Genomic DNA, 57,671 nt, shown 5'->3' on the forward strand with positions numbered 1-57,671 from the left:
TCATTGACAAGGCTTGGTTGAGCCCGGATTCAGCGAACGCAGCCGGCCACATCTCCGCAACACCACCGACACGATGGCGAACAGCCGCCGTCACACCCAACCCGCCCTCGGCGAGCATGGTTGTCGATGCCTTGTGGCACCGGCCGGCGCGGGTCCGCCCGTCAGGGCGTACGGCGGCGGGCACCGGGGCCGGGGCGGGGAACCACGTCACGCACCCGCCCCACATCGTGTCCGTCGGCGCAGCGCAACTCGGCGTGCACGAGGGCGCCGCAGTCACGGTGAGTGACGGTCAGCGGCGAGCCCTCGGCGTCGGCAAGGTGCCGGTCACCCCACCCGAGCACGGCCACCAGGACGGGCCAGAGATCCAGGCCCTTCTCCGTCAACAGGTACTCGTGGCGCAGCCGGCTCCCCGGCTCCCGGTACGGCTCGCGGCGCAGCACGCCCCGCTCGACCAGGCCGGCCAGCCGGTTCGTCAGCACCTGCCGTGGGATGCCGGTGCGTACCCGCATGTCGTCGAAGCGGCGGACGCCGGTGAACACCTCGCGGAGCACCACAAGGGTCCACCGCTCACCGAGGATCTCCATGGCACGGGCGATGGTGCAGTTCTCCACCGACCAGTCCAGCGCTGCGGGTCGCATCCGACCAGGCTAGGTCTCGTTGACAGACTCAGCAACCTGCTGCCAGGCTGCGTCCATGACGCAGACGCAGGAACCGGCGCGCAGCCGCACCTTCACCTGGGCGGACCCGGCGGTCAACGCCGCTCAGATCGGTCGACGCAGTGGCCTCGACATGCTCCGGGCGATGATCGCCGGCGAGCTGGCCGCACCACCGGTGATGCACCTCATCGACATGACCCGGATGGCGGCCGACGAGGGCGTGGTGGTCGTCGAGCTGACCCCGCAGGAGTTCCACTACAACCCGCTCGGCACCGTCCACGGTGGTGTCCTCTCGACACTGCTGGACACGGCCGCGGGCTGCGCCGTGCACAGCACCCTGCCGGCCGGCGTCGGCTACACCTCGCTGGACCTCAACGTGAAGTTCCTCCGCCCGGTCACCGTCGCCAGCGGCACGCTGCGCTGCGAGGGCACGGTGCTGCAACGCGGCAACCGGACGGCCCTGGCCGAGGCCCGCATCACCGACGCCAACGGCCGCCTGACAGCCCACGCCACCAGCACCTGCCTCCTCCTCCCCCAACCCTGACCCCGTCCCTGGATGGTTGATCAAGAGGTTCGCGTCAGGAAACGGGCTCCCGGTGACGCAAACCTCTTGATCAACACGGGTGTCTGGGGGTGGGGGTTAGCGGAGGGCTAGGCGGGCGGCTCTTGCGTCGCGCTTTTCCTCGAAGCGGCTTGCTGCCTTGTCCAGGTTGTCCAGTTGGGCGGCGAGCTGCTCGCGGGCCGCCTCGCCGTCGGCGTCGAGACCTGTCACGTTGAAGACGTCCCACTGACGCAGCACCGGCTGGAGCACCTCGTCGCGGTGCTGGCGCAGGTCGTAGATGCCCGCCAGGGCGATCGCCACCGACTTGCGGGCGAAACCGTCGATGCCGGCGCCCGGCATCTGGAAGTCGGCCACCACGTCGGCGACGGCCCGCATGGCCTGACTCGGGGCCAGCTCGAACGCGGCGGCGAGCAGGTTGCGGTAGAAGACCATGTGCAGGTTCTCGTCGGCGGCCACCCGGGCCAGCAGTGCCTCACAGGCGGGGTCGCCGGTGGCCTTGCCGGTGTTGCGGTGCGAGATGCGGGTGGCCAACTCCTGGAACGAGACGTACGCCAGCGAGTGCAGCACCTCGTCGCCGTGGGCGTTGGTGTAGCCCTCCGACATGTGCGTCATCCGGGCCCGCTCCAACGCCACCGGGTCGACCGCCCGGGTGACGGTCAGGTAGTCGCGGATCGCGACCCCGTGCCGACCCTCCTCCGCGGTCCACCGGTGCACCCAGGTGCCCCACGCGCCGTCCCGGCCGAACAGGGTGGCGATCTCGTGGTGGTACGAGGGCAGGTTGTCCTCGGTCAGCAGGTTCACGATCAGCGCCGTGCGGGCCACGTCCGGGATGGTGGAGTCGGTCGGTGACCACGCCTCGCCGCCGAGCGGCCCGTCGAAGGTCCGCCCTTCGCTCCACGGCACGTACTCGTGCGGGAACCACTCCTTGGCGAGCGAGAGGTGGCGGTCGAGGTTGCGGGCAACCACCGGCTCCAACTCGACGAGCAGTGCGGTCTGACTGACTGTGGTGCTGACGGTCACGAGAAGCTCCCTACGGTGGCGTAACTTACGCTACCGTAGGTCCCCGCGGCCAGGAGCGCCAGTGGTGAGACTCAGCTGACCGTCGGTTTGCGGTCCGCCAGGGGTGGCATCCACTCCCCCGCACCGGCCGTGACCTGCTCACCCGAACGGATGTCCTTCACCTCGTCCGGCGCTCCGTCGGCACCCGGGAACCACACGTACGGGATGCCGCGCCGCTCGGCGTAACGGATCTGCTTGCCGAACTTCGCCGCGCTCGGCGAGACCTCGGTGGCGATGCCGCGGGACCGCAGCGCCGCCGCGATCCGGCCACTGGCCGGCCGGTGCTCCTCGTCGGCCAACGCCACCAGGACACAGGTGGGCACCGAGCGGGACACCGACAGGTCCCCCGCGCCGAACAGCAACCCGAGCAGCCGGGTCACCCCGATCGAGATACCCACCCCGGGGTACGAGACAGCGCCGGCGCTGGCCAGGTTGTCGTACCGGCCGCCGGAGCAGATCGAGCCGAACCGCTCGTAGCCGCGCAGCTGGGTCTCGTAGACGGTGCCCGTGTAGTAGTCCAGGCCGCGGGCGATGCGCAGGTCCGCGACGCAGAGGCCGGGTGAGTGCTCGGCGGCGGTCTGCACCACCCGGACCAGCTCCTCGATGCCCTCGTCGAGCAGCGGGTCACTCACCCCGAGCGCCCGCACGGCGTCGGCGAACGACGCGTCCGGCGCGGAGATCTCGGCCAGCGCCAGGCACGCCTTGGCCTGCGCCTCGCTCGCCCCGGCGGTCTGGGCCAGCAGCTCGGCCACCTTCGCCGGACCGATCTTGTCGAGCTTGTCGATCGCCCGCAGCGCCGCCTCCGGGTCGGTGAGCCCGATACCCCGGTAGAAGCCCTCGGGGATCTTGCGGTTGTTGACCTGGATGGTCACCGGCGGGATCGGCAGCGACCGCAGCGCGTCCCCGATGACCAGCGGCATCTCCGCCTCGTGGTGCGGGGCCAGGGTGTCCCGGTCGACGATGTCGATGTCGGCCTGGACGAACTCCCGGTAGCGCCCCTCCTGCGGCCGCTCCCCCCGCCACACCTTCTGGATCTGGTAGCGGCGGAACGGGAAGGTCAGCTTGCCGGCGTTCTCCAGCACGTACCGGGCGAACGGCACGGTCAGATCGAAGTGCAGGCCGAGCTGGTCGTCGCCGCCCGCGCCCTCGGCGTCTGCGTGCAACCGCCGGATCACGTAGACCTCCTTCGAGGTCTCGCCCTTGCGCAGCAGCTGGTCCAGCGGCTCCACCGCGCGGGTCTCCAGCGGCGCGAAGCCGTACAGCTCGAACGTGGCCCGGATCTTGTCGAGCACGAACTGCTCGATCATCCGCTGACCGGGGGTCCACTCCGGGAAACCGGAGATGGGCGTGGGCTTGCTCATCGGCGTACTCCTTGCGGTGCCGCGCCCGCGGCGCGGTGGTGTCGTGGGTCCGCGCCGCGGCGCGGACGAAAGATCTAGAGGCCCCGGGTGGGAGCGGCCGGCGTCGTGCCGGCCACCTCGACGAGGTACGGGTTGCTGGCGCGCTCGCGGCCGATGGTGGTGGCGGGGCCGTGGCCGGGCAGCACGACGGTGTCGTCGGCCAGCGGAAGGATCTTGTCGCGCAGGCTGGTGAGCATGGCCGGCATGCTCCCGCCCGGCAGGTCGGTGCGGCCGATCGACCCGGCGAAGAGGACGTCGCCGGACAGGCAGATCTCGTCCGCCTCCCAGCCCGAGCCCGCGCCGGGCAACCTGAACAGCACCGACCCGCCGGTATGGCCCGGGGCGTGGTCGACGGCGATCTCCAGGCCGGCGAGGGTGAGGGTGGCGCCGTCGGTCAGCTCGGCCACCTCATCCGGCTCGGTGTAGCTCAGTCGGCCGCCGAACAGCGACGTCAGGTCGGCGGAGAGGCCCTTGGCCGGGTCGGCAAGCATCTCCCGGTCGCCGGGGTGCACGTAGGCGGTGATGCCCCGCGCACCGCAGACCGGCGCGACCGAGAACGTGTGGTCGAGGTGGCCGTGGGTGAGCAGGACAGCGGCCGGATGCAGGCGGTGTTCGGCGAGCAGCGCGTCGAGCTGGTCGAGCACCCCGATGCCGGGGTCGACCACCACGCACTGCTCCCCCGGCGCGGTGGCAACCACGTAGCAGTTGGTGCCGAAGGCGTCCGCGGGAAAGCCGGCCACGAGCACGGGCGCTGTCCTTTCGTCGAACGGCTGTCGTCCTGCCCAGCAGCCTAACGGGCGCGCCGAGTGAGTTTGCCGCGTCCGTCCCGCGCGCCCCGCGGGACACAGTGACACCGCCCGATAAGCGCTGCTCGGAACGGGGTGGACCTCGTACACCACTTTCCCAGTCACTAGCCGTACACTCTGGCGGGCGTGTGGCGCGGCACACGTGACGCCCGGACGGGCCGGGACGCCCGGTCGCCGGCGACGACCAGGTAGAGGAAAGGGGAGCACCGGTGGCTTCCAGCAGGGACCGGCAGCGCAAAATGGCGCGGGCCAAGCTCGACCGGCAGTTGGCCCGCCGGGCCGCCGCCACGCGGCGGCGTCGGCAGATCCAGGCCGGCGTCGGCGCCGCCCTGATCCTCGTGCTGGTCGTGGCCGGCTCCGCCTGGGCACTCGGAGCGTTCGACTCCGACTCCAAGCAGAACACGGCAAACGAGGACACCTGCCTCTGGACGCCGCAGGACGCCTCGGCCAACGCCAACCTCAAGGACGTCGGCACGCCGGAGAGCAAGGGTCTGCCCACCGAAGGCACCCGGGCGATGACGGTGACCACCAACCAGGGCGGGCCGATCACCGCGGAGCTCAGCCTGACCAACTCGCCCTGCGCGGCGGCGAGCATCGCGCACCTGGCGAGCCGGTCGTTCTACGACAACACCAAGTGCCACGAGATCACCGCCGACGGCGCGCTGCGCTGCGGTGACCCGAGCGGCACCGGCCTCGGCGGCCCGACCTACTCGTTCTACGACGAGGAGCTGCCGACCGTGCCGTCGGCCAGCCCCGCTTCCGGCCAGCCGCCGACGTACCCGAAGGGCACCGTGGCGATGATCGCCAACCCGCCGGGCAGCAACGGCAGCCAGTTCCTGATCTTCTTCAAGGACTTCACCACCGCCGAGCCGAAGTTTCCGGTGATCGGGCGGGTGACCGCCGGGCTGGACGTGGTGGAGAAGATCGGTGCCCTCCCGACCGTGGACAATGGGACCGGGGCCAAGGTCAAGCCCAGCACCGACGTGACGATCCAGAGCCTCACCGTCGGTGAGCCGGTCACCGCGGCGGCGCCGATGCCGTCGGCCTCCGGCGCGCCGTCCAGCAGCCCCAGCGCCGGCTGACCGGCCGCCACCACCCACACCCCAGCGGCACCCCAGCAGCAGACAGCCAGGAGGATCCAGGCGTGACGTCCACCAGAGAGCGGCAGCGCGCGGCGGCACGCGCCCGGCTCGAGAAGGAGATGGCCGAGCGGGCGGCCAAGGCCCGCAAGCGCCGGCAGACGCGGGCGATCGTCAGCGCGGCAGGCGCGCTGGTGCTCGTGGTCGCCGGCACCGTCTGGCTGGCGGTGAGCCTCGGCGGCGGCGACGACGACAAGAAGAACACCGCCGCGCCGGCCGGCGCGGCGGAGTGCGCCTTCAACGAGCTGCCGAAGGAACAGCGTCCCCCGCAGATCAAGGACGTCGGGCTGCCGAGCAACCAGCAGTCCGCCACCGGCGTGCAGACCATGACGATCGACACCAACCTGGGCCCGATCACGGCCAAGGTCGACCGGTCGAAGGTGCCGTGCACGGCGGGCAGCTTCAGCTATCTCGCGGAGAAGAACTTCTTCGACAACACCAAGTGCCACCGCCTCGTGAGCGAGGGCATCAAGGTGTTGCAGTGCGGCGACCCGAGCGCCACCGGCAACGGCTGGCGCCCCACCGACGGCCAGGGCGGCCCGAGCTACCGCATGGCCGAGGAGAACCTGCCCACCGACAAGCGCCCGCCGTACCCGGAGGGTGTCATCGCGATGGCCAAGTCGCAGGATCCGGGCAGCACCGGCAGCCAGTTCTTCATCGTCTACGGTGACTCGCCGCTGGACCCGGCGTACACGGTGCTGGGCACCATCACCGGCGGCATGGACCTCGTCAAGGACGTGGCCAAGGCCGGCGACGACGGGGCGTTCGCCCAGCAGGCCGGTGGTGGCCACCCGAAGAAGGAGGTCATCATCAAGGACCTCGCGATGAGCCCGCCGCAGGGCTGACCCCCGCGCTGACGACCAGGCGCCCGCCGGCTGAGCCGGCGGGCGCCTGTGTGTCCGGGGTACGCGTCAGGCGCCGGAGGTGACCCGGTACGCGTCGAAGACGCCATCCACCTTGCGGACCGTGGCCAGCAGGTGGCCCAGGTGCTTCGGGTCGGCCATCTCGAAGCTGAACCGGCTCACCGCCACCCGGTCGCGGGTGGTCGTGACGGTGGCGGAGAGGATGTTGACCCGCTCGTCGGAGAGCACCCGGGTGACGTCGGCCAGCAGCTTGTGCCGGTCCAGTGCCTCGACCTGGATGGCGACCAGGAAGGTCGAGGCGGAGGTGAGCTTCCAACTCACCTCGACCACCCGCTCGCTCTGGGCCCGCAGGTCCTCGGCGTTGGCGCAGTCGTCGCGGTGCACGCTCACCCCGCCGGAGCGGGTGACGAAACCGAACACCGAGTCCGGTGGGACCGGGGTGCAGCAGCGAGCCAGCTTGATCCAGACGTCGCTGACGCCACGGACCACGACACCGGGGTCGTTGCTGCTCTGGCGGCTGCGCGGTGGCCGGGTGGCGACGGCGGTCTCGGCGATGTCCTCCGCCGCGCCCTCCTCGCCGCCGTACGCGGCCATCAGCTTCTGCACCACCGACTGGGCGGAGACCTGGCTGTCGCCGACCGCCGCGTAGAGCGACGCCACGTCGGCCAGGTGCAGGTCCCGCGCGATCGACATGAGCGCGTCGGAGGTGAGCATCCGCTGCAACGGCATGCCCTGCTTGCGCATCGCCTTGACGATCGCGTCCTTGCCGGCCTCGATCGCCTCCTCGCGCCGCTCCTTGTTGAAGTACTGGCGGATCTTCGTACGAGCCCGCGGGCTCTTGACGAAGCCCAGCCAGTCCTGTGTCGGGCCGGCGGTCTCGGACTTCGAGGTGAAGATCTCGATCACGTCGCCGTTGGACAGCGTCGACTCCAACGGCACCAACTTGCCGTTGACCCGCGCCCCGATGCACTTGTGCCCCACCTCGGTGTGCACCGCGTACGCGAAGTCCACCGGCGTCGACCCGGTCGGCAGCGGGATGACGTCACCCTTCGGGGTGAAGACGTACACCTCCTGGCTGGACAGGTCGAAGCGCAGCGCGTCCAGGAACTCGCTCGGGTCGGCCGCCTCCCGCTGCCAGTCGAGCAACTGCCGCAGCCAGGTCATCTCGTCGATGTGCGCCGGCGGGCCGACGATCTGGGTGCCCTTGTGCTCCTTGTACTTCCAGTGCGCGGCGATGCCGAACTCCGCGGTGCGGTGCATCGCGTACGTGCGGATCTGCATCTCCACCGGCTTGCCGGTGGGCCCGATGACAGTCGTGTGCAACGACTGGTACATGTTGAACTTGGGCATCGCGATGTAGTCCTTGAACCGGCCCGGAACCGGCTGCCAGTTGGCGTGGATGACGCCCAGCGCCGCGTAGCAGTCCCGAACCGTGTCGACCAGGATCCGCACCCCGACCAGGTCGTAGATGTCGTTGAAGTCACGACCCCGCACGATCATCTTCTGGTAGATCGAGTAGAGGTGCTTCGGCCGTCCGGTGGTCTCCGCCTTGATCTTGGCGGCCTTGAGGTCGGTGCCGACCTTCTGGGTGACCTGCCGCAACAGCGTCTCGCGCTGCGGCTGGTGCTCCCCGATCAGCCGGTTGATCTCCTCGTAGCGCTTCGGGAACAACGTGCCGAAGGACAGGTCCTCCAGCTCCCACTTGATCGTGTTCATACCGAGCCGGTGCGCCAGCGGCGCCAGGATCTCCAACGTCTCCTTGGCCTTCTGCTCCTGCTTGGGGCGGGGCAGGAAGGTCAGGGTGCGCATGTTGTGCAGTCGGTCGGCCAACTTGATCACCAGCACCCGCGGGTCCTTGGCCATCGCCACGACCATCTTGCGGATCGTCTCGGCCTTCGCCGCGTCACCCAGCTTGACCTTGTCCAGCTTGGTGACGCCGTCGACCAGCAGGGCGACCTCGCCGCCGAAGTCGGCGCGCATCGCGTCGAGGGTGTACTCGGTGTCCTCGATGGTGTCGTGCAGCAGCGCGGCGACGAGCGTGGTGGTGTCCATCCCCAGGTTGCCGAGAATCGTCGCCACCGCGAGCGGGTGCGTGATGTACGGGTCACCGGACTTGCGGTACTGCCCGGAGTGCCACCGCGCGGCCGTGTCGAAGGCGCGCTGGAGCAGCCGGGCATCGGCCTTGGGATGGTTGTCCCGGTGGCTCGCGATGAGCGGCTCCAGCACCTCGCTGACCTGGGAGGTCTGCCAGGGCGCGTTGAACCGGGCCAGCCGGGCCCGCACCCGCCGACCGGTGGGCGCGTTGGACAGCCCGAAGCCACCGCTCGGCGACGGGTCGACGCCGGCGTCACCCGGGAACGGCACCACCACCCCGTCGGCGCCGGGAGACGCCTCGACGCTCGGCGGGCCGCTGATCGGTCGTACCGCGCTCTCGCCCGCAGCCCGGCCAGAGCCGCTGCCGGCGCCCGTGACCCGGGCTGGCGCGTCGCCTGCCCGGTCAGTCACCGTGCCGTCAGCGTCGCCTGTCGGGTGCACCGTGCCCTCCGCCGGAGGGACGACATCGTGGGACACCGGCCTCCTCACCGCTCGCCGGGAAAACACCTGCCGAACAATCGGCCGGCCTGGTCTCGCGCCGCCGGACGGCGTACCGCCGGCGTCAGCAATGGGCAATGCTACCCGCACGCACGGTCCGCTGCCGCTCCGCCGGACGGTCGGCACAGGCTCCGCCCGACCAGTCCGCCATCAAACGGTCAGCGCGCCACCGAACGACTCAAACGGTCAGCAGGGCATGGACGGGACGCGGCGCCAACCGCTCCCGCCCACCCAGGAAACCGAGTTCCAGCAGCACGGTGAAACCGGTGACGGTGCCGCCGGCCCGCTCCACCAGGTCCAACGTCGCCTCGGCGGTGCCGCCGGTCGCCAACACGTCGTCGACCACCAGCACCCGGTGCCCGGCGGTGAAGGCGTCCTCGTGCACCTCGAGGGTGGCCTCGCCGTATTCGAGCGCGTAGGAGACCGAGTGCGCCGGGCGGGGGAGCTTGCCGGCCTTCCGGACCGGCACCACGCCGACCCCGGCCGCGTACGCCACGGCCGCGGCGACGACGAACCCGCGTGCCTCGATGCCGACCACCACGTCGAAGGCGTCCCGACCGTGGTACGCGACGATCCCGTCGATCACCTCACGGAACGCCTTCCCGTCGGCGAACAGCGGCATCAGGTCCTTGAACATGACGCCGGGCTTGGGGAAGTCGGGCACGTCCAGCACCCGGCTGGCGACCAGTCGGGCGGCCTCCGGGCCGCTGTCCCCGCGCGCCGCGGTGCTGTGGGTCTCCGTCATGGCTGTTCCGCTCTCCTTCAACGACGACGGCGTCCGGCAGTGCTGCTCGCACAGCATGCCGGACGCCGTTCGGTTGTGTCGTGGCGGGTCAGCGCCGCTTGGCGCCACCCGGCCGGTTGCCGCCACCACCGGGGCGACCGCCCCGGGCACCGGTCGGCCGCTTGCCCGCCGGGCGAGCGCCCACCTTGGGCGCGGCGCCGGCCAGCGCGGCAGCGTCCGGGTCGAGCGACTCCTCGGTCACCTGACCCTGGGTCGGGCTCACCGCACCCTTGCCGGTGACCTCGCCCCGGGCGAGCCCGCTGCGCCGGGCCAGGACGCGCTTGTTGTGCGCCTGGATCCGCGGGTCGTAGTTCTTCAGCAGGGCCAGCAGCGGCGTGGCCACCAGGATGGAGGTCAGGAACGCCACCGCCATACCGACGAACAGCACCAGGCCGAGGTCCTTCAACGTGCCGGCGCCGAGCAGACCGGCACCGATGAAGAGCAGACCGCCGACCGGCAGCAGGGCGACCACCGAGGTGTTCAGCGACCGCATCAGGCTCTGGTTGACGGCCAGGTTGGCCGCCTCGGCGTACGTCTGGTTGTTGTTGGCGGTGATGCCGCGGGTGTTCTCCTGGACCTTGTCGAAGACCACCACCACGTCGTAGAGCGCGAAGCCCAGGATCGTGAGGAACCCGATGATCGTCGACGGGGTGACCTCGAAGCCGACGAGCGAGTAGATGCCGGCGGTGAGGATCAGGTTGGTGAACAGCGACGCGACCGCCGCGACGGCCATCCGCCACTCGAAGCGCAGGATCAGGTAGACCATCACCAGCGCGATGAAGATGACCAGACCGAGTACGGCCCGCTGGGTCACCTGACTGCCCCACGCCTCGCTGACCTGGTTACCGCTGATCTGGTCCGCGTTGATCCCCAGATCCTCGGCGATCTGACCCTTGACCGCGTTCGTCTGCTCGGCGCTGAGCTGCGGCGTACGCAGCTCGTAGGTGTCACCACCGGTGCCGCCGACCTTCTGTGCGGTGGCCACCTTGATGCCGGTGTTCTCCGCGGCGAGGGCCGAGTTGACCTCCCGCTCGGCGTCTTCCAGGGTGCCGACACTGGCCGGCACCTGGAACGAGTTGCCGCCGGCGAACTCGATGCCGAGGCTGAACCCACGCAGCCCGAAGCTGAGCAGCGCGATCAGGATCAGGACACCGGCGACGCCGAACCAGAGCTTGCGGCGGCCGACGACGTTGAGACCGGCCTCGCCGTTGTAGAGGCGGCTCGCCAGACCGTTTTCAGCCATCTCAGGCCTCCTTGGCGCGCGGGTTGCGGGGCTGAGTCTGCTGGCTGCGGGCCGGCAGTGCCCGGCCCAGGCCGCTGACCCGCGGGGACAGGAACGCCCGGGTCCGGGCGAACATCGTCATGATCGGGTGCCGGAAGAGGAAGACCACGACCAGGTCCAGCACGGTGGCCAGACCGAGGGCGAACGCGAAGCCCTTGACCGTGCCGACCGAGACCACGTAGAGCACCACGGCGGAGAGCAGGGTGATCGCGTTGGCCGAGATGATCGTGCGACGAGCCCGCATCCAGGCGCGCGGCACCGCGCTACGCGGGCTGCGCCCCTCCCGGATCTCGTCCTTCAACCGTTCGAAGTAGATGACGAACGAGTCCGCCGCCACACCGAGCGAGACGATCATGCCGGCGATGCCGGCGAGGGTGAGCGTGAAGCCTATCTGCCGGCCGAGCACCACGAGCGCGCCGAAGACCAGCAGCGCGGAGAGGATCAGGCTCAGGAAGATCACCGAGCCGAGCAGCCGGTAGTAGAAGAACGCGTAGATGATGACCAGCAGCATGCCGATGCCGGCCGCGAGCAGACCGGCACGCAGGTGGCTGGCACCCAGCGTCGCGGTGACGTTCTGCGCCTCCTGCTGCTTGAACGTCACCGGAAGCGCGCCGAAGCGCAGCTGGCCGGCGAGCGCGCTCGCGTCCTTCTGGTTGAAGTTGCCGGTGATCTGGGAGTTGCCGGTCAGCACGCCCTGGATCTCCGGCGAGGAGACGATCTCGTTGTCCAGCACCACGGCGACCCGGCACTTGCCGTCCTGGCCGAGTGCGGTCGCGTCGCAGGCCTGGCCCTCGTTGTTGAACGACTCACGGGTGAGGTCGGTCCACTTGCCCTGACCGTCGCTCTTGAAGTCGAGGCTGACCACCCAGGCGTTGGTCTGGTCGAGCACCGCGTCGGCGTCGGACACGTCGGTGCCCAGCACCTTGGCCTGGTCGAGCAGGTACTTCGAGGCGCCGTCCTCGCAGGAGACGACCTGCTGCTTCGGCTCGGAGATCGACGCCGGGGGGCGCTCGTCGAGCTGCTTGCAGCCGATGGTCGGCACGTTGAACTGCATCTGCGCCGACAGCACGGCGACCTCTTGCGGCGACAGCTCGCCGAACGGCTTGAGCTTGTCGGCGAGCGACGGGTCGGCGGTCAGGTCGGCCGGGGCCTGCAGACCGTTGGCGGCCTGCCAGGCGGCGGCGCCGACCTTCTGCTCGACGGCCTTGCGCTGCTCCTCGATGCTGGCCGGCACCGGCTCCGCGCTGGCACTGGCACTGGGCGCGGCGGCACTCGCCGAGGCGGACGGAGTCGGCGTGGCGCTGGGCGCCGGGGCCATCCCACCCTGACCGCCGCTGGGCGACGGGCTTATCTTCGGCGCGCCGCTGCCCGACGGGGTCGGGGTGGCGCCGCCGGACGGCGTCGCGCTGCCGGACGGGTTGGGGACGGCGCTGCCGGACGGAGTGGGCGCGGCCGGCGGCGGCACGGCGGCCGTCCCGCTGCCGTCGGCACCCTTGAGCACCTTGCGGAAGCGCAGCTCAGCGGCGTTGCCCACGTCTCTGAGGTCCCGGTTCTCACCGGGCAGGGAGATGACGATGTTCCGGTTGCCCTCGGTGACCACCTCGGCCTCGGCCACGCCGAACGCGTTGACCCGGCTCTCGATGATCTGCCGAGCCTCCTCGAGATTCTCCGCCGTCGGCGCCTTGCCGCCGATGCTGTTTCTCGCCTCCAACGTCACCCGGGTGCCGCCGATGAGGTCCAGACCGAGCCGAGGCTCGAGCCGATCCTTCAGGCTGCCGCTGGCACCCGAGAAGAACACCAGAAGATAGAGGACGACGAAGATGAACCCGAGCACGGCGAGCTGCCGCCCGGGGCGCATCTGTCCCTGAGGTGGTGCCACGGCTGTCCTGTCTCCCTGTGCGGTGGCGCCGCTGTGCGCAGCGGCGGCGGTGTCGGGCCGGGGGTCCCGGCTGACGGGCTGACCTGAGCCGACGAGATGCCGACACGTGGTCCGGACACCCAGCGCGGAACGCCGATGGTCACGGGAACGTGCCGACGCCCAACGTCGACCCAACTATCCAGTTTTCACGTCTGGTCCGCTGCCCCGTCGGGCGCGGTGGCCCGGAAGCCGGTCGACCGGCCGTACGCCGGACTCGCCACCCCCGGAGAAGACGTCATTCCTTGATGACGTCGGCGTCCCCGCTGACCGGCTCGCTCGGCAGCTCCGCGCGGGTGACCACCCGGGCGATGGCGGCCCGCGCGTAGCGGGTCTGCACACCAGGGGCCACCTCGATCAGGACGGTGTCGTCCTCGATGCCGGTGACCGTGCCGTAGAGCCCGCCGATGGTGACGACCTCGTCGCCCGGGCCGAGCCCGGACTGCATCGACTCAGCCTCGCGGCGGCGCTTCTGCTGGGGTCGGATCATCATGAAGTACATGACACCGAAGAGCAGGACGATCATCAGGATCGGCGTGATACCGCCACCTGAGGGGCCCGCTGCTATGTAATTCACGGTTACTGACCTTCCCACTGGCCACCGGCCCGGCACCTGGGTGCCGGAGCGGAGGCGGAATCTCACGTCCTGTACAGACCGCGGCGAAGTCTAAACCCTGCACCTGAGAACACCGAATGCGGCACAGATCACGTTCACATCACGGCTGATCGGTATCCATCGAGAACAGATCGGGCACAGGCGGACTATCCATGCCAAAGGTACCATTCGGCGGAGTGCGCCCCAGATGCCGCCAGGCGGCCTCCGTGGCCACCCGCCCCCGCGGCGTACGCGCCAACAGACCAGCACGGACCAGAAACGGCTCGCAGACCTCCTCGACCGTGTCCGGCTGCTCCCCCACCGCCACGGCAAGGGTGGACAGACCCACCGGCCCACCCCGGAACGAGTCGACCAACGCGGTCAGCACCGCACGGTCCAACCGGTCCAACCCGAGCGCGTCCACGTCGTACACGATCAGCGCCGCACGGGCGGTGTCGACATCGACCACGCCGTCGGCCCGCACCTCGGCGTAGTCGCGGACCCTGCGCAGCAGCCGGTTGGCGATCCGCGGCGTGCCCCGGGACCGACCGGCGATCTCGGTCGCACCCTCCGGGGTGATCGGCACCCCCAGGATCCGCGCCGAACGGTGCAGCAGCGTCTCCAGATCCGCCGGAGCGTAGAAGTCGAGGTGGGCGACGAACCCGAACCGGTCCCGCATCGGACCGGTCAACAGACCCGAGCGGGTCGTCGCGCCCACCAGGGTGAACGGCTCGACATCCAGCGGGATCGCCGTCGCCCCCGGCCCCTTGCCGACCACCACGTCGACCCGGAAGTCCTCCATCGCGCTGTACAGCAACTCCTCGGCCGGACGCGCGATGCGGTGGATCTCGTCGATGAAGAGCACATCGCCCTCGGTGAGACTGGTCAGGATCGCCGCCAGGTCCCCGGAACGCTCGATGGCCGGGCCACTCGTCACCCGGATACCCGCGCCCAACTCGGCGGCGACGATGTTGGCCAGACTCGTCTTGCCCAGACCGGGCGGGCCGGAGAGCAGGATGTGGTCCGGTGGCGACCCCCGCCGCATCGCGCCCTGCAACAACAGGTCGAGCTGATCACGCACCCGGTCCTGGGCGATGAACTCGGCCAACCGCCTCGGCCGGACCGTGGCCTCCGCGTCCCGGTCGGCGTCACTGACGTACGCCGAGACAAGCCCGTCGGTCTCGCTCACCGTGCCCTCTTCACTCGCGACTGCGGGGCTCGCAACCCCGGCTCACTCCTCGCGCACACCGCGCGGGCGCTCATCGGGTCCGACCCAGCAGGCGGATGGCCTGCTTGAGCAGGACCGGCACCGGCGGCGTCTCACCCTCGATCGACTCGGCCACCGCGGCCACCGCCTGATCGGCCTGGCCAGCCGTCCAACCCAGCCCGACCAGCGCCTGCCGGACCTGGTCCGACCAGCTACCGCGGGTCACCCCGGTCACCCCGTCGACGCCGATCGGCACCGGGCCGATCCGGTCGCGCAGTTCCAGCACCAGGCGCTCGGCGCCCTTCTTGCCGATCCCGGGCACCCGGGTCAGGGCGGCCGTGTCGGCGTTGGCGATGGCCTTGCGCACCGCGTCCGGACTGTGCACGGCAAGCACCGCCTGGGCCAGTCGCGGACCCACCCCGCTGGCGGTCTGGAGCAACTCGAACAGAGACTTGGCGTCGTCGTCGGCGAAGCCGTAGAGGGTCAGCGAATCCTCCCGCACGATCAGGCTGGTGGCGAGCCGGGCGACCTGGCCGACCCGCAGCTCCGCGAGGGTGCCGGGGGCGCAGTGCACGGCGAGACCGACACCGCCAACCTCGATCACGGCCTGGTCCGGACCCGTCGCGGTCACCGTGCCGCGCACGCTGGCGATCATCGTGCTCCTCCTCGTCGTGCCCGGTCGGCCGCCGCGGCCAGCTTCGAGCGGGTCCCGCCGCGCCACACGTGGCAGATGGCCAGGGCGAGCGCGTCGGCGGCGTCGGCCGGCTTCGGCGGCTCGGCCAGCCGCAACAGCCGGGTGACCATCGCGGTCATCTGCGCCTTGTCCGCCTGACCGGACCCGGTCACGGCCGCCTTCACCTCGCTCGGCGTGTACGTCTGCACCGGCAGTCCGGCGCGCGCCCCGGCCAGCACGGCGATGCCGCTGGCCTGCGCGGTGCCCATCACCGTACGCACGTTGTGCTGACTGAACACCCGCTCGACGGCGACGCTCTCCGGCTGGTGCTCGGCGACCAACTTGTTCAGCGACCGGTCCAGGTGCAACAGGCGCAGCGCCAGGTCGTCGGCCGGGTCGGTGTAGACCACGTAGTAGGCGATCAGAGTGCAGGGACGCCCGGGCACACCCTCGACCACACCCACCCCGCACCGGGTCAGCCCCGGGTCGACCCCCAGCACCCGCACGCCGCCCCCTCCCCAGCCGTCAGCAGTACGTGTGTTCGACACCCTAACCGGCGCTCTTCCCACCAGCCCCACGGGACACGCCCCGCGCCCCGCGCGCCCCACGCTCGACCGGCCGGGAGCGGAGGTCCGGGGCGCCAGCCGCAAGGTCACGCTCGATCCGGGATGTAGTGGCAACGAAGCACCCGGACACCACTACATCCCAGATGCTGCGCGATCTGCGGCGGCGAGGGCGGGTGGGCCACACAGCTTTGGTACGGAGTATGTGTCGCTGGCCCATGTGCCGGGGAGCACACAGCTCGTAACTTCTTGCGCCATGACGGCAGAACCCGTGGCGGTCCCCCACGTCGTACAGCTCGACCTCGCCGGTCGGACCGCCCTGGTCACCGGGGGCGGTGGCGGCATCGGGCGGGCGTGTGCCCTGCGGCTGGGCGCGGCCGGCGCCACGGTGCTCGTGGTGGATCGCGACCTGGAGGCGGCCAAGGCGGTGGCCGCGGAGGTCGGCGGCCGGGCAGAGGGTGTGGACCTGTCCGACGCCGCGGCGGTGGACCGCCTCGACGTGGACGTGGACATCGTGGTGAACAACGCCGGCCTTCAGCACGTCGCGCCGCTGCAGGACTTTCCCGTCGAGCGCTTCGAGTACATCCAGCGGGTGATGGTGGAGGCGCCGTTCCTGCTGATCCGTCGCGCGCTGCCGCACATGTACGCCCGGGGCTGGGGTCGGATCGTCAACATCTCCTCGGTGCACGGGTTGCGCGCGTCGCCGTACAAGGCGGCCTACGTCTCGGCGAAGCACGCGCTGGAGGGGCTGTCGAAGGTGGTGGCGTTGGAGGGCGCCACGCACGGGGTGACCGCCAACTGCATCAACCCGGCGTACGTGCGCACCGCGCTGGTGGAGAGCCAGATCGCCGACCAGGCGGCCAGCCACGGCATCGACGAGGCCGAGGTGATCGAGAAGATCATGCTGGCCCGGGCCGCGATCAAGCGCCTGATCGAACCGGAGGAGGTCGCCGAGCTGTTGGCGTACCTCTGCTCGCCGCCGGCGGCGTTCATCACCGGCGCGTCGATCGCCCTCGACGGGGGCTGGACGGCCAACTAGTGGGGCTGAGCACAATGTCGACCATGTCATCGCCGGTGGAGTTCCTGGAGCTGCTCGCCCGTGAGGCCGCGGCGGTCGAGTTCGAGGGACCGTTGGTGGCCGCGCGGGCCGCGGGGCTGCCGCCGGAGCGGCTGGCCGAGCTGGAGCAGGCCAGGTCGGTGGCGTTGCGGGTCCGCGCGCTGCTGGAGCGTCGCCGTCGCCGGGAGTCCGAGCTGTCCGGCCTGTACGACACGGTCAGCGACCTGGCCGGGCTGCGCGACCTGGACGACGTGCTGCGGGCGATCGTGCACCGGGCTCGTAACCTGCTCGGCGCGGACGTGGCCTACATGACGCTCAACGACGACGAGCGCGGCGACACGTACATGCGGGTGACCGACGGGTCGGTCTCGGCCCGTTTCCAGCGGTTGCGGTTGCCGATGGGCGCCGGTCTCGGTGGCCTGGTGGCCCAGTCCGGCGCGCCGTACGTCACCGGGAACTACGGCGAGGACGCGCGCTTCCACCACACCGGGGAGATCGACGCCGGGGTGGGCGAGGAGGGTCTGGTGGCGATCCTCGGGGTGCCGCTGCGGCTCGGTTCCACCTCGATCGGTGTGCTCTACGCGGCCAACCGTTCGGCTCGGCCGTTCGTCCGGGAGGAGGTGGCGCTGCTGGTCTCGTTGGCCGCGCACGCCGCGGTGGCGATCGACACCGCCCGGCTGCTGACCGAGACCCGCTCGGCGTTGGCCGAGTTGTCGGCCGCGAACACCACCATCCGGGCGCACAGCAGCTCGGTGGAGCGGGCCGCGGCGGCGCACGATCGGATGACGGCGCTGGTGCTGCGCGGCGGCGGGGTGGAGGACGTGGCGGCGGCGGTGACCGAGGTGCTGGGTGGTGCGCTGCTGGCGTTGGACGCCGAGGGCCGCCTGCTGGCCCGGGTGGGTGAGATCGACGAGCCGGACCGGGCGGACATCGTGGAGGCGGTGGCGGCGTCGCGGACCGAGGGGCGAAGTGTGCGCCGGGGTCCCCTCTGGTACGCGGCGGTGGTGGCGGGCGCGGAGAACCTGGGCGCCCTGGTGCTGCGTCCGGACGACGAGTTGGTCGACGCCGACCAGCGGATTCTGGAGCGGGCCGCCCTGGTGACCGCGCTGCTGCTGCTGTTCCGCCGGACGGTGGCGGAGGCGGAGGGGCGGGTGCGTGGCGAGTTGCTGGACGACCTGATCGCTCGTCCGCTGCGCGACACCGACGCGTTGCGCAGTCGTGCTCGCCGGCTCGGGGTGGACCTGGACGCACCGCACGTGCTGGTGGCGGTGGGCGACGACGCGATCGCGGCGACCGGCTCGGCCCGGCAGCGGGTGCTCTCCTGGGCCACCACGTACGCCTCGGCGCGCGGTGGGCTGGCCGCGGCGCGCGACGGTCGGGTGGTGCTGATGCTGCCGGGGTTGGACGCGGGCGGCAGCGCCCGCGCGGTGGCAAGGGACCTGTCCCGGGTGACCGGCCGACCGGTGACCGCCGGGGCGAGCGGCCCGTCGAACGGGCCGGCGGCGCTGGCCGGGACCTTCCACGAGGCGGACCGGTGCCTGACGGCGCTTGGCGCGTTGGGCCGGACCGGCCAGGGGGCGAGCACCGCCGAGCTGGGCTTCGTCGGGTTACTGCTGGGCACGGTCGGTGACCGGGGCGAGACGGACGTGGCCCAGTTCCTCCGCACCACGGTCGGGCCGGTGGTCGACTACGACGCTCGGCGGGGCACGGCTCTGGTGCGGACGTTGGAGGCGTACTTCGGGGTGGGTGGCAGCCTGGCCCGCGCCGCCGAGCAGCTGCACGTGCACGTGAACACGGTGACCCAGCGGTTGGAGCGGGTCGGGCAGTTGCTCGGCGCGGACTGGCAGCGGCCCGAGCGGGCGTTGGAGGTGCAGCTCGCGCTGCGCCTGCACCGGCTGCGCGCATCGGCCGACTGATCGACCGAGGCCAGCCGGCGACCGCCCCGAGCAGCCGCCGGCTCGCGGACCAGCGGCCTGCTCAGCGGACCTGGATGCCCCGCAGCACGGCGTCGACGACCCGCTCGGGCAGGGTCTGCTCGTCCAGGTCCGGGTTCCACTGGAGCACCCGCTGGATCAGCATCGGCCCGGTGAGCAGCGCCATCGTCACCTCGATGTCGATGTCGCCCCGGAGCACTCCCTCGTCGATGCCGCGCCGCAGCACCTCGCGCATCAGCTGCCGGCGGGGCGCGATGATGTTCTGGTAGAGCTGAAACTGATCCGAGTCGCGGTTCACGGCGGACGCGAGACAGGGCATGATCTTCGGCGCACGCGGGTCGACGTTCTTGCCGATCGCGCCGACCAGCAGCACCAGGTCGTCGCGGACCGAGTGCCCGGCGGGCTGCGCCAGGACGCCCTTGAGGCGACGTAGCGCGTCCAGCAGCAGGGCGTCCTTGCCCGCCCAGCGGCGGTAGATGGTGGCCTTGCCGACCCCGGCGCGAGCGGCGATCGCCTCGATCGAGAGCGCCTCGATGGTGCTGCCCTCGGCAAGCAGGTCGAGGGTGGCCTCGATGATCGCCTCGTCGGCACGGATGCTCCGCGGTCGCCCGGGCGACCGCGGAGCATCAGCGGTGGACGTCATGGCAGACATCTTCCCGCACCTATGCCGTACCGGCCAACTCGGGCTCGGCAACCGGGGCCGCCGGAGCGACGCTGGTCTCCTCCCGACCCGGCATCCAGCGCAGCACCACGATGATCCCGAGCGCGGCGATCACCGCGGAGAGCCCGGCCGCCCAGTGCATGGCGGTGACGAAGGCGTCGTTGGCCGCCGAGATCAGCGACGGGCCCGCCGGGCCGAGCTGGCCCGCCGCCGCGTACGCGCCGGAGATCGACTCGTTGGCCGCGTCGCGGGCCTGCGTGGGCAGGCCGGTCAGCGCGTCACCGATGTCGCTGCGGTAGACCGCGGAGAGCACCGAGCCGAGGACGGCCACGCCGAGCGCGCCGGCCACCTGGCGGATGGTGTTGCTGACCGCGGAGCCCACGCCGGCCTTCTCCCGGGGCAGCGCCGACATGATCGACTCCGTGGCGGGCGGCATGATGTTGGCCATTCCCGCGCCCTGGATGAGGAAGACGAGCAGCACGATCCAGATCGGGGTGGAGGCGCCGATGAAGAGGAAGGCGCCGAGGGACACCACGGTCAGCGCCAGGCCGACGGTGGCGACGGCCTTACCGCCGTAGCGGCGGACCATCGCGGCGCTGCGCGGCGCGAAGATCAGCTGGGCACCGGCGAAGGGCAGGAAGAGCAGACCGGTCTGCAACGGGCTGTAGTCGCGTACGAGTTGCAGGTAGAACGAGCCGAAGAACATCGAGCCCATCGCGGCGAAGAACACCAGGCCGACGATGGCGACCGGCGCGGCGAAGCGGGGCACCTTGAACAGCCGGACGTCCAGCGACGGGTGGTCGCTGCGCCGCTCGTGCCGGACGAACCAGGCGAGCACCGCGACGCCGATCAGGATCGAACCCCAGGCGATCGGGCGGTCGAAGCCGTGCTCGCCGCCGTCGATGATGCCGTAGGAGAGGGCGACCAGGCCGACCACGGAGAGCAGCACGCCGAATACGTCGATCCGGCCCGGTCGCGGGTCACGCGACTCCGGGACCAGCAGCCCCACCAGCACCACGCCGGCGATGACCACCGGCACGTTGATCAGGAAGACCGAACCCCACCAGAAGTGCTCCAGCAGCGCGCCGCCGAGGATCGGGCCGATGGCCACGGCGAGGCCGACGGCGCCGGCCCAGACACCGATGGCCCGGCCACGCTCGCGCGGGTCGAAGACGTTGGAGATGATCGAGAGCGTCACCGGCATGATGGCCGCGCCGCCGACCCCCATCAGTGCGCGGGCCGCGACGAGCTGGCCGGGGCTCTGGGCGTACGCGGAGAGCAGCGACGCCAGGCCGAACAGCACCAGACCGATCATCAGGAAGCGCTTGCGGCCGGCGCGGTCGCCGAGCACCCCGAAGGTGAACAGCAGTCCGGCGAAGACGAGCGTGTAGGAGTTGATGGACCACTCCAGCTCGCCCTGGCTGGCGCCGAGGCCGTGCACCGGGTCGGCCAGGGTGCGCAGGGCGACGTTCAGGATCGTGTTGTCGAGGACGACCACGAGGAGGCTGATCACCAGCACCCCCAGGATCGCCCACCTCCTCGGGTGGCCGGTGTTGTTGTGCAGCTCCATGCCTGGTTTCCCCCCACGCTTTCCCCGCGCCGCAATACGATACGGGTCAGACTCGTAACGCGGGTCAGCCTACGGCGTGCATTAACGATACGGCACCGATCCGTATCGTATGTGGTGGGCATCACGCCGAGTAGCAACGGCCAGGCAGGCGGCGACGGCGGTCGGCAGCGAGTCGAGGCGGTCCGCCGGCGCGGTGAGTGGCTCGATCCAACCCGGTCCCGCGCCGTACACCCGCAGGCGTGGGAAGTCCCGGGCAAAGCGCACCAGACGGTACGCGCGGCCGGTGACCGGCGTCTGCGACCAGAGCACGACGGTGTGCGGGCGCGCCCGGTACACCGCGCTGGCCAGCGCCGACCAGGGCAGCGCGGGCCCCAGGTGCAGACACCCGCGCCCCTGCTCGCGCAGCGCGGCGGCGAGCGCGTGCAGACCAAGGCAGTGCGCCTCCTTCTCGGCGCCGGCCAGCAGCAACCCGCCGGCGGGCAGTGACCGGCCCGGCTCCCGGCGGTACACGTCCAACCCGACCCGGACGCCCTCGGAGAGGGCATGTTCGACGGCGACCTCGGCGGCGGAACGTCCCCGCAGCCGGGCCAACAACGGACGACAGACCTGCTCCCAGAGCGCCGGCACGCCCCAGGCCTCGGCCACCTCCAGCACCAGCGTGGCGACGGCATTGCCGTCCAGGTCCTCGGCAGCCAGCGAGACCTGCTTGTACGCGATCTCCACGGTCCGCGCCGGCATCGGCTCGGTCAGCACCAGACGTACCCCCGGATAGACGTTCCCTACCCGGGGGTTCGCTGGAACGGCGGGCGGTGGATGCGCCGGCGCGGGATTTGCCGGCGGCGACCTTGACCGGACCTCCTAGGTTGATGATCTACCCAGCCCCGCGGAAGGTCCCCACCCATGCCTGTCGGCTTCACCACGGCGATCGTCTTCACCGCCGCCCTGGCGGTCAGCGCCGTCCTGGCCCTCGTCACCCGCGCGCGGCCACTGAAGCGGGTGGCCGCTCTCGCGGCCCTCGGCTTCCTGGCCCTCACCCTGCTGGTCGGGATCACCTCCAGCGCCCACTCGGTGCCCATCCGCTCGGTCGGCATCGTCACCAGCTTCGGCAAGCCCACCGGCGAGGTGACCGGTTCCGGCCTGAAGTGGGTGGCGCCCTGGCAGAAGGTCGGCGAGTGGGACGCCGGCCGGCAGAAGTACGACCACATCGGCGGCAACAACTGCGTACGGGTCCGCACCGGCACGCTCGCCGACGCCTGCGTCGAGGTCCTCATCGAGTGGCAGGTCAAGCCGGAGAACGCGCCGAAGCAGTTCATGGACTACAAGGGCGACTTCAACAGCTTCCGGGGTCAGCGGGTGGGAGTGCAGTTGGACAGCGCGGTCAACGACGCCTTCGCCGCGTACAACCCCCTTGAGAAGATCGACGCCCAGACCGGTGACCTCAACGTCGACCTGAAGCCGTTCGCGGCGAACATCAAGACCAGCGCGGAAGCCCGGCTCACCACCGACGTGGACATCCTCTCGGTGACGATCACCCGGGTGAACCACGACGACAAGACCGAGGGCAACATCAAGGCGTTCCAGGACAAGCTGGCTCAGACCCGCAACCTGGAGCAGGACCGCAAGAACGCCGAGATCTCCAAGCAGATCACCGAGACCAACGCGAAGGTCGACAAGGTGACCCGTTGTCTGGAGATCGCCGAGAAGAACGGCGCCAACCCGGGTCTGTGCATCAACCCGGGCATCGTCACCGGCAAGTGACCGACGCCGAGCGGGTCGGCGCTCGTCAGCGCGCGGCGGCCCGCTCCCAGGGACGGGGAGCGCTGACCTTGGCCCAGCTCGCGCCGAAGGTCATCCGGCGCAGCGGTGGCACGATGTCGCAGAGGCTGAACCAGCGACGGGTCAGGCCCACGTTCAGCGGGTTGCTCATCATGCCCTGGTGGAGGGTCCGCAGGGCCAGGTCGACGGCTTGGAATCCGTACTCGCGCATCTCGGTCTCGTACTCGCCGATCGCGTCCAGCAGCGGCAGGTGGCCGGTGCCGGCCAGGGACAACTGGCGGGTGAGCAGGGCGGAGTCGCGCAGTGCGGTGTTGGCGCCGTTACCGCCGGCCGGCGGCATGCCGTGCACGGCGTCGCCGAGGACGGTGACCCGCGACGGCGCCCAGGGCGCCGGGCGATCGGACGCCTGGAACGGAAACGCGCTCACGTCCCCCGGTGGACACTCGTCGATCAGTCGGCGGAGCGCCGGGTGCCAGCCCGTGATCAGCCCGGCGACGTAGGCCTTCAACTGTGCGCCGTCGAGGCGCTCCGGACGCGAGGGAAACAGTTCGTTGCGGCCGACGAACGCGCAGAGCAGATAGTCGTCCCCGACCGGCTGCTGGCGTTCGAACACGGAGGTGAACAGGAAGTACGGCGCACCGGTCAGGACGAGGTTCATGCCGTCCGCCAGCCGGGCGGGTAACCAGGCTCGGGTGTCGTCGTTCAGCGGCAACTTGAGCCCGACGCCCACCGCGCCGGTGTCGCGCTGGGTTGCGGTCGGCAGGTACTGCGCGCGTACCCGGGAGTTGATCCCGTCGGCGCCGACCAGGACGTCGCAGCTGACGGACGTGCCGTCGGCGAAGTGCGCGGTGGGCCGACCGTCGGCGGCGAGCTCGTAGCGTTCGAACGTCCTGTCGTAGTGGACGGCGTCGTCGAGTCCGTCGAGGAGGACGCCGCGCAGTGTCTGACGGTCGACCGGATAGGCCCGTTCCGCGGGGTCGGGATCGTCGGGATGCATGAGCGCGTCCTCGACGAGGACGAGCGTGCGCAGGTCCGTGCCCAGGAAGCCGAAACCGCCGCCGGGGCGGCCCGCGGTGTCCGTGAACGCCTGCCACTGCCGGTCGGGCAGGCAGGCACGCAGCGACCGGCTGCCCGCCGGGTTGATGGCGAGCCGGTAGCGGTCCACCCGGTCGTCGCGGCACCGGTCACGCTCGTACACGGCGGCGTCGAGGCCGTGTTTACGCAGACCCTGGGCGAGCGCGAGACCGCCGATGCCACCGCCGACGATGAGGACGTCAATCATGGGTGAGTCCTTCCGGTGCGAAGAGGTCGCACAGTTGGTTGACAACCGACTCGGCCTTGTCGGGACGCAGACGGATCCCCTTGACGGTGGCGATCACCAGCTCGACGCTGGCGGCGACGTTGAGTTTCACCGACCAGACGTGGTGCGCGACGCCCTCGGTGAAGATCGCCGCGAGGGCGTCGCGCCACCCCTGTTCGTCACGCTCGATATCGACCTCGGTGGACGCGTCACGTCGAGCGCGAAGATCAAGCTCATCGAGTACGACGAACAACTCGGGCCGTTCCGCGACAGCGGTGGCGATCTCGCTGAGGTGTTGCCGCAACCGGGCGGCGGGTTCCAGGTCGGTGTGCATCGTCGCCTCGAATTGGCTGGTCACGTGCTCGAGCACCGCGGCGATCAGATCGGCCTTGGTCCGGAAGTAGTGGTGCAGGGTGGAGTGGTCGATGCCTGCCGCGGCAGCGATCGGTCGCAGCCGGAACCCCTCGAAGCCGTTCTCGGCGATCGCCGAGAACGCCGCGTGCACCAGGGCCTGCCGGCGGTCGAGCTGTTCAGTCATTCCCACCCATCCTCAACCAAGCGGTTGGTTGATAGTTCAGCATCTGTGTGACCAGGTGTCAACCACCTGGTTGGTGGGCACCTCCCGATCCCGGCCGGGAGGTGCCCACACCGCCGAGCGCGCCCTAGGCGTAGCTGAACAACGGGGGAAAGACGAGGACCACGATCCAGGCCCACGCCGCGTACACCGGCAGGTAACCGGTCTGCCACCGTTCCAGCGTGGCGAACGGCGTGCGTCGGCGGATGAAGGTCAGCAGGAGCCACGCCGACCACGCGAGATTGACCAGCAGGATCACGTTCTCGCCGAGCGCGGCCGCCCGGTTGGGCGTGCTGCCGTACTCGTCGGTGATGCGCCCGGTGATCTCCAACAGCACCAGCACGTCGATCGCCAACGCACTGACCACCAGCGCGAGTTGGAGTTTGTCGAACGCTCCGGCCGGGGCCAGCGGATCACGGGCCGAGAGTGAGTAGAGCAGCAGCCCCAGCACCACGACCAGCAGGAGGTCGAACAGGATCAGCGCCTCGCGCTCGACGTCGATGCCGTGGCTGGTCCAGACCACCGCGACGAGGAAGGCGAGCAGGGCGGCCGTGAAGAGCGGCGTGAACAGTCGGGTGAGGACCGGCGCGATGTTCTCCACGACACTCTGCTTGGCCTCGACCAGCCACCCGGCCACCACGACCGCGGCCGCGGCGCCGCAGGGCAGGAGCCACTGCGAGACGAACGCCTCCGGGACGATGCCGATGGCCGCGAAGGTGTTGAACAGGAACGCGGCGAGCACGCCGCCGCCGAGGGCCATCAGCACGAAGTAGATGAACCACTCGCCGGTGAAGCGGATGAAGTCCATGCGTCGACGAGACGAGCGCCAGTCGTCGGCGACGTAGGCCAGACCGACCACGAGCCAGAGAGCGATGGGCAGGTGGACGCCGGTGACGACCACGGACTGCGAGTCGTCCGCCAGTGGGTAGGCGTTGGCCGCCGCGACGCCGAGCGCGAACAGCGCCACCAGCACCGCGAGCACCGCCGGCCGGGCCTGCCGCCGCCAGGCCAGGAACCCCGCCAGCCAGGGCAGCGCGAACAGGGTGGCGTTGCGCGCGTAGAACGAGCCGTCGTCGTCGAGGCTCAGCCCGAACAGCGCGGGCGCCTTGACGGACACCACCGCACCCGCCGCGCAGCCGAGCAGGACCCACAGGTCCCGGCGGGAGCGTGTGCCGGCGACCGGACCACCGGAGTCGCCGGTCAGCACCAACTGCTTCCACAGACGTTCCGAATGTTCCCGGGCGAACTCGCGGGAGAGATCGTCGAGGCTGCCCATCCGTTTCACCGCGACCAGGAACGCCTCGTCCGGGCTCAGGCCGGCGGCGACGAGCTCGTCGACGGAGCCGCGAAGGTGGTCTTCCAGCTCGTCCGCGTCCACCGCCTGCAGCTCCCTGCGGCGCAGCACGTACCGACGCCACTGCGCGAACTGCTCTTCCAGCTCCTCGGGCCCACCGTGCCTTGTCATGCGAGGCCCTCCAGCGGGTACGCCGTCAGTGGCGCGCGGTCGTGCCAGATCTCCTTGAGCGCACCGACGACGGTGTCCCACTGCCGGCGCTGCTCGGCCAGCTCGGCCAGGCCCCGGTCGGTGATGCGGTAGTACTTGCGCTTGCGCTCACCGGCGACCGCCTGCCAGCTCGACTCCAGATAGGCGAGCCGTTCGAGCCGGTGCAGCAGCGGGTAGAGCAGCCCCTCGGTCCAGTCCAGCTCTCCCCCGGACAGCTCGTTGATCCGCCGGAGGATGGCGTACCCGTAGCTCTCGCCCTCGGCCAGGATGCCGAGCACCATCGGTGTCGCCGAGGCGGCGACCAGATCCTTGGCGACTTTCATGAAGCCTCCCACCCCTAACCCTAGAAGTACGATGCATCGTACTGCTAGGTATTGCTCCACCCGCAAGGGGCGACGACCGAATCGCCGTTACGGGCAGCTGTGGTGCCCCGAACCGGCACGGCCGGGTTAGCCTTGGCGCATATGGCTACCTTTCGCAGCGCCTCAGTGCTCCTTTCCTCCGACGGCACCCGCACCCCCGGCACCGCCGCGCTCTTCGCCGAGCCGGCCCGTAGGGGCGGTATCGCACCCTGGGCGGGCGACTTCCGCCCCGCCAACAGCGCCGGCAACGGCCCCAAGAACGCGATCGGAAAGACCTTCACCCTGGAGCTGCCCGACGGCAGCACCGGCAAAGTCGTGGTCCAGGGCCTCAAGAGCGGCAAGGGTGGCGTCGTGCTGGCGCTGATGGGCGAGGACGCCCCACCCTTCTGATCTGTCGCCCGGCTCTGTCGCCCGGGCGCCCAGGGTTGGCCCGTTCGGAGCCAGCCCAGGGCACCGGGCCAGGCACGCCCCTCGTCGCCGACAATCCCCTGGGAAACCGGTGGTCGGGTCGCGATAATGCCTGCCGTGCAGGAAGTCGAAGTCGTCGTCGCCCATCGCGAACGCGCGACCCTGCGCGTCGGCGACACGTTCCTGAAGATCGACGCCGATCCGGTACGCGCCGACGTCGAGGTCGAGGCGATGGCGATCGCACCGATCCCGACTCCCGAGGTCCTCTGGCACCGGCCGCCGGTACTCGCGCTCGCCGCCCTGCCCGGAACCGCGCTCGGTCGCCTCGGCGAGCCGTCGACCGCGTCGCCGGCGGCGTGGGCCGCGGCGGGCGCCGCCGCTCGTACGCTGCACGACGCGCCGCTGCCGCCCTGGCCCGGCCGCAGCCGCGACGAGTTGGCCGCACGGCTCGACGTCGAATGCGAGTGGCTCGTCAGCAACGACGTTCTCCCCACCGACCTGGTCATCCGCAACCGCCACGTCGCCGAGGCCGCGCTCCGGCCGTGGACACCGGTGTTCACCCACGGCGACCTGCAGATCGCTCATGTGTTCGTCGACGGTGACGAGATCACCGGTGTGCTCGACTGGTCCGAGGCGTGCCGGGGCGATGCCCTCTTCGACCTCGCCACGTTGACGCTCGGGCACGAGGAGCACCTCGACGACGTCGTGGCCGGCTACGGCGTCGACGTCGACCTCGACGTGATCCGGGCGTGGTGGTCGATGCGCAGCCTGCTGGCGATCCGCTGGCTCGTCCAACACGGCTTCGACCCCTCGTCGCCAGGCTGCGAGGTCGACGTGCTGCGGGCGCGGATGTGACACGCGTCCGGGTGAGCGGCAGTGGCCGACCCACTCGGCTCAGTCCAGGGTGACCACCCAGCGAGCGCCCTCGCCTCGCGCCAGTCGGGCGAATGCCGTGGGCGCGTCGTCCAGCGGGACTGTGCCACTGACCAGCACGCGCAGATCCAGCGCGCCGTCGGCCAGCTTGGCAGCCAGCGCCGGCACCTCCCGCTCCGGGTCGGACGAGCCGTACACCGAGGAGCGCAGGGTACGGGCGGAGTGGAAGATGTCGAGCGCGCCAAGGCTGACCATGTCGTCCTTGGCGCCCATGCCGACCACTGTCACCGCTCCCCCGCGCCGGGTCAGCCGCCAGGCGGCGCGGATGGTGGTGGCGCGGCCGACGCACTCGAAGGCGTGGTCGACGCCCCGGCCGTCGGTGCGCGCCCGTACCTCCTTGGAGAGCCGGTCGTCGGAGAGCAGGAAGTCGGTCGCCCCGGCGGCTAGCGCCAGGTCCCGTTTGGCCTCGGCGACGTCGACCGCGAGGATCGTCGTGGCGCCGGCCTGGCGGGCAGCGGTGAGCACGGCGAGCCCGACCCCGCCGAGTCCGATCACCGCGACCGACTGGCCGGGCGCGACCCGGGCGGTGTTGTGGACCGCGCCGACACCGGTGAGCACCGCGCAGCCGAGCAACGCGGCCCGCTCCGGCGGCAGGCCCGCCGGGATCGGGATGACGGCGTTCTCGGGCACCACCACCGCCTCGGCGAGCGCGCCGAGGCCGAGGGTCAGGTGCAGCGGGAGGCCGTCGTCGGTCTCGCCGCGCGGCACGGTCGGGGCGGTGGTGTCGGCGCAGAGCCACGGTTCGCCGTTGCGGCACCACCAGCAGGCCCGACAGGCCGGTGCCCAGTTGAGCACCACCGGGGTGCCGACCCGCAGGGTGCTGCCCGGCCCGGCCTCGGCGATCACGCCGGTCGCCTCGTGCCCGAGCGCCAGCGGGAACCTCGCGGCGATGGTGCCGTTCACCATGGACAGGTCGGAGTGGCAGACGCCGGCGGCTCGGATCGTCACCCGTACCTCGCCCGGGCCGGGCGCGGGCAGGCGTATCCGCTCGACGCGCAGCTCGGCGCCGGCCCCGCGCGCGACAAGCGCGCGGACGATGACCGGCTCGCCGCGGCCCGGCGCGGCCGGGGACGGCTCGGGGCCGCTCATCGCTGGATCGCCTTCAGCTCGCAGAACTCGGCGAGCCCGTGCACGCCCAACTCCCGGCCCAGGCCGGACTGCTTGTAGCCGCCGAACGGGGCGAGCGGATTGAACGGGGCGCCGTTGATGTCGACCGCGCCGGTCCGCAGCCGCCGGGCCACCGCGAGCGCCGCCTCGGTGTCGGCGGACCAGACCGCGCCGGCCAGCCCGTACCGCGAGTTGTTGGCGATGGCGACCGCCTCGTCGGTGTCGTCGAACGGGAGGACGGCGAGGACCGGGCCGAAGACCTCCTCCTGGGCGAGCGCGCTGTCCGGGTGCACGTCGGCGAAGACGGTCGGGGCGACGAAGTGCCCCTGGGCCGGCACCGGAGCGTCCGGTCCGCCGGCGACCAGCCGGGCGCCGTCGGCGAGCGCCCGGTCGACGTGGCCACGGACCCGCTCGACCTGGGCGGCGGAGACCAGCGGGCCGAGCCGCGTGGCCGGATCGAACGGATCGCCGAGCCGGTAGCCGGCCACCGCCGTGGCGACCAGGTCGAGTGCTTCGGCGTACCGGTCGCGGTGCACCAGCATCCGGGTCCACGCGGTGCAGGTCTGCCCGGAGTTGAGCAGGGCGTTGCCGACGCCCACCTTGACCGCGCCGGCCAGGTCGGCGTCGCGGAGGAGCACGTTCGCGGACTTGCCGCCCAGCTCCAGCGCGACCCGGGCGATCCGGTCGGCGGCGACCCGCATGATCCGCGCGCCGGTGGCGGTGGAGCCGGTGAACGAGACCAGGTCGACGTCGGGGTGCCCGGCCAGGGCCTCGCCGACCACCGGTCCGGTGCCGGGGACCAGGTTGAGGACCCCCGGCGGCAGGCCGGCCTCGGTGACGGCGTCGAACAGCAGGTACGCGGTCAACGGGGTCAACTCGCTGGGCTTGAGGACCACCGTGCAGCCGGCGGCCAGCGCGGGCGCCAGCTTGGCCAGCACCTGGTGCAGCGGGTAGTTCCAGGGGGTGATCGCGCCGACCACGCCGATCGGCTCGCGGACGACGAGCGAGTTGCCGATGCTCTCCTCGACGGGTGGTCGGGCGGCGAGCGCGACGTGGTCGCGCAGCACGGTCAACGGCAGCCCGACCTGGACGCGGGTGGCGAACCTCAGCGGCGAGCCCAGCTCCACGGCGATGGTGCGGGTGAGGTCGTCGGCGCGGGCGGCGAGTGCGGTGTGCAGCCGGTCGAGGTGGGCGGCACGCTCGCCGGGGGCGGTGGCCGCCCAGCCGGGGAAGGCGGCGCGGGCCGCGGCGACGGCGCGATCCACATCGGCCGGGGTGCCGGCGGGCACCTGCCCGATCGGCTCGCCGGTGCTCGGATTCTCCACCTCGAGCAGGTCGGTGCCGGCGGGAGAGGTCCACTCGCCGCCGATGTGCAGGTGACGTCGGAGGCGCAGGGTGTCGGGCAGCTGCGACGGCGGGGCGGCGAGGTCCATGGCGTCCCTTCGGGGGTGGTCGACGGGCGATGGCGACGGGGTCGCGGCGGGTGATGGCGACGGGGCGATGAAACTAGCGCTGGGAGTTTGGACGCTACCCGCTGGGCCGCCCGGACTCCACCGTGCCGACGCTGCGGGTGTACTCGGCGGCCAGACCGTGCAGCAGCGCGTCCAGGCCGAGGGCGAAGGCGCCCTCGTCCACGCTCTGCTGGTGCTCGGCGAGCCGGTGTGCCTGCCGCAGGTGCGGGTAGTGCGCGGCGTACAGCTCCGGGTCCTCGACGAAGCCGCGGGCGAACGAGCCGAGCGCCGACCCGGCCACGAAGTAGCGCAGCGCGGCGCCGATGTGGGTGGCGCGGGCCGGCGGCCAGCCGGCGCGTACCAGCCCGCCGTAGACGGCGTCGGCCATGGCGAGGGCGGCCGGTCGGCGGCCCGGCCCCTGCGCCAGGTACGGCACGATGTTCGGGTGCGCGGTGAGCGCCCGCCGGTACGACCAGGCCCAGTCGCGCAGCGCGGCGGCCCAGTCCCGGCTGGCGAAGCCGCTGGTGTCGACGGCGCCGGTGACCGTGTCCGCGACGGCGTCGAGGATCTCGTCCTTGGTGGCGAAGTGGTTGTAGAGCGACGGGCCGCGGACGCCCAACTCGGCGGCGAGCCGGCGGGTGGAGAAGGCGGGCAGGCCCTCGGCGTCGATGAGCGCGGTGGCGGTCTCGACGATCAGCTGCCGGGTGAGGCGGGGCTGGCGGGGTCGGGGCACTGCGCTCCTCGCGGGTCTCGGCGGTGGGGGTCTGGACGCGGCAAAACTTGCACCGCTAGTTTAATGGTGACCGGCAGCTCCGACGCCAGGAGGACCACCGTGGACTTTTCGCTGACCGACGAGGAGCGGGCGGTGCGGGACACCGTCCGGTCGTTCATCAGCCGCGAGGTGCTGCCCCTGGAAGCCGAGGTGCTCCGCCGGGAGCGGGCGCACCAGCCGGGCCTGGACCACTCCGAGGTGCGCGAGCTGCAACTCAAGGCCCGCAAGTTCGGCTTCTGGGGCCTGGCCACCCCCGAGGAGTACGGCGGCATGAACCTGCCGGCCGTACTCCAGTCCTTGATCTGGACGGAGTTGGGCCGCACGTTCGTGCCGTTCCGCTTCGGCGGGGAGGCCGACAACATCCTGTTCCACGCCACCGAGGAGCAGAAGCGGGAGTTCCTTCTCCCGACCATCGAGGGCGAGCGGCGCTCCTGCTTCGCGATCACCGAGCCGGGGGCGGGCTCGGACGCCGCGAACATCCGGCTCTCGGCGCGCCGCGACGGCGACGACTGGGTCCTGGACGGCGAGAAGACCTTCATCACCGGCGGGCACGACGCGGACTTCGCCATCGTGGTCGCGGTGACGGATCGGGACAAGGGCGCCCGCAACGGTGGGGCCACCGCCTTCCTGGTCGACCGGACGATGGGTTGGCGCTCGGAGTTCATCCAGACCATGGGCGAGGGTGGCCCCGCATCGCTCATCTTCGACGGCGTCCGCGTGCCGCACCGCAACATCCTCGGCGAGATCGGGCAGGGCTTCACGCTGGGCATGGAGTGGATCGGCAAGGGCCGCTACACCATCCCGTCGCACGCCATCGGCATCGCCGAACGGGTGCTGCAGATGGCGATCGACTACGCCAACACCCGCGAGACGTTCGGCGCGAAGATCGGCACCAACCAGGCCATCCAGTGGATGATCGCCGACTCGGAGACCGAACTGGAGGCGGCCCGGTGGCTGGTGCTGCGTTCGGCGTGGACCGTCGACCAGGGCCTGGATCCCCGGCACGCGTCGTCGATGGGCAAGCTCTACGGCGCCGGCATGGTCAACCGGGTGGTCGACCGGGTGCTCCAGATCCACGGCGGCATGGGCTACACCCGGGAGCTGCCCATCGAGCGGTGGTACCGGCAGGTCCGGCTCTACCGGATCTTCGAGGGCACCGACGAGATGCAGCGGCTGATCATCTCCCGGGACCTGCTGCGCGGCTACACGAAGATCGGTGGTCACCTCGCCTGAGCGGAGTCACCCCGTCAACGCCTCCAACGCCGCGTCCACGTCGGCCTCGGTGGAGTAGACGTGGAAGGAGGCGCGGACCCGTCCGGCGCGGACCGCCGCCCGGATGCCGGCCGCCGCCAGCCGCTGCTCCGCGTCCGGCACGTCGACGCTGACGATGGCGCTCTCCCCCGGCGGCCGGCCCAGCCCGGCCAGGAACCGGTTGGCCAACGCCACGTTGTGCTCCCGGATCGCCGGCACGCCGATCTCGGCGACCAACTCCAGCGCCGGCGCCGCGCCGACCCAGCTGAACCAGGCCGGGGAGATGTCGAACCGGCGGGCGTCGTCGGCCAGCCGCAGCGGCGCGCCGTAGTAGGAGGCGTGCGGGTCGCGGCCCGCGTACCAGCCGGCGGCGTCCGGGCGCAACCGCTCGCGCAGCGCCGGGGCCAGGTAGGCGTAGGCGGTGCCGCGCGGGTTCATCAGCCACTTGTAGCCACCGACGGCCACCACGTCGGCCCCGCTCCCGTCGAACGGCAGCCAGCCGCACGCCTGGGTCGCGTCCACCACCACCAACGCGCCGTGCGCGCGGGCCGCGATCACGATCTCGTCGTACGCCGCCACCGCCCCGTCGGCCGACTGCACCAGGCTGAACGCGACCACATCGGTGTCGCTGTCGATCGCGTCGACCAGGCCAGCCAGCGGCACCGTACGGACCTTGACCCCGCGCTCCTCCTGCACCAGCCACGGAAACAGGTTGGAGGTGAACTCGACCTCGGGGACCACCACCGTCGCCCCGGCCGGCAGGGCCGCCGCGACCGGCGCGAGGATCTGCGACACGGCCGCGCCGACCGCGACGTCACCGGCCGGCACCCCGATCAGGGCGGCGAACGCGGTACGGGACGAGTGCACCGCCTCGCCCCAGCCCTCCCACGACGTGCGGCCGACGCGCCACGCGCCCAGGGCGTCCTGTAGTGCCGTCCACGCCGGCTCGGGCGGCAACCCGTAGGAGGCGGTGTTCAACCAGCCGGGCTCCGGCTGCCACAGCTTCTGCGCCTGCTCGATCTCCATCTCGCCGACGTTAGGCGAGGCGGCGTCGAACGGGCAGGACCAATCGGCGATCGGCGGCCTGTCAGATCCGGACGAAGTCCTGGCCGAGCACCGTCCGCAACCTGGTCAGTGCGCGGGCGTTCTGCGTCTTGACCACCGAGACGGAGACGCCGAGGGTGCTGGCGACGGCCTCGACGCTCTGGTCCTCCCAGTGCCGAAGCACGACGATGGCCTGGTCCCGAAGGGGCAGGGTGGCAAGCGCCCGAAGCAGGGTGACGTGCACCTCCGCGGTGTCGTCGAGCCGTCGGGGCGCCGCCTCGGGCAACTCGGCCAGCACCAGCTCGGTGGCGCTACGCCGCTTCGCGTGGTCGAAGACGACGTTCATCAGCACCCGCCGGCTGTACGCGTCGAGGTTCGTGGTGTGCCGGATCCGGCTCCAGTTCGCGTACATCTTCGCGAAGGTGGTCTGGGTCAGGTCCTGCGCCAGGTGCCAGTCGCGGCACATCAGGTAGGCGGTCCGGCGCAGTCGCGGCGCGGTGGTCTCGACGAAGGCGGTGAACTCCGCCTGCCGGGCGGTCTGCTCGCGCCGTCGGGCCGCGCCCCAGCGCACACCCGCCATCAGTCGACCGCCGACGCGTTCGTGCCGGCCGGGCAGTCGATGCCGATGATCTCTTCGACTCCGGGCATGCGTTTGACCAGGCCCTTCAACGTCGCGAACTGCTCCCGCGCGACGAGCGTGATCCGGTACGACTCCGGAAATTGGCTGGCCTTCACGCTGGCGGCGAGTTCGGGCGCGTCCTCGTACATCTTCCTGAAGTTGATCAACGCCTGTTCGCGACTCACGAACACCAGGGTCCCGACCGCCGGATCCACGTCCAGCGCGCGGTTGACCGCGTCGCGCTGCCTATTGGTGATGTCGTCGGTGAGGAAGATCGAAGCATCGGTCGCGGTCGTCTGGGCGGGGGCCTCGCACGCCCTGTTCACCAGCATGCCGAACGCCGCCGGCACGGTCGTCGGTTCCGGGGCCGACCGTTGCGGCGGTGCCACCACGTTCACCACCCCGACCGCCGCGATGGCGGCCACGGCTGCCGTGCCCGCCGTCACCAGGCGCTGTCGACGTCGGCGCAGGCTGGTGCCGGCTGCCATCGCCGCGCCGGCCAGGTCGGTCGACGGCAGTGCGGGCTCGTCGACGATCGCCCGGTCGAAGAGCATCCGCAGGTTCTGATCCATGATTTCACTCCCGTGCTCCGGTGGACTCCCACACTCCATGACTGGTTGGGGCACCGGATCGGTCACATCGAGGCCGAATCGCCAGCCGGTGGACGGATTCGGGCGAGGCTGGCCGCGAGGCCGGTGAGCCACCTGTCGACCTCCACGAGGTGCCGGACCGACCGCGGGTCCGGCCCGCTGAGCAGTGGACGAACCCGGTCCAGTTCGTCGCCGCAGCCGGCCGGGTCGGCCGTCGGACCCGCGGCGCGGTCGTGCGCCACCTCGCGGGCGACGTCGTCGTACGCCGAGCGCAGATGCGCGGCGGAGTCCCGCAGCAGGGCCGCCGCGGCCGGCCAGCCGGCGAGGCAGCCGGGCGGGTTGCGGCGCAACAGCGACTCCGCGCCGGGCACCACGTGGTGCCCGGCGCTCAGGACCGCGTCCCAGTTCACCTGCTGCCGGTGCGGATGGTGTCGCTCCGAGTGGTACTGGCAGTACGACGAGTCGACAAGGATCATTCGGCGCCGGACCCGGTCGAGGGCACGGTCGGGAGGTGGAGCGCCGCCGACGATCGCCAGCACGGTCTGCTCGACGGCGTCCGCGCTGGCCCTCAGGTAGCCCGTCGCGTTGTGCCGCAGATCGTGGCTCGCGCCGCGCGGCCACATCGCCACGCCGGCGAGCACGCCGATCACCGCGCCGAGCAGCACGTCGACGAGGCGGGTCTCGGCGAGCCGCCACCCTTCCGGGCTGAGCTGGGCGAAGACGACGGTCAGCAGCACGGTGAACAGCGCCTGCTGCCACACCGGGCCGAGCAGGCGACCGACGCCGAAGGCCAGCAGCAGGGTCACCGGCAGGACGATGGCGTACACGATCGGCTTGTCGATGACGAGCATCAGCCCGCCGCTGACGACGGCACCGACGATCGTGCCCAGCACGGCCGGGCGCAGGGCGGTGCGGGTGTCGGCGGCCGAGGTACGCAGGACGGTGAGGGTGGCCAGCAGCACCCAGAAGCCGTGGGTCAGGTGCAGCGCCCCGGCGGCGATCCGGGCGACGGCGAGCGCCACGGCCACCCGAAGAGAGCTGTGCAGGTGGGCCGAGCGGGGTGCCAGGTGGGCGCGGAACTGCCACCAGTACAGCCGCCACGGGCTGTGCCGCGCGTACGCGAAGAGCCCTCCGGGGGCGTCCTCGCCGTCGGGCCGCGACCCGGTGGCCACCCGGACGCCCACGGCGAAGACCCGGGTCTGGTCGGCGACGGCCAGTGCCGTCGCGTCCCGGCACAACCGGGACGCGTCCGGCGGGTCGTGGCCGTCGCCCTCTCCGGCGAGGTACGCCGTCTCGGCTCGCCCGATCGCGGCGTCCAGGTCGTCGAGACCCACCGGCGGGGCGCCCGGTGTCAGGGTCCGGCCGGCGGCGCGGGTCGTCACCGCGCACGAGCGCAGCAGACTCGCCGCCGCCAGATCCCCAATCGGTACGGCTGGCGCGTCCACGGCCAACCGGTCCGCCTCGGCGAGCGCCTCGCGGAGCGCGGACGCGCAGATCCGCAACGCCCGATCCTGGGCGCCCGCCGCGCTCGGCGCCCACTCCGGGGGGTTGCGGCCCAGTTCGATGGCGGCCACCGAGTCGTACGCGCGCTCGCGCCGCGGGTCCCGAGCACCCGGACCGGTGGGCGGGTCGGTCAACCGCTCGGCGGTGACGTCGAGGAACGCCGCGACGCGGTCCGCCGCGACGGCGAGGCGCTGCCGGTAGGAGACCGGCACCGGATCGGGCCAGAGGAGCACCTCCGCCGCGGCGAGCAGCACGATGGCGAACGTGACGCCGCCGAGTCGCTCCGGCAGGGTGCCCGGCTGGTACGGCGGGAACGACGCCAGGATGTAGAAGAGTTGGAACGCGCTGGCCAACCCCACCAGGCGCGGGTTGCCGACCCCGGCGAACGCCACGACGAACCCGATGACCACCATGCCACCGGCGGCCGACCACGTGCTCCACGCCAGCAACGACCCCACGGCGATCAGCGCCCACACCGCCGGCAGTGCGGTGACGAGGATCCGCGCCCGTTGCGGCGCCGGACCGGGCAACTGCGCGAACGATCCGGCGGCGATCGTGCCGAACAGGCCGTAGGTGGCGAGCACCGAGCTGCCCGCGCCGTAGCGGCAGCCGTAGAAGACGACGGACGCGACGAGTGTCAGTCGTGCCGCCCGCCGCAGGACGGCATCGCCCGGGTCACGGCGGCGGAGCCGGCCGAGGAGGCCGGTTGCCCGCACGCCTGCTCCCCCGGATCGTCGCGGCACCCCTCATTCTCGCTCCGAAACCTGCTGGTGGCGGCGCGTTTCGCGACGAATCAGCGCGATGTGGCGGGCGCGCCGCTGAGCGCTACACGGTGGTGCGTCGCCACTGTTGGCTGGTGCCGGTGCCGCAGGTCCACTGCACGGTCTGGGCGCCGTCCGCGGTGGCGGCGTTCAGCACGTCCAGGCACTTTCCGCTGTGCCGGGCGACGAGCCGGACGTAGCCGGTGCCGAGATCCTCGACGCGCCACTGCTGGTTGGTGCCGCCGTTGCACGCCCACTGGATGACCCGGACGCCGTCGGCGGTGGCACTCGCGCCGCCGTACACGTCGAGGCACTTGCCGCTGCTGACGCTCGTCACCGTGGAGTAGCCACCACCGGTGTCCTGGAACCGCCACCGCTGGTTGGCCTGCCCGTTCGCGCCCCACTGCACGACGTTCGCGCCGTCCGCGGTGGACGCGTTGGAGACGTCGAGGAGCTTCCCGCTGTGCCGCGCGGCCACGGTGGAGGTGGTCGGCGTGGGGGTGGTGGTCAGCGGCGCCAGCCGGTACAGGCCACTGCCGTGGGCGGGGAGGGACCGGGTGAGCGTGCCGGTGGCGGTGCCGAGGCCGGCGCCGGACCACAGGTCGGTGACGGTGGCCGAGCCGATGCCCAGGTCGACCAGGTTCAGCGACACGGTGGCGGTGGCGCTCTCGCGGTTGAACAGCGCCACGTACCGGTGGTCGCTGCCCGGCACGTCGGCGGTCCACACCTGCCGGGTGCCGCCGACGAGCTGCCGGTTGTTGGCGCTGTTCTGGTCGACGGCGAGGACCGCCGCGTTCGTCATCAGCGCCAGCTCGGCGGCGCGGTTCTCGACCAGGTTGCCGCCCCACATCAGCGGCGCCCGGTTGATCGCCCACAGGGTCATCAGCGTGCGCTGCTCGTCGGCGGTGAGCGCGGAGTAGCGGGGTGAGCCGACCGGGCCGTACTTCGACAGCCGCCCGATCGGGATCATGTCCGGATCGGGCCAGGCACCGGCCGTCCGGTACGGCGTCCAGTTGCGCAACTGGTCGAAGAGCGCGTCGAGCGACGACCAGTTGTCCCACAGGTCGTTGACGATGCGCCACATGTGCGCGTTGTCCCGCACGTGCCCGCCGCTGGCCAGTGGTGTCGCACCGGGCGAGAGGCTCAGCACCATCGGCCGACCGCTGCGCTGGATCGCCGTCCGGTAACCCTCGACCTCGGCCTGCCGGTAGGTCGGGGCCGCGATGTCGTCCACCTTCACGTAGTCGACGCCCCAGCCGGCCAGGAGTTGAAAGACCGAGTCCAGGTACGCCTGCGCGCAGGCGTTGGACATGTTCAGGCCCCACATCAGGTTGAGCCAGGCCGCGGTGGTGCTGTTGTTGATCTGGTTGGCTCGACAGTTGGTGCCGAGGATGGGCACGTTGTCGGCCACCGCCTGCCGGGGGATGCCGCGCATCAGGTGGACGCCGAACTTCAACCCCTGGGCGTGCACGTAGTCGGCGAGGGGCTTGAACCCGTTGTCGCCCGCCGCCGAGGGGAACCGCGTGGTGTCCGGCAGCAGCCGCCCGTTGGCGTCCATCCGCAGCCGGGGGTTGAGGCCGGCGTCCTGGTTGGGGCTGTTGTTGTGCTGGCCCGGGTAGTACCAGGCCCAGTCGATGACGACGTACTGCCAACCGTGCTGGCGCAGGTTGTCGCGCATGTAGTCGGCGTTGGCCCGGACGTCGGACTCGGTGACGCGCCAGTTGAACGAGTCGTAGCTGTTCCACCCCATCGGCGGGGTGTCCGCCGTGCCGTTGTCCCACGCCGCGGCCGGCTTTCCGGAGATGACGCTGAGGCCGACGGCGAGCAGCACGACCAGAGCCGTGAGCCCGGCCATCCGACGTGCGGTGGAACGCGCGAGGACGAGCGTCATCGGACCTCCCGACAGACAGTGGTGGTTGTCGATGTTAACGCTCACACATCGCTTGTCAAGCGCACCGGGGGTAGACAGGACCCGTGACCTACTTCGCGGACCTGACGCCGTACACGTACCTGGAGCGGCGTGAGGACGAGCCAGGGTTAACCGACGAGCCGTGGCCGGACCTGCCGCTGCTCAACGTCGGTTGGCTGGACGCCGCGCATCCGTTCCCGACCGGCGCTCCCCCGGACGGCCTGATGCCAGCCCTGACGAAGCTGGCCACGGTGCGGGTCCGCCAGACACGCGGATACCACTTCTGCGAGATCTGCATCCGGGACATCGGCGGTGACGCCAGAGAAGCCATTCGGCTGGGCATGATCGCCCGCGAGAGCGCCGAGTTCCAGGTCCAGGGCGACGGCGTCGTGTACGCCGCACCTCAGCTCCTGCTCCACTACGTCTCCGTCCACGAATACCTGCCACCAGCCGAGTTCTGCGCGGCGGCTCTGGGTGCGACGAGCTGACACGGGTCGGCGCGTCACCCGAGGCGCCGGATGCGGACCTTCGGATCCTCGTCGCGCAGGTGGCCCGGCTCGTGTCGGTTGATGTGATCGCGGAACCAGTCGAGCGTGAAGCGGTGTGCGGCGATGCCGTAGTCGAGCGTTGCGCGTTGATGGGTGGCGAGGTCGCGGTGCTCCTCGGGCACCTCCAGGTCTCGGAGGTGCGTGGCGAGGGCCGAGAGCCTGGCGAGGTCGTTCTCGATGCGACCCGTGACACCGCGCAGCGCCGGTACGCGTTCGTCTGGCTTCAGCAGACCGAGGAAGTAGAGCCGGGACAGCGCCGCGGTTTCCAGATCGGACCCGGTCAGCTCTCCGGTCATCCACGCGTGGAACTCCTGCCGGCCGGCGTCGGTGACGCGGTACACCTTCCGTCCCCGCCCGCCGGCTTCGGTGCTGGCCACCTCGATGAGCCCTCGGGTGAGCAGGGTGTCCAGCGCCCGTTTGATGCTTCCGGAACTGGCGCTGTAGAAGAGCGCGACGCCGGCCTCGAATCCCTTGATGAGGTCGTAGAAGGTCTGCGGGGTGATCAGGAGCAGACCAAGGATCACGTGGGCCATTGGCCGAGTCTAGGTTGTTGCCTCTCAGAGACATGTCTAGTAGACATATGCTGGTGAGATCGTCACTGACCACAATCACCGCTCACGACAATCACGTTCCCGCCGGTGTCGACGCGCGACTGAGGGGCTTGCTGGAGAATCTCGTCGCGCACCGCGGCGTACACCACGCCAACCTCGCCGTCGCCAGCGGCGACGGGACGCTGCGCTGGTCGGCTGCCTGCGGGCCGGTCGGCGCCCACGATCAACCGGTGCGTCCCGACACCCCGTTCTTCATCGCCAGCGTCACCAAGCGGTTCATCATCGCGCTGGTTCTGCAGGCGCACGAACGCGGTGAACTCGACCTGTCCGCGCCGATCACCAGCTACCTGCCGGCGGAGACGACGACCGGCCTGCATGTCCTCGGAGGAATCGACCGTACGTCGGCGATCACGGTGCGCCACCTCGCCAGTCACACGTCCGGCCTGCCCGACCACTTCGAGAAGCGTCGGGAAGGCCCCAGCCTGAATGAGCGCCTGGCTACCGGGCAGGATCTGGCCTGGACCTTCGAGGACACCGTGCGGACCACGCGCGAGCAGCAGCGGCCGCACTTCACGCCGCAGGACCTCAGTGCCATACGACAGAAGGCCCGCTACTCCGACACCGGCTTCCAGCTGCTGATCCACATCATGGAGACGGTGACCGGTCGGTCGATCGCCGACCTGCTGACCGAACGGATCCTCGGCCCGCTCGACCTGACGCAGACCTGGCTCCCCGGGGACCCTCCGCCACCTGCGGCGTCCGCACCGCCCTCGCCGCTCTACGCGAAGCAGCGCAGGGTGGAGGTGCCCTCGATGATCGGATCCTGCAACGACCTGTTCAGCACCACCGCCGATCTCCTCACCTTTCAGCGAGCGCTCCTTGGTGGTGCCCTCTTCCGGGACACCCGCTCAGGGCAGCTGCTCACCGAGCGGCGCAACCGGCTGCGCAACATCCCCGTCCTCAGGTACGGGCTGGGCACCATGTTCTTCACGGTCGGCCGGCTCATGTCGTCGGGCCGCCGCCCGGTCACGCTCGTCGGCCATTCCGGAGTCACCGGGACGTGGCTCTTCCACTGTCCACAGCTCGACCTGCACCTGGTGGGCACCGTCGACCAGACCAGGGGCCAGGCCATCCCGTACCGGGTGATGGCCCGGTGTCTGGGCGCTCTACGAACATGAGGCGACGACGACGCGCCGAACCTGAGCCGGAGTTAAGGTGATTTTCTCATTCCGGTCGGCGGCGCTGCCGTCACCCGTCGCCGACATCGACAGAATTCGAGGTAGCCAGTGCTCACCGTAGGCTCGGCGGACACGACCGCGGTGCCCGCGAGTGAGCGGTTCGGTTACTGGCACGACCTGGTGGCGCGTGAATCGGTCCCGATGCGGATCCACAGTGCCCACGCGGCAAACTTCCAGGCCCGGGCCGAGGTCATCAGTCTGGGTGAGATCGTCCTGTCGTCCTGGCGGTACCCGTCCCTGGACATGCAGCGGACCAGCACGTTCATCCGCCGCAGCGACCCGGAGATGTACGAGTTCGCGCTGCCGTTGTCCGGGCACGGCGGGGTGGAACAGGAGCGGCGGACGAACCTCTTCACGCCGGGGCAGTTCGCCGTCGTCGACACGTCGCGACCGCATCGGTCGTCGCATCAGGGGCGGTCGCGGCTCGAGGGTCTGTTGACCACCCTGACGATCCTCGTGCCGCACGGTCTCGTACCGCTGCATCCCGACAAGATCGCGCAGCTCCTCGGCACCAACATCTCCGCCGTCGAGGGAATGGGCGCGCTGCTCAGCAACTTCGTACACCAGGTGTTGGGCCACCCGGAGCAGTACCAGGAGCGCGACGTCCCACTCCTGGGCATCGTCGCCCGAGACCTCATCTCCGCGACACTGGCCCAGCGCCTGGACCTCACCGAAGCCCTGCCGACCGAGGTACGCGGGCACAGCCTGCGCGTGCGCGTCAAGGCATTCATCGACGAGCACCTCGGCGACCCGGACCTCTCCCCCGGCACCGTGGCGGCCGCGCACCACGTCTCGCTCCGCAGCCTGCACCGGGCGTTCGAGGCCGAGGACCAGACCGTCGCCGACATCATCCGGACGAGGCGACTGGACCGGTGCGCGCGCGACCTGCGCGATCCCCTGCAACGCGGGCGGGCCATCCACACCGTCGCCGCCCGCTGGGGCTTTCCTTCCCAGGCCCACTTCAGCAGGGTGTTCACCGCCGCCTTCGGCATGTCCCCCCGAGCGTTCCGCAACGCCCCCTCGGCGCCCGACCGGCGTCGCTGACGAGACCGGTCAGTCGGTTCGGGTGCGGAGGCTCCGCGCGAGGACGGGAATCGTCACCGCCGCAGGCACCAGGTGCAGCCCGACGAGGGCGGCGATGGTCGCGGCGCTTGCCCCGGAGATGACCGGCGGGACCAACGAGATCGCGGTCAGCGACACCGTCGTCCACACGAATCGCTTGGCGGGACGAGCGCTCCACCGACGAAACGCGGCGGCGATGACGATGCCCACGACCGAGAAGAAGCCGGTCACCACGGCGAACCCGGCCAACGGGATCGTCTCGCCACCATCGGGGACCTCGAAGTCGACGCCACCGGCCTGGGCGAGCGCAGCGCCGAGGGTGGTGGCCACCACCGCTGCGAGCGCGGCGACGAGGCCGGTGCCGACGAGCCCACGGGTGGTCCGGCCCGGTGCCGGGCTCGCGCCGGACCCGAGCATCCGGTAGCCGCGCACGTGCACCGCCGGCTCGGCGACCTCACCAAAACCGCTCACGCCCAACTCGTTCAGCCGCGTATCCGCACTCATCACGTGATCCTTCCGCCTCGTCAGGTCCTGTCGCAGGTATGACGGGCAGGGGCGCCGAAACTCATCACTGTCATCGGGTCAGGCCGACCAGGATGGCCAATCGCGCCACGCCGGCCGATGGGCGTCATGGTCGCCGCTCACCCTGCACGGCGGCTTCGGGGCAACGAGCTGACACGGGTCGGCGCGTCACACGAGACGTTGGATGCGGACCTTCGGGTGCTCGTTCCGCAGGTGGCTCTGCTTGTGCTGGCGGACCTGCTCGTCCCAGACCTCCTGGTCGTAGTCGGGGCTGGGCGGGATCCACCTGTGTGACCCGTCGCTGTAGTGGAACTTCTCGTCTCCGGCCCGAATGATGCTCACCGCATCCAGCCGAGAAAGCGCCCCGGCTCGCAGGGCCAGTCGGCAGCACAGTACCCGCAGTTCCAGAGCGGTGAGGTCGGCTGATGGAGGGTCGTCACGACGTGCCCTGGGCGGGCCAGTGGACGCGGTTGATTGGGAGACGATGACGGCTTCGGCACGGCAGGTCGGTTCCGCAACAGCAGATTCGTCGCCAATGCCGCCAGGACCAGACAGGCCGGTGCCTACGGGCCAGGGTCAGTGCGACCACCGCGAGGTATTCGTCGTACGAGACGCGTCGCACGCGTCCTCCCCGTCTTGGCGAGGGCGGCCAGCCACCCCTGAGGTTGAGGGGGACGCGGCGACCAGGCGAAGTCCGCACCGCCCGCCGCATCCCGTGGCGGGGACGTTACGGAGGGTTTCGGGGCATCGTGGGTAGAGTTCGTACCCCTAGATCAAGAGACGAGACCGACCTTCAGTGCGAGATCTCGGGCGTCCTCGCGGCTGGACGGCGGCCCGCTGAGCAGGTCCAGAGTGATCTGTCGGGCGTAGCCGTTGAAGCGGACCGTCTCCGGGGCCGACTCGTGCGCCTGGCGAAGGTTCGCCATGGCGGTGTCACTGTCGCCCTTGCCGTAATGGGCCCGGGCGACCTCGACGAGGTGTCGCGCGCGGCGGGGTCGCGACGGAATGGCTGCTGCGTCGTGGCGCCGTGCCTGCCGCACCGCTTCGCCGGACTTCTGCAACTCGACGGCCACGGTGACGGCGTGGGCACCCATGATGACGCGGGAGAACGACGTCTGCGGCTGGTAGAAGCCCTGCGGCAGGCGCTGCGCGATCCGATCGGCGTGGTCCCAGTACCGCCAGGCACGACCCTCCTCACCTGCTCGGGCAGCGGTGTAAGCGGCTTCGAAGTGGAGCGCGCCGAAGAGGGCCAGGAGGTTGGTGTTCGCGTCGGACGCACGCGCCTCCAGGGCGGAGAGGACGTCTAGCGTCACCGCCATGGCGGTGTCCCAGTCGCCCGCGTCCCGGTGCACCTGGCACAGAAACCACCCCGCGCAGGCCAGCGCCTCGGGATCACCGGACTCCTGCGCGGCCACCATCGCGCGGTCGGCGACGCGCCACAGAATCTCGGCGGCCGGCTGGTAGGCGAGGAACATCTGCGCGAGCCCGAGCGCCTCGCCCAAGAGCGCCTGGGCTCGTCGACGCTCGTCACCCTCGTAGGTCAACGCCGCGCGTTGGACGTCGCGGAGCAGGTCCGGCAGGAGGGCGCCCAGCACCGTGCGATGGTCCGGCGCCTGATGGCGTGCCCGCCAGGCCGCAGCGAGACGGTTTCCGAGCCGACCCAACGGCTCAGGCGTGGCGTCGCCGGAGAACGTGTAGCGGTTCACGGCGTCCCGAACCGAGGCGAGCGCCGGATGTTCCGGCCCGTTCACGATCGCGGAGCGGTCGCTCAACTCCCCGACCAGGACCGACAGGTCGACCTTGAGGGCACGCGCGATCCGGTCGAGCATGTGGACGCGCGGCGGCAGAATGCGGTCGGTCTCCACTGCCTTGACCCACTCGGCGCTGCGACCCACCAGGCCGCCGAGTACGGCACGAGTCTTGCCCGAACGCTCGCGGTAGACCTTGAGCCGCTGACCGAACGTCGGCTCCGGCAGGGAATCCATCCCGAACCTCCTCGTGGCGCGGGACGTCGTACCGGCCCGTCCGCCGCCACGCCCCACGCTACCGACCGGCGCGCCGCCCAGGAACCCGCACACGCCCCCGCCCGCGGCCCCGACCCCGGCGCCTTTCGGTGGTGATCGACACGAGGTCAGCGATATCGGGGTCTCCTACGCGCTCGGACACCCCGATATTGCCGATCCCGTGTCGATCATCGCCGTGGACCAACAGGCGGGACGGTCAGGCGGGGACGCCGGCCGGCGTGGTGGCTTCGTCGGGGCGTGCCGCCGAATCGTCGTCGTGCTCGTCGAGCATCGTGGCCTCGTCGAACGGGTCGTCGCCCTTGAGCACTCCGACCGCCCGGTCCCGGTCGAACTCGCCGGTCCAGGTGCCGACCAGCACGGTCGCCACCGCGTTGCCGGCGAAGTTGGTGAGCGCGCGGGCCTCCGACATGAACCGGTCGATGCCGACGATCAGGCCGACCCCGTCCACCAGGTCGGGCCGGTGCGACTGGAGCCCGCCGGCCAGGGTCGCGATGCCGGCGCCGGTGACGCCCGCCGCGCCCTTCGAAGCAATGATCATGAACAGCAGCAGCGAGATCTGCTCGCCGATGGAGAGCGGGTTGCCCAGCGCGTCGGCGATGAACAGCGACGCCATGGTCAGGTAGATCGCCGTGCCGTCCAGGTTGAAGGAGTACCCGGTCGGCACCGTGATGCCCACGACCGGCTTGCTCACGCCGAAGTGCTCCATCTTCGCGATGAGCCGCGGCAGCGCCGACTCCGACGAGGAGGTCGACAGGATCAGCAGGAACTCCCGGCCCAGGTACCGCAGCAGCGAGAAGATCGAGATCCGGGCCACGAACCAGAGCAGCGCGCCCAGGATGACCAGCACGAAGATCAGACAGGTGGCGTAGAAGCCGAGCATGATCTGGGCGAGGCTCTTGAGGGCGTCCACGCCTGTCGCGCCGACGACGGCGGCCATGGCACCGAACGCGCCGACCGGCGCCAGCCACATGATCATGGCGAGGACCTTGAAGACGACCCGCTGGATGACGGCGATCGCGCCGAGCACGGGCTCACCGCGCCGGCCCATCGCCTGCACGGCGAAGCCGACGAGCAGCGCCACCAGCAGCGTCTGGAGCACCTCCCCCTCGGTGAGGGCGGAGAACAGCGTGGTCGGGATGATCCCGAGCAGGAATTCCGTCGTACCGCCGGCCTCGTCTCCGGCGGCGGCCTTGCCCGCGCCCGCGAGGTCCTGGCCGAGGTCCAGGCCGGAGCCGGGGTGGATGAGGTTGCCGACGACCAGGCCGATGGCGAGCGCGACCGTCGACATGGTCAGGAAGTAGCCCAGCGCCAGGCCGCCGACCTTGCCGACCTTCGCGGCCTGCCGGACGGAGCCGACGCCGAGCACGATCGTGCAGAAGATGACCGGGCTGATCATCATCTTGATCAGGTTGACGAAACCGGTGCCGACCGGCTTGAGTTCCTTGCCGAAATCGGGGGCGACCAGGCCGACCACGATGCCGGCGAGCACGGCCACGATGACGGCGAGGTACAGGTAGCGGGTACGGTCCCGGCGGACCGCCGGTGCCGGTGTGGTGGCGGATGTGGTGGTGTCCATGTCGACAATGTGAACCGTGTCTCACCCGTTGACAGCCTTGCGGTCATTCTGTTCACCGCTGACTCGACAACGGCAGCGGCGCGACGAGGAGGTGGTGAAGGTGGCTCGACGGCAGTGGAGCATCGCCGGGCAACTCTTCGCCCTCCAGGCGATGGTGGTGACGCTGCTCGTGCTGGCCGGCGCGGCGGGCGCGGCCTGGCTGGCCCGCGTCGACTCCCGCCAGGCCGCGCAGGAGAAGGTGCTCGCGGTGGCGCAGACCGTGGCCGGCTCCCCCGACGTCCGCGCGGCCCTCACGACCGCCGACCCGGCCAGCATCCTTCAGCCGTACGCCGAATCGACCTGGCGGGCCACGGGCACCGACTTCGTGGTGGTGATGGCCCCCGACCGCACCCGTTTCTCGCACCCGACCCGGGACCGCATCGGCGAGCCGTTCGTCGGCGACATCGGGCCCGCCCTGGCGGGCCGCGCGTTCACCACCACCAACGTCGGGACGCTCGGCGAGTCGGTGCGCGCGGTGGTGCCGGTGTACGACGAGCAGAAGCGCATCGTCGGCCTGGTGTCGGTGGGCATCACCACCCGGGCCATCAACCGCAAGCTGCTGCGCCAACTTCCCGTGCTGCTGGGCGTCGCGACGCCGGCGCTCGCCCTCGCCGCGACCGGTTCGTGGCTGCTCAGCCGCCGGCTACGCCGGCAGACCCACGGCCTGGGACCGACGCAGATGACCCGGATGTACGAGTACTACGACGCGGTCCTGCACTCGGTGCGCGAAGGTCTCGTGGTGCTGACCACCGATCGACGGGTGGCGCTGATCAACGACGAGGGTCGGCGCCTGCTGGGCCTCGACGCCGACGAGCCGGTCACCGACCGGCCGGTGGCGGGGATCGACCTGCCGCCCGCGGTGGCCGAGCTGCTCGGCTCCGGCCGCGACGCCCTCGACGAGCCCATGCTGGCCGGTGACCGCGTGCTGGTGGCCAACCAGCGGACCGCCCGCTTCGAGGGGGCGCCGCTCGGCACCGTGCTGACCCTGCGCGACCAGACCGAGCTACGCACGCTGGCCAGCGAGCTGGACTCGGTCCGTGCGCTGACCGAGGCGTTGCAGGCGCAGACCCACGAGTCGGCCAACCGGTTGCACACGGTCCTGACGCTGGTAGAGCTGGGCCGGACTGACGAGGCGGTCCGGCTCGGCACCCGGGACCTGGCCCTGGCGCAACAGCTGACCGACCGGGTGGTCGACGCGGTCACCGAGCCGGCCCTGGCCGCGCTGCTGCTCGGCAAGTCGGCACAGGCCGGCGAGCGCGGCGTGGACCTGGTCATCGAGCCGGACTGCCGCCTCGACGACAGCCCACTGCCCACCAACGACCTGCTCACCGTCGTCGGCAACCTGATCGACAACGCCCTGGAGGCGGTCGCCGGCACGCCCCCGCCGCGCACGGTACGGGTCTTCGTCGGCGCCGTCGACGACGAACTGGTGGTCCGGGTCGCCGACAGCGGACCCGGGCTGGCCGCGGACCGGGTGGCGGACGCGTTCCGGCGCGGCTGGTCCACGAAGAGCACCGGACGGGGTCTCGGTCTGGCGCTGATCGGGCAGGTGGTCCGCCGCCACGGTGGCCGCTACGAGGTGACCCGCTCGGACGACGGCGGCAGCCTGTTCACGGTCCACCTACCGGTCGGCGGTGCCCCGCGATGACCGACATCCGGGTGCTGGTCGTCGAGGACGAGCCGCTGCTGGCCGAGGCGCACACCGCGTACACCGAACGGGTTCCCGGATTCGTGGTGGTCGGGGTGGCGCACACCGCGCGGGCGGCGATGGCGGCGCTGCGCGCGGGCGACGGCGGCGACGTGGACCCCGTACTCCTGGATTTTCGGCTGCCCGACCTGCACGGCCTGGACGTCTGCCGGGCGCTGCGGGCCGCCGGCAGCAACGTCGACGTGCTCGCGGTGACCTCCGCCCGGGACCTGGCGGTGGTACGCACCGCGGTGTCCCTCGGGGTGACCCACTACCTGCTCAAACCGTTCACGTTCGCGGCGTTCCGCGACAAGCTGGAACGCTACGCCGACTATCGCGCCCAGGCGCTCGCCGACGGCGAGGTCGCCGCCCAGCACGAGGTGGACCACATGTTCGCCACCCTGCGCGGCACCGCCGGGCACAGCCTGCCCAAGGGGCTCGACGCGCAGACCCTCAATCGGGTACGCGCGGCGCTCACCGACGGGACCGGCCCACAGGCGGGACTGTCCGCGACCGAGGTGAGCGGGCTGACCGGCATCTCCCGGGTGACCGCCCGCCGCTACCTCGAATACCTGGTGACCGTCGACCGCGCGGTCCGCAGCCCCCGCTACGGCACCCCCGGCCGCCCCGAGGTCGAGTACCGCCCAAGGTGACCGTGCTTCCGCGCCGAGCCGGTAGGTCTCTCGAGCCGTGCCTCCCGGTGAGTGCCCCGCCGCAAGATCGCGCAATATCCTGGTTGTAGTGGCATCCGGGACGCCCGACACCACTACATCCAGGTTCGAGCACGATCTTGGGGCCACGTGCCCCACGCGGGAGCACCGCCTGGTCGGGAACCCGGTGGCGGGGTGAAGATCCGTTGTTAGACTTGGCGAGTTGGGTTGGTGACACGACCAGGGAGACCAGACATGGCGGGTGACGACGACATCTCCGGGTGAGACCGGACGTGTTCGGCCATCGGTTCGGCGCGCGTAGGCGCAGCCGCCGAGGCCATGTCGTCGTTCCACCGGTCCCGTGTCGTCGGGCGAGCTAGGCGCGCCCACCCCACCCTTTGAGGTCACTCTCATGTCTGATGCGTTCATCGTCTGCTCGAACCTTTCCTTCTCCTGGCCGGACGACACCCCGGTCTTCTCGGAGCTGTCCTTCACCGTCCCGGGAGGGCGCACCGGCCTGGTCGCGCCCAACGGCGCCGGCAAGAGCACCCTGCTGCGGCTGATCGCCGGGGAGCTGCCGCCCAGCGGTGGCAGCGTCACCGTCGACGGCCTGCTCGGCTACCTTCCGCAGACCCTGCCGATGGTCGGCGACCTGACCGTGGCGCAGGTGCTCGGCGTCGCCGAGCGGATCGCGGCGCTGCACGCCATCGAGGCCGGCGACGCCAGCGAGGCGCACTTCGCCACCATCGGCGACGACTGGGACATCGAGGAGCGCACCCGCGCCGAACTGGACCGGCTCGGCCTCGGTGACCTGGCGCTCGACCGGCGGCTGCACACCCTCAGCGGCGGCCAGGTGGTCTCCCTCGGCCTGGCGGCGCAACTGCTGCGACGCCCGGACGTGCTGCTGCTCGACGAACCGACGAACAACCTGGACGTGGAGGCGCGGCACAAGCTCTACGACGTGCTGTCCGACTGGTCGGGGTGCCTGCTGCTGGTCAGCCACGACCGGGAGCTGCTGGACCGGATGGACCGCATCGCCGAGCTGGACCGCGGTGAGATCAACTGGTACGGGGGCAACTTCACCGCGTACACCGAGGCGGTGCAGGCGGCGCGGGAGGTGGCCGAGAGCAACCTGCGCAACGCCGAGCAGGAGGTCAAGCGGGAGAAGCGGGAGATGCAGCAGGCCCGGGAGCGGGCCGACCGGCGGGCCAGCAACGCCTCCAAGAACCTGAAGAACGCCGGACTGGCGCGGATCGTGGCCGGTGGGCTCAAGCGCAGCGCGCAGGAGTCGGCGGGCAAGGCGCAGGGGACCCACTCGGCCCGGCTCGGCGAGGCCAAGGCCCGCCTCGACGAGGCCGGCCGGGCGGTACGCGACGAGGACACCATCACCGTCGACCTGCCGGACACCACCGTCCCCGGCGGGCGCACCGTCTTCTCCGGCCAGGGGATGCGGGCCCGCTTCGACGATCGGGAACTGTTCGGCGGCGACGGCGCCGACCTGGTGATCCGGGGGCCGGAGCGGATCGCGCTCACCGGGGCGAACGGCGTCGGCAAGTCGACCCTGCTGCGCCTCGTCAACGGCGACCTGGAACCGACGGGCGGCGAGCTGAAGCGCGGCGACGGGCGGATCGCGTACCTGTCGCAGCGGCTGGACCTGCTGGACCTCGACCGCACGGTGGCGGAGAACTTCGCCGCGTACGCGCCGAGCCTGCCGGATGCCCGGCGGATGAACCTGCTGGCCCGGTTCCTGTTCCGGGGCTCCCGGGTGAACCTGCCCGTCGGGGTGCTCTCCGGCGGTGAGCGGCTGCGCGCCACCCTCGCGTGTGTGCTCTGCGCCGAGCCGGCGCCGCAACTGCTGCTGCTCGACGAGCCGACGAACAACCTGGACCTGGTCAGCGTCGCCCAGTTGGAGAGTGCGCTGTCCGCGTACCAGGGGGCGTTTGTCGTGGTCAGCCACGACGAACGGTTCCTCGCCGAGATCGGCGTGCAGCGGTGGTTGCGGCTGGCCGACGGCCAGCTGCGGGAGATCGCGGCCCCCGACCGGGACTGAGCCCGGCCGTCCGCGGCCCGGCCGGATGTACGCCGGCCGGGCCGCGGACCCGTCAGCTCACGTTGGCCGGGCCGAGGACGCTCTTCAGGTCACCCATCAGCGCGGTCGTCGCCGCCACCCGGAACGGACCCAGCCGCAGGGTGGTGGTGCGGCCACCGTTCTGGAGTTTGACGTGCACCTCGGTGTCGCCGGGATGCAGCACCAGGGTCTCCTTCAGTTTCTCCACCAGCGGCGGTGTGCAGCGGTGCACCGGAATGGTGAGGGTGACCGGCTTGTTGGTGGCGCTGGTGCTGACGTCCGGCATGGACATGTCCATCGCCATGATCCGTGGGGTGTCGTCGCGGCGGTCCACCCGACCCTTGACCACCACGATGGCGTCCTCGGCGATGTACTGCCCGATCACCTCGTAGGTGTTGGGGAAGAACAGCGTCTCGACCCCACCGGCCAGGTCCTCCAGGGTGGCCGAGGCCCAGGCCCGGCCCTGCTTGGTGACCCGGCGCTGCACTCCGGACAGGATGCCGGCGAGGGTGACCACCGCGCCGTCGGGCACCGCGCCCTCCTCGGCCAGGGAGGCGATCGTGGTGTCCGCCGCCGCGCCGAGGACGTGCTCCAGGCCGAACAGTGGGTGGTCGGAGACGTACAGGCCGAGCATCTCGCGCTCGAACGCCAGCTTGTCGCGCTTGTCCCACTCGCTCTCGCTGATGACCGGCATCACCGTCGTGCTGCCGGTGTCGGCGTCGCCGAAGCCGGCGCCGAACAGGTCGTACTGGCCGACCGCCTCCTTGCGCTTCACGTCGGCGTACGCGTCGATGGCGTCCGCGTGCACCGCGAGCAGGCCCTTGCGGGGGTGCTCGAGGGAGTCGAACGCGCCGGCCTTGATCAGCGATTCGATTGTCTTCTTGTTGCAGACCACCGCGTCCACCTTGGACAGGAAGTCGTAGAAGTCGGCGTAGTCGCCCTTCTCCTCCCGGCACCGCATGATCGAGGCGACCACGTTCGCGCCGACGTTGCGCACCGCGGCCAGACCGAAGCGGATGTCCTTGCCGACCGGGGTGAACGGTCCGGCCGAGGTGTTCACGTCCGGTGGCAGCACCTGGATCCGCATCCGGCGACACTCGGACAGGTAGAGCGCCATCTTGTCCTTGTCGTCACCGACGGACGTCAGCAGCCCGGCCATGTACTCGGCCGGGTAGTGCGCCTTGAGGTACGCGGTCCAGTAGGACACCAGGCCGTACGCGGCGGAGTGCGCCTTGTTGAAGGCGTACCCGGCGAACGGCACCAGGACGTCCCACACGGCCTGGATCGCCTCGTCGGAGTAGCCGCGCTCGCGGCAGCCGTCCCGGAACGGGATGAACTCCTTGTCGAGGATCTCCTTCTTCTTCTTACCCATGGCCCGGCGCAGCAGGTCCGCCTGACCGAGGGTGTAGCCGGCGAGGATCTGCGCGGCGCGCTGCACCTGCTCCTGGTAGACGATCAGGCCGTGGGTGGGTGCCAGGATCTCCCGCAGCGGCTCCTCCAGCTCCGGGTGGATCGGGGTGATCTCCTGGAGGCCGTTCTTGCGCAGCGCGTAGTTGGTGTGCGAGTCGACGCCCATCGGGCCGGGTCGGTACAGGGCCAGGACCGCGGAGATGTCCTCGAAGTTGTCCGGCTTCATCAACCGCAGCAGGGACCGCATCGGCCCACCGTCGAGCTGGAACACGCCCAGGGTGTCACCGCGGGCCAGCAGCTCGTACGCGGCCGGGTCGTCCAGCGGCAGGGCCAGCAGGTCGAGCTTGAGGCCGTGGTTGAGTTCGATGTTCTTGACGGCGTCGTCGATGATCGTCAGGTTGCGCAGGCCGAGGAAGTCCATCTTCAGCAGCCCGAGCGACTCGCAGGTCGGGTAGTCGAACTGCGTGATGATCGCCCCGTCGGCGTCGCGGCGCGTCAACGGGATGTGCTCGATGATCGGCTCGGCGGACATGATGACGCCGGCGGCGTGCACACCGGTCTGCCGGATCAGCCCCTCGATGCCCTTCGCGGTGTCGATCACCTTGCGGACGTCCGGGTCGGAGTCGTACAGGCCGCGGATCTCGCCGGCCTCGGCGTAGCGGGGGTGCTTGGTGTCGAAGATGCCGGTGAGCGGGATGTCCTTGCCCATCACTGCCGGCGGCATCGCCTTGGTGATCCGGTCGCCGACCGCGTACGGGAAACCAAGCACCCGGGCCGAGTCCTTGATCGCGGCCTTCGCCTTGATCGTGCCGAACGTGGCGATCTGGGCGACCTTGTCCTCACCCCACTTGTCGGTGACGTACTTGATCACCTCACCGCGCCGACGCTCGTCGAAGTCGATGTCGACATCCGGCATCGACACGCGCTCGGGGTTGAGGAACCGCTCGAAGATCAGGCCGTGCTGGATCGGGTCCAGGTCGGTGATGCCCAGCGCGTACGCGACGAGCGAGCCGGCGGCCGAACCACGACCCGGACCGACCGAGATGCCCTGGCTCTTGGCCCACTGGATGAAGTCGGCGACCACGAGGAAGTACGACGGGAAGCCCATCTGGTTGATGACGCCCAGCTCGTACTCGGCCTGGACGACGTGCCCCTCCGGGATGCCGTTCGGGTAGCGGCGGCCCAGGCCGGCGAACGTCTCCTTGCGGAACCAGGACTCCTCGGTCTCCCCGTCGGGCACCGGGAAGCGCGGCATCAGGTTGTGGAACTCGAACATGCCCTTCGGGTCGACCTTCTCGGCGACCAGCAGCGTGTTGCGGCACCCCTGCTGCCACAGCTCGGACGAGTCCACCGCGCGCATCTGGTCGGCGCTCTTGACGAAGTAGCCGCCACCCTCGAAGCGGAACCGGTTGGGGTCGTCGATGTTGCTGCCGGTCTGCACGCAGAGCAGCACGTCGTGGGCGGTGGCCTGCGCCTCGTGGGTGTAGTGCGAGTCGTTGGTGACCACCGGCGGGATGTCCAGCTTGCGGGCGATCTCGGTGAGCCCCTCGCGGACCCGGCTCTCGATGGAGAGGCCGTGATCCATGATCTCCAGGAAGTAGTTGTCCTTGCCGAAGATGTCCTGGTAGCTCGCCGCGACCTTGAGCGCCTCGTCGAACTGGCCCAGCCGCAGCCGGGTCTGCACCGCGCCGGACGGGCAGCCGGTGGTGGCCATGATCCCCTCGGCGTGCTCGGCGATCAACTCCATGTCCATCCGGGGCCACTTGACGTAGTGCCCCTCCATGGACGCGCGCGAGTTGAGCGTGAACAGGTTCTTCAGGCCCTGCGCGTTCTTCGCCCACATCGTCTTGTGGGTGATCGCGCCGTTACCCGAGACGTCGTCGCTCTTCTGCTCCGGCCGACCCCACTTGACCCGCGCCTTGTGGTAGCGCGACTCCGGCGCCACGTACGCCTCGACGCCCAGGATCGGGGTGATCCCGGCGGCCATCGCCTGGTTGTAGAAGTCGTTCGCCCCGTGCATGTTGCCGTGGTCGGTGATCGCCACCGCCGGCATGCCCAGCCGGTTGGCCTCGGCGAACAGGTCCTTCAGCCGGGCCGCTCCGTCGAGCATCGAGTATTCGGTGTGCACGTGCAGATGCGCGAACGAATCGGCCATGCCTGGCGCCCCCCGGCGGTGTGGATCTTGTTGGTCGGAGCCGACCGGGACCTACCCTACCGAGGTGATCTCGACGGCTCCACCGTCCGCGCCGGCGGCCGTGGCCCGCGTCTCGTCGCGCGGCAGCCATTGGCGCCTCGCCGGGGGCAGACACCCCGCGCCCCACCGAACCGATCCGCGATGACCTTGGGTCAAGCACGACATCGCCGCCAACTCACCTCGCCAGGCGAATCATCGAGGTGCCTCCGGAGCACCAGGAGGCCCCGCAGAGAACGGTAACGATCTCGGCGGGGCCTCCCGGCTCGATAGGCTGACTACCCGCCCATCGTGGACCTCTTCTTCCGGGCAATCTTTAGGTCGACATCGAGTCCACTGAGCCGAAGTGGCTCGCGCTGGTCATCGATCACGACGACGTGAAGCACGTCGCCGACGGCAGACGAACGGTCATCAGCAGTCCAGGCGGGATCCTTAGTGTTGTCGATCAGCCCTCGCGTCCCGTCCTCGAACTCAACCTCCAACCCCCAGGGCCGACCCGCGATTACCGTTACGTCGTATTCCTGATGCAGAAGATGATGCACGCCTGTCACTCTTTCTTCATGGGCACCCAAGTCCTGCCCCGAGTAAGCGAATTGAATTCCTCGAGTCGCCCGAACGGTATCTCGAACTCGATACGCGCGGTACCACCGGGCCCCTGCCAGTCATAACGTTTGCCAGTACCGAAGAAGCTTTCCAGGAATGAAGCTTCCATCTCGTACCTAATCATTCCGGGTGCGTAAGGACCACGGCCCTGATACTCGGCCGCCACGCTCTTTTCGCCGAGGTAGAAATATCCGTTACTGCCCTCTTGGTTCTGCATTTCCGGGTTTGGACCGTGCTTCAACTCGAAATCTTTGTCGGCGGACTTCGGTGTTCTGTAGATGACGATTGGATCACAGTTATGCACAAGGACCGGAGTGATGCCTGCAAGCACATAGTACGTGTGCACTTTCGAGACCGTGAGGTCACGCATGACCTTGCTGCCGCTGAAGTTGAGCACCTTCGCAACGGTCACCAACTCGCCCGATGCGCTCTTGAGCCACTCCGTCAGCTGGAGATCTGCGGCGTCGACCCACTTCTGCCGACTCTCGCTCCAGAACGGGTGGTGCTGAGTCGTCTTGAGGGTGGTGAACGTGCCATCCTCGGTCCGGACGGACAGGTCCGTCAGGTCCTCGTCCTGGTTGACGTGCAGCGCCTCCACCGACTCGGCAGAGGTGACCCCCGTCTCCGGGTCATGCGCCAGGACCTCGTCGCCCTCGGCCACCTCGGCGATCGGCCGAGCGGACCCGTCGGCCATGAGGACCTGGGTCGCCGGGTCGAAGCTGTGGAGGCAGCCCTCCTTCTTCGTCGTCGTGCCACTGCTGTTCTTGTTCGGCTTGCCCTTGGTGCCCGGGTCCGGCTTCTTACCGGGCGGGGTGGCCGGCTTCGGTTTCGGCGACAGGTCCTTGGCCCGTGCCTCGGCCTTGATCTGGGCCATCTCTTGGGCTTCCCGGGCCGGGTTGATCTTCGGCGTGCCGCCCTTGGTCGCCCGACCGATCGCCTTCTGGGCCTTGTCGGCGAGTTCCTTGCGCGCCTTCTTGCACGTGTTCCGGGCTGCCGCGCAGACCGACGGGCCGGGCATCAACGCCTCGGCGGCACTGCCGTAATCTTCTTCATAGATGTAGAAGGCAGTGTTCAGGCCATCGGCTGCGGATCCCAGACCAGGAATAACCGCGGCGCCATCCAGCGTGTCGTGGATGACCTTGTTGTTGAACATGCCCTTGTCGCGGCGGGTCGAGAGCGGCTTCTCCCCACCCTCGATGATCTGCTGGCACTGGTATCCACTGATGCCGTGGGCGCAGTCGTAGTTCCACCCCGGAGTAGTGGGGACGTCGACTCCGGCGTATTCGGCGATGATCCTGCCACTGGGATCGCTGTACGTGGTCGGGTTGTTCGCCGCGTACGTATAGGCCGGCATCTGCTGTGGATTACCGGGATCGTTGACGGGGTCGACCGAGATGAACCGACCAGCCGTCGGGTCGTACTCTCGGGCACCCAGGTGGGTCAGCCCCGTCGGGTCCTGGTAACCGCCCAGGAAACCCTGCTTGTTCGGCCACGAGACCGCCGCGCCACGCGACGCCCCGTACGGTGTCTGCCGCCGTTGGGTGATCGTCTGGTTGGCGTCCGTGGCAACGCTGACCTGCGCTGTCCCCTGGTGGTCGCTCGCGAGCCAGGTGATCCCGGTGGTCTTCCGCTGGGCGATCGCCTCACCGTTGAAGGAGTAGTACCGGGTGGCGTCGAGCTGGCCGTTGTTGTTGCGCCGCAGCTCCTGGTCTCCGAGGAACAGCGTGCTGCCGGTCGCATCCTTGGCGATGAGCCGGTTGCCGGAAGCGTCGTAGATGTAGGAGTTCGTGCCGGCGCTGTCGGTGAGCGTCGCCAACCGCCCCTCGACGTCCCAGGCCAACGCCTGCTGGCCAGCCGGGCCGGGCCGCGTCTTCGTGTTGCCGGCCTCGTCGTAGGTGTAGGAACCGGTGGTCGTGCCCGCGTTGTCGGTCCTGCTCCAGCCGTCCAGACGGTGCGGCTGGGCAGCTTTCGCGGCGGGGTACGAGTAGCTGGTGGTCACCGTGCCGGTCGGGGTGCCCCGCTCGGTCTGCGTCAGCCGGTTACCGATCCGACCCTTGGGGTCGTCCGGCGCGCCGAACGACCACTTCTGCCAGTACGGCGCCGGACCACCCAGCTCAGACTCCGCAGCCGGAGCGCTGTTGCAGCTCGAGGACGATGGAGTCCACGCCTCGGTGAGCCGCCGCTGGTGGTCGTAGGTGAAGCACTGGGTGTCCCGCGGCCGGGCACCCGAGTTGTCGTCGATCTTGAGAAGGTTGCCGCTCTCGTCGTAGTCGTAGAAGACGTTGGCGATGTACGAGGGCGATGCCGACCGGAGGATGGC

Annotated in this window: 50 protein-coding genes (1 of these 50 running past the window's edge); 15 read left to right on the forward strand and 35 right to left on the reverse strand. The window is 70.6% G+C overall.

Translation table 11 applies throughout. The annotated features are described in order from the left end of the window. Window positions 1-161: 161 nt before the first annotated feature. A complete protein-coding gene (locus AB0C01_RS00550; protein ID WP_357569853.1) occupies window positions 162-638 on the reverse strand; it encodes a helix-turn-helix domain-containing protein in 477 nt (158 codons plus the stop codon). A gap of 55 nt (window positions 639-693) precedes the next feature. Here AB0C01_RS00550 and AB0C01_RS00555 point away from each other — a divergent pair, with 55 nt between their 5' ends. Next, window positions 694-1,200, forward strand: a complete 507-nt coding sequence (locus AB0C01_RS00555) for a PaaI family thioesterase (protein ID WP_357569854.1) — start codon at window positions 694-696, stop codon at window positions 1,198-1,200. 96 nt (window positions 1,201-1,296) lie between these two features. On the opposite strand, the gene AB0C01_RS00560 is transcribed toward AB0C01_RS00555, so the two are convergent. From AB0C01_RS00560 to AB0C01_RS00570, 3 genes are all read right to left on the reverse strand, one after another. Then, window positions 1,297-2,238 (reverse strand): acyl-ACP desaturase, encoded by a 942-nt coding sequence (locus AB0C01_RS00560; protein WP_357569855.1) that lies wholly within the window; start codon window positions 2,236-2,238, stop codon window positions 1,297-1,299. A gap of 71 nt (window positions 2,239-2,309) precedes the next feature. Continuing rightward, a complete protein-coding gene (gene hisS / locus AB0C01_RS00565; RefSeq protein ID WP_357245241.1) occupies window positions 2,310-3,638 on the reverse strand; it encodes a histidine--tRNA ligase in 1,329 nt (442 codons plus the stop codon). Window positions 3,639-3,712: 74 nt separating this feature from the next. Beyond that, the gene (locus tag AB0C01_RS00570) at window positions 3,713-4,423 is read right to left on the reverse strand and encodes an MBL fold metallo-hydrolase (RefSeq protein ID WP_357245243.1); all 711 of its coding nucleotides are present in this window, start codon (window positions 4,421-4,423) and stop codon (window positions 3,713-3,715) included. A gap of 269 nt (window positions 4,424-4,692) precedes the next feature. On the opposite strand from AB0C01_RS00570, the gene AB0C01_RS00575 reads away from it, so the two are divergent. Both AB0C01_RS00575 and AB0C01_RS00580 read left to right on the forward strand, forming a co-directional pair. Beyond that, complete coding sequence (locus AB0C01_RS00575) at window positions 4,693-5,565, forward strand: peptidylprolyl isomerase (protein ID WP_357245244.1); 873 nt, start codon at window positions 4,693-4,695, stop codon at window positions 5,563-5,565. Window positions 5,566-5,627: 62 nt separating this feature from the next. Beyond that, entirely contained in the window at window positions 5,628-6,467 is an 840-nt protein-coding gene (locus tag AB0C01_RS00580; protein WP_357245246.1) for a peptidylprolyl isomerase, read from the forward strand. A gap of 66 nt (window positions 6,468-6,533) precedes the next feature. Here AB0C01_RS00580 and AB0C01_RS00585 read toward each other — a convergent pair whose 3' ends face one another. From AB0C01_RS00585 to ruvC, 8 genes are all read right to left on the reverse strand, one after another. Then, on the reverse strand, window positions 6,534-9,056 hold the full coding sequence (locus AB0C01_RS00585) for a bifunctional (p)ppGpp synthetase/guanosine-3',5'-bis(diphosphate) 3'-pyrophosphohydrolase (RefSeq protein WP_357569856.1): 2,523 nt from the start codon (window positions 9,054-9,056) through the stop codon (window positions 6,534-6,536). A gap of 199 nt (window positions 9,057-9,255) precedes the next feature. Next, a complete protein-coding gene (locus tag AB0C01_RS00590) occupies window positions 9,256-9,822 on the reverse strand; it encodes an adenine phosphoribosyltransferase (protein ID WP_357245249.1) in 567 nt (188 codons plus the stop codon). A gap of 88 nt (window positions 9,823-9,910) precedes the next feature. After that, the gene (secF, locus tag AB0C01_RS00595; RefSeq protein ID WP_357245252.1) at window positions 9,911-11,104 is read right to left on the reverse strand and encodes a protein translocase subunit SecF; all 1,194 of its coding nucleotides are present in this window, start codon (window positions 11,102-11,104) and stop codon (window positions 9,911-9,913) included. Window position 11,105: 1 nt separating this feature from the next. Continuing rightward, window positions 11,106-13,022 carry a protein translocase subunit SecD gene (secD, locus tag AB0C01_RS00600; RefSeq protein WP_357569857.1) on the reverse strand — a complete coding sequence of 639 codons (1,917 nt, stop codon included), beginning with the start codon at window positions 13,020-13,022 and terminating at the stop codon, window positions 11,106-11,108. Window positions 13,023-13,296: 274 nt separating this feature from the next. Next, window positions 13,297-13,635, reverse strand: a complete 339-nt coding sequence (gene yajC / locus AB0C01_RS00605) for a preprotein translocase subunit YajC (protein ID WP_357245256.1) — start codon at window positions 13,633-13,635, stop codon at window positions 13,297-13,299. Window positions 13,636-13,774: 139 nt separating this feature from the next. Then, window positions 13,775-14,842: a Holliday junction branch migration DNA helicase RuvB gene (gene ruvB / locus AB0C01_RS00610; protein WP_357245258.1), complete on the reverse strand. Its 1,068-nt coding sequence runs from the start codon at window positions 14,840-14,842 to the stop codon at window positions 13,775-13,777. Window positions 14,843-14,912: 70 nt separating this feature from the next. Further along, a complete protein-coding gene (ruvA, locus tag AB0C01_RS00615; protein ID WP_357245260.1) occupies window positions 14,913-15,515 on the reverse strand; it encodes a Holliday junction branch migration protein RuvA in 603 nt (200 codons plus the stop codon). After that, window positions 15,512-16,039: a crossover junction endodeoxyribonuclease RuvC gene (gene ruvC / locus AB0C01_RS00620; protein WP_357245262.1), complete on the reverse strand. Its 528-nt coding sequence runs from the start codon at window positions 16,037-16,039 to the stop codon at window positions 15,512-15,514. Before ruvC ends, ruvA begins: the two co-directional genes overlap by 4 nt. 313 nt (window positions 16,040-16,352) lie before the next feature. Between ruvC and AB0C01_RS00625 the strand changes: the two genes are divergently transcribed. Further along, window positions 16,353-17,135 carry a 3-hydroxybutyrate dehydrogenase gene (locus AB0C01_RS00625; RefSeq protein ID WP_357245264.1) on the forward strand — a complete coding sequence of 261 codons (783 nt, stop codon included), beginning with the start codon at window positions 16,353-16,355 and terminating at the stop codon, window positions 17,133-17,135. Window positions 17,136-17,149: 14 nt separating this feature from the next. Continuing rightward, window positions 17,150-19,069 carry a helix-turn-helix domain-containing protein gene (locus tag AB0C01_RS00630; protein ID WP_357245266.1) on the forward strand — a complete coding sequence of 640 codons (1,920 nt, stop codon included), beginning with the start codon at window positions 17,150-17,152 and terminating at the stop codon, window positions 19,067-19,069. A gap of 61 nt (window positions 19,070-19,130) precedes the next feature. Here the strand turns inward: AB0C01_RS00630 and AB0C01_RS00635 are convergent, their stop codons facing one another. The 3 genes from AB0C01_RS00635 to AB0C01_RS00645 all read right to left on the reverse strand — a co-directional run bounded on the left by AB0C01_RS00635 (window position 19,131) and on the right by AB0C01_RS00645 (window position 22,071). Continuing rightward, entirely contained in the window at window positions 19,131-19,739 is a 609-nt protein-coding gene (locus AB0C01_RS00635) for a TetR/AcrR family transcriptional regulator (RefSeq protein WP_357245268.1), read from the reverse strand. A 10-nt stretch (window positions 19,740-19,749) separates the two neighbouring features. Next, window positions 19,750-21,318: an MFS transporter gene (locus AB0C01_RS00640; RefSeq protein WP_357245270.1), complete on the reverse strand. Its 1,569-nt coding sequence runs from the start codon at window positions 21,316-21,318 to the stop codon at window positions 19,750-19,752. Between the two features lie 81 nt (window positions 21,319-21,399). Beyond that, complete coding sequence (locus AB0C01_RS00645; protein WP_357245272.1) at window positions 21,400-22,071, reverse strand: transcriptional regulator; 672 nt, start codon at window positions 22,069-22,071, stop codon at window positions 21,400-21,402. Between the two features lie 147 nt (window positions 22,072-22,218). Here AB0C01_RS00645 and AB0C01_RS00650 point away from each other — a divergent pair, with 147 nt between their 5' ends. Beyond that, window positions 22,219-23,076 (forward strand): SPFH domain-containing protein, encoded by an 858-nt coding sequence (locus AB0C01_RS00650; RefSeq protein WP_357245274.1) that lies wholly within the window; start codon window positions 22,219-22,221, stop codon window positions 23,074-23,076. A gap of 25 nt (window positions 23,077-23,101) precedes the next feature. Here the strand turns inward: AB0C01_RS00650 and AB0C01_RS00655 are convergent, their stop codons facing one another. From AB0C01_RS00655 to AB0C01_RS00670, 4 genes are all read right to left on the reverse strand, one after another. Next, window positions 23,102-24,376 (reverse strand): FAD-dependent monooxygenase, encoded by a 1,275-nt coding sequence (locus AB0C01_RS00655; RefSeq protein WP_357569858.1) that lies wholly within the window; start codon window positions 24,374-24,376, stop codon window positions 23,102-23,104. Next, complete coding sequence (locus AB0C01_RS00660; RefSeq protein ID WP_357569859.1) at window positions 24,369-24,932, reverse strand: TetR/AcrR family transcriptional regulator; 564 nt, start codon at window positions 24,930-24,932, stop codon at window positions 24,369-24,371. The genes AB0C01_RS00655 and AB0C01_RS00660 overlap by 8 nt, the downstream gene beginning before the upstream one ends. A 124-nt stretch (window positions 24,933-25,056) precedes the next feature. Continuing rightward, the gene (locus AB0C01_RS00665) at window positions 25,057-26,433 is read right to left on the reverse strand and encodes a permease prefix domain 1-containing protein (protein ID WP_357569860.1); all 1,377 of its coding nucleotides are present in this window, start codon (window positions 26,431-26,433) and stop codon (window positions 25,057-25,059) included. Further along, window positions 26,430-26,795, reverse strand: a complete 366-nt coding sequence (locus AB0C01_RS00670) for a PadR family transcriptional regulator (protein ID WP_357245281.1) — start codon at window positions 26,793-26,795, stop codon at window positions 26,430-26,432. The genes AB0C01_RS00665 and AB0C01_RS00670 overlap by 4 nt, the downstream gene beginning before the upstream one ends. Before the next feature lie 141 nt (window positions 26,796-26,936). Between AB0C01_RS00670 and AB0C01_RS00675 the strand changes: the two genes are divergently transcribed. Then, complete coding sequence (locus AB0C01_RS00675; protein ID WP_357569861.1) at window positions 26,937-27,224, forward strand: hypothetical protein; 288 nt, start codon at window positions 26,937-26,939, stop codon at window positions 27,222-27,224. Between the two features lie 126 nt (window positions 27,225-27,350). After that, window positions 27,351-28,097 (forward strand): phosphotransferase, encoded by a 747-nt coding sequence (locus AB0C01_RS00680; RefSeq protein ID WP_357569862.1) that lies wholly within the window; start codon window positions 27,351-27,353, stop codon window positions 28,095-28,097. A gap of 39 nt (window positions 28,098-28,136) precedes the next feature. Here AB0C01_RS00680 and AB0C01_RS00685 read toward each other — a convergent pair whose 3' ends face one another. From AB0C01_RS00685 to AB0C01_RS00695, 3 genes are all read right to left on the reverse strand, one after another. After that, window positions 28,137-29,264, reverse strand: coding sequence for a zinc-binding dehydrogenase (locus tag AB0C01_RS00685; protein WP_357569863.1), 1,128 nt, complete (start codon window positions 29,262-29,264; stop codon window positions 28,137-28,139). After that, entirely contained in the window at window positions 29,261-30,715 is a 1,455-nt protein-coding gene (locus tag AB0C01_RS00690) for an aldehyde dehydrogenase family protein (RefSeq protein WP_357569864.1), read from the reverse strand. Before AB0C01_RS00690 ends, AB0C01_RS00685 begins: the two co-directional genes overlap by 4 nt. Before the next feature lie 94 nt (window positions 30,716-30,809). Beyond that, entirely contained in the window at window positions 30,810-31,466 is a 657-nt protein-coding gene (locus AB0C01_RS00695; RefSeq protein ID WP_357569865.1) for a TetR/AcrR family transcriptional regulator C-terminal domain-containing protein, read from the reverse strand. Between the two features lie 99 nt (window positions 31,467-31,565). Between AB0C01_RS00695 and AB0C01_RS00700 the strand changes: the two genes are divergently transcribed. Further along, entirely contained in the window at window positions 31,566-32,738 is a 1,173-nt protein-coding gene (locus AB0C01_RS00700; RefSeq protein ID WP_357245292.1) for an acyl-CoA dehydrogenase family protein, read from the forward strand. 6 nt (window positions 32,739-32,744) lie between these two features. Here AB0C01_RS00700 and AB0C01_RS00705 read toward each other — a convergent pair whose 3' ends face one another. The 5 genes from AB0C01_RS00705 to AB0C01_RS00725 all read right to left on the reverse strand — a co-directional run bounded on the left by AB0C01_RS00705 (window position 32,745) and on the right by AB0C01_RS00725 (window position 39,164). Further along, window positions 32,745-33,782, reverse strand: a complete 1,038-nt coding sequence (locus AB0C01_RS00705) for an aminotransferase class V-fold PLP-dependent enzyme (RefSeq protein ID WP_357569866.1) — start codon at window positions 33,780-33,782, stop codon at window positions 32,745-32,747. Between the two features lie 61 nt (window positions 33,783-33,843). After that, window positions 33,844-34,380 (reverse strand): SigE family RNA polymerase sigma factor, encoded by a 537-nt coding sequence (locus AB0C01_RS00710; RefSeq protein ID WP_357569867.1) that lies wholly within the window; start codon window positions 34,378-34,380, stop codon window positions 33,844-33,846. Continuing rightward, window positions 34,380-34,991 carry a permease-like cell division protein FtsX gene (locus AB0C01_RS00715; RefSeq protein ID WP_357569868.1) on the reverse strand — a complete coding sequence of 204 codons (612 nt, stop codon included), beginning with the start codon at window positions 34,989-34,991 and terminating at the stop codon, window positions 34,380-34,382. The genes AB0C01_RS00710 and AB0C01_RS00715 overlap by 1 nt, the downstream gene beginning before the upstream one ends. Window positions 34,992-35,053: 62 nt before the next feature. Continuing rightward, entirely contained in the window at window positions 35,054-37,228 is a 2,175-nt protein-coding gene (locus tag AB0C01_RS00720) for an FUSC family protein (RefSeq protein ID WP_357569869.1), read from the reverse strand. A gap of 109 nt (window positions 37,229-37,337) precedes the next feature. After that, window positions 37,338-39,164, reverse strand: a complete 1,827-nt coding sequence (locus AB0C01_RS00725; protein WP_357569870.1) for an alpha-galactosidase — start codon at window positions 39,162-39,164, stop codon at window positions 37,338-37,340. An 83-nt stretch (window positions 39,165-39,247) separates the two neighbouring features. On the opposite strand from AB0C01_RS00725, the gene AB0C01_RS00730 reads away from it, so the two are divergent. Next, window positions 39,248-39,670 carry a hypothetical protein gene (locus AB0C01_RS00730; protein WP_357245304.1) on the forward strand — a complete coding sequence of 141 codons (423 nt, stop codon included), beginning with the start codon at window positions 39,248-39,250 and terminating at the stop codon, window positions 39,668-39,670. 14 nt (window positions 39,671-39,684) lie between these two features. Here the strand turns inward: AB0C01_RS00730 and AB0C01_RS00735 are convergent, their stop codons facing one another. Continuing rightward, the gene (locus AB0C01_RS00735) at window positions 39,685-40,263 is read right to left on the reverse strand and encodes a helix-turn-helix transcriptional regulator (protein WP_357245306.1); all 579 of its coding nucleotides are present in this window, start codon (window positions 40,261-40,263) and stop codon (window positions 39,685-39,687) included. Between the two features lie 53 nt (window positions 40,264-40,316). On the opposite strand from AB0C01_RS00735, the gene AB0C01_RS00740 reads away from it, so the two are divergent. Together AB0C01_RS00740 and AB0C01_RS00745 are read left to right on the forward strand one after the other, a co-directional pair. After that, a complete protein-coding gene (locus AB0C01_RS00740) occupies window positions 40,317-41,459 on the forward strand; it encodes a serine hydrolase domain-containing protein (protein WP_357569871.1) in 1,143 nt (380 codons plus the stop codon). Window positions 41,460-41,567: 108 nt separating this feature from the next. Further along, complete coding sequence (locus AB0C01_RS00745) at window positions 41,568-42,563, forward strand: helix-turn-helix domain-containing protein (protein WP_357569872.1); 996 nt, start codon at window positions 41,568-41,570, stop codon at window positions 42,561-42,563. A gap of 9 nt (window positions 42,564-42,572) precedes the next feature. Here the strand turns inward: AB0C01_RS00745 and AB0C01_RS00750 are convergent, their stop codons facing one another. From AB0C01_RS00750 to AB0C01_RS00765, 4 genes are all read right to left on the reverse strand, one after another. After that, the gene (locus AB0C01_RS00750) at window positions 42,573-43,085 is read right to left on the reverse strand and encodes a DUF6069 family protein (RefSeq protein WP_357245312.1); all 513 of its coding nucleotides are present in this window, start codon (window positions 43,083-43,085) and stop codon (window positions 42,573-42,575) included. 186 nt (window positions 43,086-43,271) lie between these two features. Next, the gene (locus AB0C01_RS00755; protein ID WP_357245314.1) at window positions 43,272-43,445 is read right to left on the reverse strand and encodes a hypothetical protein; all 174 of its coding nucleotides are present in this window, start codon (window positions 43,443-43,445) and stop codon (window positions 43,272-43,274) included. Between the two features lie 431 nt (window positions 43,446-43,876). After that, window positions 43,877-45,088 (reverse strand): transcriptional regulator, encoded by a 1,212-nt coding sequence (locus tag AB0C01_RS00760; RefSeq protein WP_357569873.1) that lies wholly within the window; start codon window positions 45,086-45,088, stop codon window positions 43,877-43,879. Window positions 45,089-45,323: 235 nt separating this feature from the next. Then, window positions 45,324-46,703: a cation:dicarboxylase symporter family transporter gene (locus AB0C01_RS00765; protein WP_357245318.1), complete on the reverse strand. Its 1,380-nt coding sequence runs from the start codon at window positions 46,701-46,703 to the stop codon at window positions 45,324-45,326. Between the two features lie 100 nt (window positions 46,704-46,803). Between AB0C01_RS00765 and AB0C01_RS00770 the strand changes: the two genes are divergently transcribed. The 3 genes from AB0C01_RS00770 to abc-f all read left to right on the forward strand — a co-directional run bounded on the left by AB0C01_RS00770 (window position 46,804) and on the right by abc-f (window position 51,129). After that, window positions 46,804-48,390, forward strand: coding sequence for a sensor histidine kinase (locus AB0C01_RS00770; protein ID WP_357569874.1), 1,587 nt, complete (start codon window positions 46,804-46,806; stop codon window positions 48,388-48,390). Further along, window positions 48,387-49,082 (forward strand): response regulator, encoded by a 696-nt coding sequence (locus AB0C01_RS00775; protein WP_357569875.1) that lies wholly within the window; start codon window positions 48,387-48,389, stop codon window positions 49,080-49,082. The genes AB0C01_RS00770 and AB0C01_RS00775 overlap by 4 nt, the downstream gene beginning before the upstream one ends. A gap of 409 nt (window positions 49,083-49,491) precedes the next feature. Further along, window positions 49,492-51,129, forward strand: coding sequence for a ribosomal protection-like ABC-F family protein (gene abc-f / locus AB0C01_RS00780; protein WP_357569876.1), 1,638 nt, complete (start codon window positions 49,492-49,494; stop codon window positions 51,127-51,129). Between the two features lie 52 nt (window positions 51,130-51,181). Here abc-f and dnaE read toward each other — a convergent pair whose 3' ends face one another. From dnaE to AB0C01_RS00795, 3 genes are all read right to left on the reverse strand, one after another. Beyond that, window positions 51,182-54,712, reverse strand: a complete 3,531-nt coding sequence (gene dnaE, locus AB0C01_RS00785; RefSeq protein WP_357569877.1) for a DNA polymerase III subunit alpha — start codon at window positions 54,710-54,712, stop codon at window positions 51,182-51,184. A 314-nt stretch (window positions 54,713-55,026) separates the two neighbouring features. Further along, on the reverse strand, window positions 55,027-55,290 hold the full coding sequence (locus AB0C01_RS00790; protein WP_357569878.1) for a hypothetical protein: 264 nt from the start codon (window positions 55,288-55,290) through the stop codon (window positions 55,027-55,029). A 5-nt stretch (window positions 55,291-55,295) separates the two neighbouring features. Continuing rightward, window positions 55,296-57,671 carry the 3' portion of an RHS repeat-associated core domain-containing protein gene (locus tag AB0C01_RS00795; RefSeq protein ID WP_357569879.1) on the reverse strand. The gene runs 4,647 nt beyond the window's last position, so 2,376 of the gene's 7,023 nt are visible here — the last part of the coding sequence; its start codon lies off the right edge, out of view; the stop codon is at window positions 55,296-55,298.

It is taken from the genome of Micromonospora sp. NPDC048905 (assembly GCF_040649655.1).
Taxonomy (GTDB): domain Bacteria; phylum Actinomycetota; class Actinomycetes; order Mycobacteriales; family Micromonosporaceae; genus Micromonospora.

Bases quoted from the DNA above. Each gene is read 5' to 3' on its own strand.
- AB0C01_RS00635 (WP_357245268.1), bottom strand. From the start codon at position 19,739: ATGTCTGCCATGACGTCCACCGCTGATGCTCCGCGGTCGCCCGGGCGA.
- ruvA (WP_357245260.1), bottom strand. From the start codon at position 15,515: ATGATCGCCAGCGTGCGCGGCACGGTGACCGCGACGGGTCCGGACCAG.
- AB0C01_RS00710 (WP_357569867.1), bottom strand. From the start codon at position 34,380: ATGGCGGGTGTGCGCTGGGGCGCGGCCCGACGGCGCGAGCAGACCGCC.
- abc-f (WP_357569876.1), top strand. From the start codon at position 49,492: ATGTCTGATGCGTTCATCGTCTGCTCGAACCTTTCCTTCTCCTGGCCG.
- AB0C01_RS00735 (WP_357245306.1), bottom strand. From the start codon at position 40,263: ATGGCCCACGTGATCCTTGGTCTGCTCCTGATCACCCCGCAGACCTTC.
- AB0C01_RS00655 (WP_357569858.1), bottom strand. From the start codon at position 24,376: ATGATTGACGTCCTCATCGTCGGCGGTGGCATCGGCGGTCTCGCGCTC.
- AB0C01_RS00555 (WP_357569854.1), top strand. From the start codon at position 694: ATGACGCAGACGCAGGAACCGGCGCGCAGCCGCACCTTCACCTGGGCG.
- AB0C01_RS00760 (WP_357569873.1), bottom strand. From the start codon at position 45,088: ATGGATTCCCTGCCGGAGCCGACGTTCGGTCAGCGGCTCAAGGTCTAC.
- AB0C01_RS00765 (WP_357245318.1), bottom strand. From the start codon at position 46,703: ATGGACACCACCACATCCGCCACCACACCGGCACCGGCGGTCCGCCGG.
- AB0C01_RS00670 (WP_357245281.1), bottom strand. From the start codon at position 26,795: ATGAAAGTCGCCAAGGATCTGGTCGCCGCCTCGGCGACACCGATGGTG.
- AB0C01_RS00675 (WP_357569861.1), top strand. From the start codon at position 26,937: ATGGCTACCTTTCGCAGCGCCTCAGTGCTCCTTTCCTCCGACGGCACC.
- AB0C01_RS00685 (WP_357569863.1), bottom strand. From the start codon at position 29,264: ATGAGCGGCCCCGAGCCGTCCCCGGCCGCGCCGGGCCGCGGCGAGCCG.
- AB0C01_RS00640 (WP_357245270.1), bottom strand. From the start codon at position 21,318: ATGGAGCTGCACAACAACACCGGCCACCCGAGGAGGTGGGCGATCCTG.
- AB0C01_RS00665 (WP_357569860.1), bottom strand. From the start codon at position 26,433: ATGACAAGGCACGGTGGGCCCGAGGAGCTGGAAGAGCAGTTCGCGCAG.
- AB0C01_RS00715 (WP_357569868.1), bottom strand. From the start codon at position 34,991: ATGGATCAGAACCTGCGGATGCTCTTCGACCGGGCGATCGTCGACGAG.
- AB0C01_RS00590 (WP_357245249.1), bottom strand. From the start codon at position 9,822: ATGACGGAGACCCACAGCACCGCGGCGCGCGGGGACAGCGGCCCGGAG.
- AB0C01_RS00660 (WP_357569859.1), bottom strand. From the start codon at position 24,932: ATGACTGAACAGCTCGACCGCCGGCAGGCCCTGGTGCACGCGGCGTTC.
- AB0C01_RS00725 (WP_357569870.1), bottom strand. From the start codon at position 39,164: ATGACGCTCGTCCTCGCGCGTTCCACCGCACGTCGGATGGCCGGGCTC.
- AB0C01_RS00625 (WP_357245264.1), top strand. From the start codon at position 16,353: ATGACGGCAGAACCCGTGGCGGTCCCCCACGTCGTACAGCTCGACCTC.
- AB0C01_RS00650 (WP_357245274.1), top strand. From the start codon at position 22,219: ATGCCTGTCGGCTTCACCACGGCGATCGTCTTCACCGCCGCCCTGGCG.
- AB0C01_RS00775 (WP_357569875.1), top strand. From the start codon at position 48,387: ATGACCGACATCCGGGTGCTGGTCGTCGAGGACGAGCCGCTGCTGGCC.
- AB0C01_RS00680 (WP_357569862.1), top strand. From the start codon at position 27,351: ATGCCTGCCGTGCAGGAAGTCGAAGTCGTCGTCGCCCATCGCGAACGC.
- dnaE (WP_357569877.1), bottom strand. From the start codon at position 54,712: ATGGCCGATTCGTTCGCGCATCTGCACGTGCACACCGAATACTCGATG.
- AB0C01_RS00550 (WP_357569853.1), bottom strand. From the start codon at position 638: ATGCGACCCGCAGCGCTGGACTGGTCGGTGGAGAACTGCACCATCGCC.
- AB0C01_RS00705 (WP_357569866.1), bottom strand. From the start codon at position 33,782: ATGGAGATCGAGCAGGCGCAGAAGCTGTGGCAGCCGGAGCCCGGCTGG.
- hisS (WP_357245241.1), bottom strand. From the start codon at position 3,638: ATGAGCAAGCCCACGCCCATCTCCGGTTTCCCGGAGTGGACCCCCGGT.
- AB0C01_RS00690 (WP_357569864.1), bottom strand. From the start codon at position 30,715: ATGGACCTCGCCGCCCCGCCGTCGCAGCTGCCCGACACCCTGCGCCTC.
- secF (WP_357245252.1), bottom strand. From the start codon at position 11,104: ATGGCTGAAAACGGTCTGGCGAGCCGCCTCTACAACGGCGAGGCCGGT.
- AB0C01_RS00630 (WP_357245266.1), top strand. From the start codon at position 17,150: ATGTCGACCATGTCATCGCCGGTGGAGTTCCTGGAGCTGCTCGCCCGT.
- AB0C01_RS00750 (WP_357245312.1), bottom strand. From the start codon at position 43,085: ATGAGTGCGGATACGCGGCTGAACGAGTTGGGCGTGAGCGGTTTTGGT.